The 42,002-nt window shown below is 70.4% G+C and carries 13 protein-coding genes; 10 read left to right on the forward strand and 3 right to left on the reverse strand.

The features are described from left to right. The 3 genes from ACFOSH_RS39075 to ACFOSH_RS39085 form a co-directional block, all read left to right on the forward strand. Window positions 1-2,080, forward strand: a 2,080-nt coding sequence (locus tag ACFOSH_RS39075; RefSeq protein ID WP_378245948.1) for a type I polyketide synthase, incomplete at its 5' end; no start/stop codon positions are given. A 46-nt stretch (window positions 2,081-2,126) separates the two neighbouring features. Further along, window positions 2,127-23,048 carry a type I polyketide synthase gene (locus tag ACFOSH_RS39080; protein ID WP_378245950.1) on the forward strand — a complete coding sequence of 6,974 codons (20,922 nt, stop codon included), beginning with the start codon at window positions 2,127-2,129 and terminating at the stop codon, window positions 23,046-23,048. A 28-nt stretch (window positions 23,049-23,076) separates the two neighbouring features. Then, window positions 23,077-28,479 carry a type I polyketide synthase gene (locus tag ACFOSH_RS39085; RefSeq protein WP_449224209.1) on the forward strand — a complete coding sequence of 1,801 codons (5,403 nt, stop codon included), beginning with the start codon at window positions 23,077-23,079 and terminating at the stop codon, window positions 28,477-28,479. Between the two features lie 221 nt (window positions 28,480-28,700). Here the strand turns inward: ACFOSH_RS39085 and ACFOSH_RS39090 are convergent, their stop codons facing one another. Both ACFOSH_RS39090 and ACFOSH_RS39095 read right to left on the reverse strand, forming a co-directional pair. Further along, entirely contained in the window at window positions 28,701-29,825 is a 1,125-nt protein-coding gene (locus tag ACFOSH_RS39090) for an agmatinase family protein (protein ID WP_378245952.1), read from the reverse strand. A gap of 42 nt (window positions 29,826-29,867) precedes the next feature. Continuing rightward, entirely contained in the window at window positions 29,868-30,098 is a 231-nt protein-coding gene (locus ACFOSH_RS39095; protein ID WP_378245954.1) for a hypothetical protein, read from the reverse strand. Between the two features lie 184 nt (window positions 30,099-30,282). Here ACFOSH_RS39095 and ACFOSH_RS39100 point away from each other — a divergent pair, with 184 nt between their 5' ends. From ACFOSH_RS39100 to ACFOSH_RS39130, 7 genes are all read left to right on the forward strand, one after another. Beyond that, on the forward strand, window positions 30,283-31,293 hold the full coding sequence (locus ACFOSH_RS39100) for an ATP-binding cassette domain-containing protein (RefSeq protein WP_378245956.1): 1,011 nt from the start codon (window positions 30,283-30,285) through the stop codon (window positions 31,291-31,293). Further along, complete coding sequence (locus ACFOSH_RS39105; protein ID WP_378245958.1) at window positions 31,290-32,096, forward strand: ABC transporter permease; 807 nt, start codon at window positions 31,290-31,292, stop codon at window positions 32,094-32,096. The genes ACFOSH_RS39100 and ACFOSH_RS39105 overlap by 4 nt, the downstream gene beginning before the upstream one ends. Window positions 32,097-32,568: 472 nt before the next feature. Next, window positions 32,569-34,227: a flavin monoamine oxidase family protein gene (locus tag ACFOSH_RS39110; protein WP_378245960.1), complete on the forward strand. Its 1,659-nt coding sequence runs from the start codon at window positions 32,569-32,571 to the stop codon at window positions 34,225-34,227. 91 nt (window positions 34,228-34,318) lie between these two features. Then, the gene (locus ACFOSH_RS39115; protein ID WP_378245972.1) at window positions 34,319-35,485 is read left to right on the forward strand and encodes a sensor histidine kinase; all 1,167 of its coding nucleotides are present in this window, start codon (window positions 34,319-34,321) and stop codon (window positions 35,483-35,485) included. A gap of 134 nt (window positions 35,486-35,619) precedes the next feature. After that, window positions 35,620-36,258 carry a response regulator gene (locus tag ACFOSH_RS39120; RefSeq protein ID WP_378245962.1) on the forward strand — a complete coding sequence of 213 codons (639 nt, stop codon included), beginning with the start codon at window positions 35,620-35,622 and terminating at the stop codon, window positions 36,256-36,258. Between the two features lie 4 nt (window positions 36,259-36,262). Further along, entirely contained in the window at window positions 36,263-39,223 is a 2,961-nt protein-coding gene (locus ACFOSH_RS39125) for an AAA family ATPase (RefSeq protein ID WP_378245964.1), read from the forward strand. A 239-nt stretch (window positions 39,224-39,462) separates the two neighbouring features. Next, a complete protein-coding gene (locus ACFOSH_RS39130) occupies window positions 39,463-40,212 on the forward strand; it encodes a thioesterase II family protein (RefSeq protein ID WP_378245966.1) in 750 nt (249 codons plus the stop codon). Between the two features lie 618 nt (window positions 40,213-40,830). Here ACFOSH_RS39130 and ACFOSH_RS39135 read toward each other — a convergent pair. Further along, entirely contained in the window at window positions 40,831-41,661 is an 831-nt protein-coding gene (locus ACFOSH_RS39135) for a hypothetical protein (protein ID WP_378245968.1), read from the reverse strand. Window positions 41,662-42,002 lie beyond the last annotated feature (341 nt).

The following is a 42,002-nucleotide window of genomic DNA, read 5'->3' on the forward strand; positions in this document are numbered from 1 at the left end:
TGCCGGGGTGGTGCTGGAGGTCGGTTCCGGTGTCACGGGGCTGGTCCCTGGAGACCGGGTGCTGGGGCTGTTGTCGGGGGCGTTCGGTCCGGTGGCGGTGACGGACTCCCGGATGCTGGCCAGGATTCCGGCCGGCTGGTCCTTTGTGGATGCGGCTTCGGTGCCGATCGTGTTTCTCACGGCGTTCTATGCCTTGCGTGATTTGATGGATGTCCGTTCCGGTGAGGCGGCGTTGATTCACGCGGCCGCCGGTGGGGTCGGGATGGCCGCGGTGCAGTTGGCCCGGCATTGGGGTGTCGAGGTTTTCGCGACGGCGAGTGCTGCCAAGTGGGACGCGGTTCGCGCGCTGGGTGTGGCGGATGATCGTCTGGCGTCGTCGCGTGACACTGACTTTGAGGCGAAGTTCCTTGCGGCGTCTGAAGGTCGTGGTGTGGATGTGGTCTTGGACGCGTTGGCCGGTGAGTTCGTTGACGCCTCGTTGAGGTTGTTGCCGCGTGGTGGCCGGTTCGCGGAGATGGGCAAGACCGACGTTCGCGAGCCGGGCGAGGTCGCGACCGACTACCCCGGGGTTCGGTACCAGGCGTTCGATCTGGTGGAGGCCGGTCCGGTGCGGATCGGTGAGATGCTGGCCGAGCTGGTGGGGTTGTTCGAGGCTGGTGCGTTGTCGCCGTTGCCGTCTCGGGTGTGGGATGTGCGGCAGGCGCCGGAGGCGTTCCGGTTCATGTCGCAGGCGATGCATGTGGGCAAGGTCGTGCTGAGCGTGCCGAGGTCCCTTGATGTCGAGGAATCGGTGCTGATCACCGGTGGCACGGGGAGTCTGGGTGCGTTGGTGGCCCGGCATCTGGTCGGCCAGGGTGCGCGGCATCTGGTGTTGCTCAGCAGGCGTGGCGAGCAGGCGCCGGGTGCGGCCGAGCTGGTGAGTGAGCTGACCGGCCTGGGTGCCGAAGTGTCGGTGCTCGCTTGCGACGCGGCGAATCGGGCCGCCCTGGCCGAAGCGTTGTCCACTGTGGAGCGTCCGTTGACAGCGGTGGTGCACACCGCCGGTGTGCTGGACGACGGTGTGGTGGAGTCGCTGACTCCTGCCCGGGTGGCCGGGGTGCTGGGTCCGAAGGCGGACGCGGCGTGGAATCTGCACGAGTTGACGAAGGACAGCGATCTGGCCGAGTTCGTGATGTTCTCGTCGGCGTCGGGGGTGTTCGGTAACCCGGGGCAGGCGAACTATTCGGCGGCGAATGTTTTCCTGGACGCTCTCGCGGCTCATCGCCGGTCGGAGGGAATGCCTGGGTTGTCGTTGGCGTGGGGGTTGTGGGATCAGGAAAACGGCGGCATGGGCGGGACGCTCAGCACCACGGACCGGGCAAGGGTTTCCCGGTCGGGCAGTGGCGCGCTGAGTCCCGAGCAGGGGCTCGCGCTGTTCGACGCGGCCCGCGCCCGTGCAGACGCGCTCTTGGTGCCCCTGAACCTGGACCTGGGCTCGGGCCAGGCGACCGCCGACGAGGTGCCGCCGCTGCTACGAAGCCTCGTCAAGGTGGTGACTCGCCGGGCGACGGTCTCGTCCGCCGGCGAAACCACGGCGACCCTCGGGGCGCGCCTCGCGGGGCTGAGGGCGGCCGAGCAGGACGAGGCACTCGTGGAGGTGGTCCGGGAACAGGCCGCGCTGGTCCTCGGGTACCACGACCCGGCGCACGTGGAGCCGGACCGATCCTTCCGGGAACTCGGTTTCGACTCGCTGACCTCGGTCGAGCTGCGGAACCGGCTCAACGCGGCCACCGGGCTGAAACTGAGCGCCACCCTGGTCTTCGACTATCCGACGCCGTCAGCGCTCGCCGAGTACCTGCGTGGCGAACTGGTCGGCGAGGAGGTCGCTCCCGGCGTGGACGCCGAGCTCGACAGGCTCTCCGGCGCGCTCGCCGTCTTCTCCGCGGACCGGCGCGAACGAGAGCGGATCGGCGCCAGGCTCGCCGCGATCCTCGCCGACTGGAACGACGGCAGGCGCGGGCCCGACGACGACGGCGACCTCGAGGAAGCCACCGCCGACGAACTGTTCGACCTGCTGGACAAGGGTTTCGGCAACTCCTGACCTGCTCGACCAAGATCCCGATCGCTTCGAGGGCGGAAGAATTTCGATGGAAAACGAGCAGAAGCTTCTCAACTACCTCAAGCGTGCGACCGCTGACCTGCGTGACGCGCATCGGCGGCTGCGGGAGGTCGAAGAACAGCAGCAGGAGCCGATCGCGATCGTCGGCATCGGGTGCCGCTTCCCCGGCGGGGTGCGCTCGCCGGAGGATCTGTGGCGCCTGCTGGCATCCGGGCAGGACGCGATCGGCGGCTTCCCCGCCGACCGTGGCTGGGACCTGGACAACCTGTACGACCCCGACCCGGGTGCCACGGGCACGTTCCACGCCCGCGGCGGCGGGTTCCTCTACGACGCGGCGGAGTTCGATCCTGGGTTCTTCGGGATTTCGCCGCGTGAGGCGCTGGCGATGGATCCGCAGCAGCGGTTGCTGCTGGAGACCACGTGGGAAGCCTTCGAGCGCGCGGGGATCGACGCCACGACCATGCGCGGCAGCCAGACCGGTGTGTTCGTCGGCGCGGCGGCACACGGTTACGGGGTCGGCGTGGACGCCGCACCCGAGGGCACGCAAGGACATCTGATGACCGGCACCACGCCGAGCGTGGCGTCCGGCCGCATCGCGTACTCGCTGGGGCTGGAAGGCCCCGCGATCACCGTGGACACCGCGTGCTCGTCCTCGCTGGTGGCCCTGCACCTGGCGGCGCATTCGCTCCGGCGGGGCGAGTGCGACCTGGCCGTGACCGGTGGCGTCACCGTGATGGCCGGGCCGGGCACCTTCGTGGAGTTCTCCGCGCAGGGCGGGCTCGCGGACGACGGCCGCTGCAAGGCGTTCGCCGAGGGCGCCGACGGCACCGGCTGGGGTGAGGGCGTCGGGATCCTGCTGGTCGAGCGGCTGTCCGACGCAGTGCGCAACGGCCACACCGTGCTGGCGGTGGTCCGTGGCTCCGCGGTGAACTCCGACGGCGCGTCGAACGGGCTGACCGCACCGAACGGGCCCTCCCAGCGCCGGGTGATCAAGGCGGCGCTGGCGAGCGCCGGGCTGGGACCGTCCGAAGTGGACGCCGTCGAAGCGCACGGCACCGGCACCGCGCTGGGCGACCCGATCGAGGCACAGGCGCTGCTCGCGGCGTACGGGCAGGAACGTGAAGTGCCCCTGCTGCTGGGGTCGGTGAAGTCGAACCTGGGGCACACTCAGGCCGCCGCCGGGGTGGCCGGGGTGATCAAGATGGTCATGGCGATGCGGCACGGGGTGCTCCCCAAGACGCTGCACGTGGACGCGCCCTCGTCGCATATCGACTGGTCCGCCGGAACCGTCGAGTTGCTCACCGAGGCGCGGGCGTGGCCCGACGCCGGACGTCCTCGCCGCGCGGCGGTGTCCTCCTTCGGGATCAGCGGCACCAACGCGCACACGATTCTCGAGCAGGCGCCCGTCCAGGAGCAGGCCCCCGAGCGCCGGGCGCCCGCGGTGGTGCCGTTCGTGCTGTCCGGCAAGACGACGGCGGCGTTGCGCGATCAAGCGGCGAAGCTGGCGTCCTTTGTGGAGGACGGCGAGGCGGCACTGACGGATGTCGCGTACTCGCTGGCGACGACGCGGTCGGCACTGGAACGGCGTGCCGCGGTGGCCGGAGCCGACCGTGACGAACTGGTGCGGGCGCTGCGGGCGCTGGCCGAGGGCCGCTCGTCCGCGGACCTCGTCGAGGGTTCCACCGGCCGGGGCCGATTGGCGTTCCTGTTCGCTGGTCAGGGTTCTCAGCGGTTGGGTATGGGGGCGGAGCTGTATGCGGAGTTCCCTGTTTTCGCAGCCGCTTTTGACTCGGCGTGCGAGTTTCTGCCGCCGTTGGGTGATCTTGGCCGGACTGAGTTCGCGCAGCCTGCGTTGTTCGCTCTGGAAGTTGCGCTTTATCGACTTGTTGAGTCGTGGGGTGTGCGTCCTGACTTCCTGATGGGCCACTCGATCGGTGAGATCGCGGCCGCGCATGTCGCTGGGGTGTTTTCCCTGGAAGACGCGGGCAAGCTGGTGTCCGCCCGTGGCCGTCTGATGCAGGCATTGCCCGTCGGCGGTGTGATGGTCGCGATCGAAGCGACCGAGGACGAGTTCGAGCCTGACGCTGAGTTCGGGATCGCGGCGGTGAACGGTCCGAACTCCGTGGTGATCTCGGGTGCCGAGGCTGCTGTCGTCCGGATTGCTGAAGAGTTTGCGGCCAAGGGGCGTAAGACGAAGCGTCTTGAGGTGAGTCATGCGTTCCATTCGCCGTTGATGGAGCCGATGCTCGCCGAGTTTGCTGAAGTGCTCAACGGGATCACGTTCAACGCACCGGTGATTCCGGTGGTGTCCACTGTGTCTGGTGGGCTCGCTGCGGATTTGGCGTCGCCGAGGTACTGGCTTGATCATGTGCGTCAGGCGGTGCGTTTCGCCGACGGAGTGAAGATACTGGCCGCTGAAGGTGTGACGTCGTTTGTCGAACTGGGTCCCGATGGTGTGTTGAGCGGGCTGGCGCAGGGATGTCTCCCTGACGCTGAGGCCCAGTTCGTGCCGCTGCTCCGCGGTGACCGGCCCGAGGTCCGCACCGCCATGACGGCGCTCGGTGCGTTGCACACCCGGGGAACCCGCATCGACTGGACGGCACTCCTGGCGGGTGCGCGGGTCGACCTGCCCACCTACGCCTTCCAGCACGAGCGTTTCTGGCTGGAGTTCGGCGGCGGTTCCACGGTCGAAGTACAGGACAGCGAGTTCTGGGACGCCGTCGAGCGTGCCGACGTCCGCACGCTCGCCGCCGAACTGCGGGTCGCGGGCGAGGACGAGCAGTTCCTCGGCGCGTTGCTGCCCTCGTTGTCGGCATGGCGTCAGCGGCGCCGCGAGTCCTCGGTCGTCGAGGGCTGGCGGTACCGGGCGGAGTGGGTGCCGGTGCGGGTACCCGAAGTCCGGCCGGAGGGCGAGTGGCTGGTGCTTTCGCCGGTGCCCCTGGCCGAAGGTGACGCTCTCGCCGAGCTCGGTGAGGTTGTCGTCGCCGAGAATCCGGACCTCTCAGAGTTGTTGGTTGCTGGGCGTTTCACCGGTGTTGTGTCCTGTTTGGACGCCGAGGCCACGCTCGCCGTGGTGCAAGCCGCCGTGGGTACCGGCGTCAAGGTATGGGCGTTGACCCGGGGCGCGGTGTCGGTCGGTCGTGACGACCGGCTGACCGCACCGGAGCAGGCGCGGGTCTGGGGTCTGGGCAGGGTCGCGGCGCTGGAGCATCCCGAGGTGTGGGGTGGGCTGATCGATCTGCCCGCTTCCGGGGATCCTCGGCTGTTCGGGGTGCTGGCGGGCGTCGAAGATCAGGTGGCGGTGCGGGCGTCCGGGGTGTTCGCGCGTCGCCTGGTGCGTGCTGGTGCCGCTGGCGGGGAACCGTGGGCTTTTGGTGGCACGGCTTTGGTGACCGGTGGTACGGGTGCCTTGGGTGGTCAGGTCGCGCGGTGGCTGGCTCAGCGAGGTGTCGAGCATCTGGTGCTGGTCAGCCGTCGCGGGGCGGCTTCACCGGGGGCCGAGGACATGGCCGCGGAGTTGCGGGAACTGGGCGTCACGGTCACTTTGGCGGCCTGTGATGTGGCGGACCGTGCGGCCGTGGCCGAACTGGTCGACGGTCTTCCGGATCTGTCGGTGGTGGTGCACGCGGCCGGTGTCGCGCAGTCGACGCCGCTGGCGGACTGCTCGGTGGACGAGTTCCGTGCGGTGGTTGCGGGGAAGGTCGCGGGTGCGGTCAATCTGCATGAGCTGACCGAGGGTCTTGACGCGTTCATCGTGTTTTCGTCGATCGCGGCGGCGTGGGGCAGTGGTGGTCAGTCTGCTTATGCGGCTGGCAATGCGTTCTTGGATGCGTTGGTCGAGCAGCGTCGTGCCGATGGCCTTCCGGGTCTGTCGGTGGCGTGGGGTCCGTGGGCCGAAGCGGGCATGGCCGCGGGTGAGGCTGGTGAGCACCTGGCGAAGCGTGGTTTGACGGCGTTGGCGCCGGAGCGGGCGTTGGCGGCGTTGGAAGGCGCACGGCGCGACACCACGGTGACCGTGGCCGATGTCGATTGGGCCCGGTTCGCGCCGGTGTTCACTTCCCGGCGACCCAGCCCCCTGCTCACCGAACTGATCGAGGTGACTCCCGCTGTCGACGAGCTGCGGGACACCAACGAACTGCGGACCAGGCTGATCGGCCGTCCCCTCGCCGACCAGCGGCGACTGCTGTTGGAGCTGGTTCGTGCCGAGGCGGCGGCGGTGCTGGGGTACTCCGGTCCGGAGGCTGTGGAGCAGGACCGTGCGTTCCGTGAGCTGGGTTTCGATTCGCTGACCGCGGTGGAGTTGCGTAACCGGATGGTTCCGCTGGTCGGTCTCGATCTGCCGACCACGCTGGTCTTCGACTACCCCAACCCGCTCGCCCTGGCCGAGCACCTCCTGGGGGAACTGCTCGGTGCGCGGGAAAACGTCGTGGCCACCGGCGTGGCGGCCAGCGACGAGCCGATCGCGATCGTCGGCATGGCGTGCCGGTTCCCCGGCGGCGTGCACTCACCGGAACAGCTGTGGAGCCTGCTCGCCTCCGGTGAGGACGCTGTCGGCGGCTTCCCGGAGAACCGCGGCTGGGACCTGGAGGAGCTGTACCACCCCGAACCGGGCAACCCCGGCACGAGCTACACCCGCGACGGCGCTTTCCTGTACGACGTCGGGGAGTTCGACGCACGTTTCTTCGGGATCTCACCGCGTGAAGCCGTGACGATGGACCCGCAGCAGCGGCTGCTGCTGGAGACTTCGTGGGAGGCCTTCGAACGCGCGGGGATCGATCCGGCGTCCGTCCGGGGAAGCCAGACTGGCGTCTTCGTCGGCTCGAACGGCCAGGACTACCTCTCGGTGCTGCTGGCCTCCTCGGACCTCGGGGACGGGCACCTCGGCACCGGAGTGTCCGCGAGCGTGGTTTCCGGCAGGCTGGCTTACACGTTCGGGCTCGAAGGCCCGGCGCTGACCGTCGACACGGCGTGCTCGTCCTCGCTCGTCGCCCTGCATCTGGCCGCGCAAGCTCTGCGCAACGGCGAATGCGAGCTGGCGCTGGCCGGTGGCGTGACGGTGATGGCCACGCCAGGGGCCTTTGTGGACTTCAGTGCCCAGCGGGGTCTCGCGGCGGACGGCCGGTGCAAGCCCTTCGCCGAGGGGGCGGACGGCACCGGCTGGGGTGAAGGCGCCGGGATGCTGCTGGTCGAGCGGCTGTCGGACGCGCAGCGCAAGGGACACCGAGTGCTGGCGGTGGTGCGTGGTTCCGCGGTGAATCAGGATGGTGCCTCGAACGGGTTGACCGCGCCGAATGGTCCGTCGCAGCAGCGGGTGATCCGTGCGGCGCTGGCGAGTGCGGGCCTGGAACCGTCCGAAGTGGACGCAGTGGAAGCACACGGCACAGGTACCTCGCTGGGTGACCCGATCGAGGCTCAGGCGTTGCTGGCGACCTATGGCCAGGACCGTGAACAGCCGTTGTGGCTGGGCGCGGTGAAGTCGAACCTCGGGCACACGCAGGCCGCGGCCGGGATGGCCGGGGTGATCAAGATGGTGCTGGCCCTCCAGCACGGTGTCCTGCCGAAGACTCTGCACGTGGACTCGCCGTCGTCCCAGGTGGACTGGTCGGCCGGGGCGGTCGAACTGCTCACCGAGTCGCGGTCGTGGCCGGCGGAGGAGGCGCCGCGCCGCGCGGGTGTCTCGTCGTTCGGTATCAGCGGGACCAACGCGCACACCATCCTCGAAGAGGCGCCGGAGACGCCCGCCGTGGAGTCCGCCGTGACCCCGTCGGTCGTGCCGATGGTGCTTTCGGCGAAATCCGCCGAAGCCCTTCGAGCACAGGCTGAACGCCTGCGGCTGGTGGTGACGGAAGGCGGGGATATCGCCGCTGTCGCTCGCTCGCTGGCCACCACCAGGTCCACCTGGGACCGCCGCGCGGCGGTCGTCGGAACGGATCGCGACAGCCTGCTCGCGGGCATCGCCGCACTCGCGGCCGGGGGACAGGCTCCGGGCTTGGTCGAAGGCGCGGCTGACTCCGGCAAGACCGCGTTTTTGTTCGCTGGTCAGGGTTCGCAGCGGTTGGGTATGGGGGCGGAGCTGTATGCGGAGTTCCCTGTTTTCGCTGAGGCTTTTGACGCCGCATCACAGTTTTTGCCGCCGTTGGGTGATCTTGGCCGGACTGAGTTCGCGCAGCCTGCGTTGTTCGCTTTGGAGGTTGCGCTTTATCGGCTTGTCGAGTCGTGGGGTGTGCGTCCTGACTTCCTGTTGGGTCATTCGATCGGTGAGATCGCGGCTGCGCATGTCGCTGGGGTGTTTTCGCTGGAGGACGCGGGCAAGCTGGTGTCGGCTCGTGGTCGTCTGATGCAGGCGTTGCCCGATGGCGGCGTGATGGTCGCTATCGAGGCGACGGAAGACGAGTTCGTGCCGACGGCCGAGTTCGGGATCGCGGCGCTGAACGGCCCGAACTCGGTGGTGATCTCCGGGGTCGAGTCCGTGGTTGTCGCTCTTGCTGAGGAGTTTGCGGCTAGGGGTCGTAAGACGAAGCGTCTTGAGGTGAGTCATGCGTTCCATTCGCCGTTGATGGAGCCGATGCTCGCCGAGTTCGCGCGGGTTCTTGAGGGCATCACGTTCAGCGCACCGGTGATTCCGGTGGTGTCCACTGTGTCCGGTGGGCTCGCTGCGGATCTGGCGTCGCCGCGGTACTGGCTGGATCACGTGCGTCAGGCAGTGCGTTTCGCCGACGGAGTGAAGGTACTGGCCGCCGAGGGTGTGACGTCGTTTGTCGAACTGGGTCCCGACGGGGTGCTGAGCGGACTGGCCCAAGGCTGCCTGCCCGACTCCGAGGCCCTGTTCGCGCCGATCCTGCGGGCCGACCGGCCCGAGGTCCACACCGCGATCACCGCCCTGAGCACGCTCCACACCCGTGGCGTCCCGGTCGACTGGGCGGCGTACTTCGGCCCCGGCGAATCGGCCGACCTGCCCACCTACGCCTTCCAGCGCGAGCACTACTGGCCGAAGATCTCCGGTCTGGTGGCCGGCGACGTGACCGGTGCCGGGCTCGGCGCGGCCGATCACCCGCTGCTCGGCGCCGCCGTGGAACTGGCAGGCGGCGACGGCCTGGTCCTGACCGGCAGGCTCTCGGCCCGGACCCACCCCTGGCTGGCGGACCACCGGGTCCAGGGCCGGGTACTCGTACCCGGCACCGCCCTGCTGGAACTCGCGGTCGCCGCCGGTGACCGGACGGGCTGCGACTTCGTCGAGGAACTGACGTTGTCCGCACCACTCGCACTGCCCGAATCCGGCAGCGTCCAGGTCCAGGTCGCCGTCGGCGCGGCCGACGAGGCAGGACGGCGTGAGGTGTCGGTCCACTCGCGCACCGAGGGCGACTGGACGACCCACGCGATCGGTGTCCTCGCCCGCCGCGGCGTGCGACCCGATGCCGGGCTCGCGGAGTGGCCGCCGTCCGACGCGCGCCAGGTGGACGTTTCCGGTCTGTACGCCGGAATGGCGGAAGCGGGCTTCGGCTACGGCGACAGCTTCCAGGGCCTGCGAGCGGCCTGGGTCCTCGGCGACGAGATCTTCGCCGAGGTCGAGCTGCCGCGGTCCGTCCGCGACGAGGCCGCCCGCTTCGGGCTGCACCCCGCCCTGCTCGACGCGGGCCTGCACGCGCTGGCCCTCCGCGCGGGCGACGGTGACGGCGGTGGCCGTGTCCCGTTCTCCTGGACCGGGTTCTCCCTGTTCGCCGTCGGTGCCGCCGCGGTCCGGGTCCGGCTGACGCCGTCCGGCGCGGACACGGTGTCGATCGAGGTCACCGACACCGAAGGCCGTCCGGTGGCGGCGGTCGACTCCCTGGTCATGCGGGCGCTGTCGGCCAACCGGAACACCGACTCGGACGCGCTGTACCGCCTGACCTGGGAACCGATCTCCCTGCCCGCGGGCGAGACGGCACCGGTCGTGACGGCGGAGTGCGTTTCCCGGGGCCGGACGACGGCAGCGCTGGTTTCGTCGATGCTCGCGGACGTCCAGGACTGGCTGGCGGACCGCACCGCCGAGGGAACGCGGCTGATGGTCGTCACCCGTGGCGCGGTGGCGGCCGAGGCCGGGGAAGAGGTCCGTGACCTGCCCGCGGCGGCCGTCTGGGGGCTGCTTCGCACGGTGCAGGCGGAACACCCGGGACGGCTGCTCCTCGTCGACGTCGACGAGGACCCGCGCTCGGGGGAGGCACTGGCCGCCGTCCCGAACGGTAACGAACCCCAGGTCGTGATTCGTGGCGGCGAAGCGTTCGCCGCGCGGTTGGGCCGGGTTTCGCGCTCCGCCGACCTGGTGCCGCCGGACGAGCGGACCTGGCGCCTCGACAGTGTCGGCAAGGGCACGTTGTCGAACTTGTCGTTGGTGTCGTGGCCGCAGGCCGGGGATCCGTTGGGTGAGTTGGACGTTCGGGTCGAGGTGCGGGCGGCGGGAGTGAACTTCCGTGATGTGCTGAACGCGTTGGGCATGTATCCCGGCGACGCGGGTCTGATGGGTATCGAGGGCGCCGGGGTGGTGCTGGAGGTCGGTGCGAAGGTCACCGACCTGGTGCCCGGCGACCGTGTGATGGGCCTGCTGGCGGGCGCGTTCGGCCCGATCGCGGTCACCGACTCCCGAACGGTGGCGCGGATTCCCGCCGACTGGTCCTTTGTGGATGCGGCTTCGGTGCCGATCGTGTTTCTCACGGCGTTCTACGCCCTGCGTGATTTGATGGATGTCCGTTCCGGTGAGGCGGCGTTGATTCACGCGGCCGCCGGTGGGGTCGGGATGGCCGCGGTGCAGCTGGCCCGGCACTGGGGCGTCGAGGTTTTCGCGACGGCCAGTCCTGCCAAGTGGGACGCGGTTCGCGCGCTGGGTGTGGCGGATGATCATCTGGCGTCGTCGCGGGACACTGACTTTGAGGCGAAGTTCCTTGCCGTGTCCGAAGGTCGTGGCGTGGACGTGGTCTTGGACGCGTTGGCGGGTGAGTTTGTTGACGCCTCGCTGCGGTTGTTGCCGCGGGGTGGCCGTTTCGCGGAGATGGGCAAGACCGACGTTCGTGAGCCAGGACAGGTCGCGGCCGAGTTCCCCGGTGTCGCCTATCAGGCGTTTGATCTGATCGAGGCCGGACCGGCGCGGATCGGCGAGATGCTCGCTGAGCTGGTCGAGTTGTTCGATGCCGGGGTGCTGTCTCCTTTGCCGTCCCGGGTATGGGACGTGCGGCAGGCGCCGGAGGCGTTCCGGTTCATGTCGCAGGCGAAGCATGTGGGCAAGGTCGTGCTCAGTGTGCCGAGGCCGTTTGATGCCGCGGGGACGGTGTTGATCACCGGTGGTACCGGGAATCTGGGCGCTTTGGTGGCTCGGCATCTGGTTGGTCAGGGTGCGCGGAAGTTGTTGCTGGTGAGTCGTCGTGGTGTGGCGGCTCCGGGTGCGGATGCCTTGGTCGATGAGCTGACCGGTCTGGGTGCCGAGGTGTCGGTGGTCGCGTGTGACGTGGCGGATCGTGACGCGTTGGCCGAGCTGTTGTCCACTGTGGACTTGACGGCGGTGGTGCATACCGCCGGGGTGCTGGACGACGGGGTCGTGGAGTCGTTGACCGCTGACCGTGTCGCCGGGGTGTTGCGTCCGAAGGCGGACGCGGCATGGAATTTGCACGAGTTGACGAAGAACCGCGATCTGGCCGAGTTCGTGGTGTTCTCGTCGGCGTCGGGGGTGTTCGGCAATCCGGGGCAGGCGAACTACTCGGCGGCGAACGTTTTCCTGGATGCTCTCGCGGCTCATCGCCGGGCGAACGGCTTGCCCGGACTGTCGCTGGCGTGGGGGTTGTGGGATCAGGAAAACGGCGGCATGGGCGGGACGCTCAGCACCGCGGACCGCGCCAGGGTTTCCCGATCAGGCAGCCGCGCACTCAGCCCCGAACAAGGCCTCGCCCTGTTCGACGCCGCCCGCACCCGCGCCGACGCGCTCTTGGTGCCCCTGAACCTGGACCTCGGTTCCGGCCAGGCGACCGCCGACGACGTTCCCCCGCTGCTGCGCGGTCTCGTCAGGGTGATGACGCGCCGCGCGGCCGCGTCCGCCGGGACGGAATCGGCCGGCTCGCTCGGGCAACGGCTCGCGCTCCTGCCCGTGGCCGCTCGGACCGAGGAACTCACCCGTATCGTCCGTGACCAGGCCGCCCTCGTGCTCGGCTACCCGGACGCCGAGCACGTCGTACCGGAGTCGACCTTCCGCGAGCTGGGGTTCGACTCGCTGACCGCCATCGAGCTCCGCAACCGCCTCAACCAGGCCACCGGCCTGAAGCTGCCGGCCACCCTGGTCTTCGACTACCCGACACCGCTGGTGCTCGCGGCCTTCCTCCGTGCCGAACTGGTCGACGAGGACGCCGTGGCCTCCGCTCCGGCAGTCCAGAGCCGTCCCGCCGCCGACGAGCCGATCGCGATCATCGGCATCGGCTGCCGGTATCCCGGCGGAGTCAGCTCGCCGGAGGAGCTGTGGGACCTGGTGGCGTCCGGACGCGACGCCATCGGCGCCCTCCCGCTCGACCGCGGCTGGGACCTCGACCTCGATTCCGTCAGGGAAGGCGGGTTCCTCTACGACGCGGCGGAGTTCGATCCTGGGTTCTTCGGGATTTCGCCGCGTGAGGCGCTGGCGATGGATCCGCAGCAGCGGTTGCTGCTGGAGACCACGTGGGAGGCCTTCGAACACGCCGGTCTCGACGCGGCGAACCTGCAAGGCAGCCCGACCGGCGTTTTCGTCGGCACCGCCACCCAGGGCTACGCCGTCGGTGTCTCACCGCTGCCGGACGGGGTCCGTGGGCACCTGATGACCGGCACCACCCCGAGTGTGGCGTCCGGCCGGGTGGCTTACACCTTCGGGCTCGAAGGCCCGGCGGTCACGGTCGACACCGCGTGCTCCTCTTCGCTGGTGGCCCTGCATTGGGCGGCGCAGGCGCTGCGGAACGGCGAGTGCGACCTCGCACTGGCCGGTGGGGTCACGGTGATGTCCGCGCCGGGCGCCTTCGTCGAATTCGACGCCCAGGGTGGTCTGTCCGCGGACGGCCGGTGCAAGGCGTTCGCCGAGGGTGCGGACGGTACCGGTTGGGGCGAGGGCGCCGGGATGCTGCTGGTGGAGCGGCTGTCCGACGCGCGGCGTAAGGGCCATCGGATCTTGGCCGTGGTGCGGGGCAGCGCGGTGAATCAGGATGGTGCTTCGAATGGTTTGACGGCGCCGAATGGTCCGTCGCAGCAGCGGGTGATCCGTGCGGCGCTGGCCAATTCCGGATTGCGACCGTCCGAAGTGGACGCCGTCGAGGCGCACGGCACCGGGACCCCGCTGGGTGACCCGATCGAGGCGCAGGCGTTGCTGGCGACTTACGGCCGGGACCGTGAGGAGCCGTTGTGGCTGGGTTCGGTGAAGTCGAACCTGGGGCACACCCAGGCGGCTGCCGGGGTCGCGGGCATCATCAAGATGGTCATGGCCCTGCGCCACCAGGTGCTGCCGAAGACTCTGCACGCCGGAACGCCGTCGTCCCATGTGGACTGGAGCGGCGGCGCCGTCGAGCTGCTCGACGAGTCCCGTGCGTGGCCGGAGACCGGCCGCCCTCGGCGGGCTGCGGTCTCCTCGTTCGGGATCAGCGGCACCAACGCGCACACCATCATCGAGCAGGCGCCCGCCGAGGCGCCGCTGGTACCCGCGCACGGCCCCGCCGTACTGCCGTTCCTGGTGTCGGGCAAGACGACGGCCGCGTTGCGCGCACAGGCCGCCCGGCTGCTTCCCCTCGCGGAAGACCCGGCGGTCGCGTTGGAGGATCTGGCGTTCTCGTTGGCGACGAACCGGTCCGCGCTCGAACGGCGGGCTGTGGTGACAGGCGCCGACTTCGCCGAGCTGGCACGGGCGCTGGGCGCGCTCGCCGAGGGGCGGTCGTCCGCCGAAGTGACCGAAGGCGCCACCGGCCGAGGCAAGACGGCGTTCCTGTTCACCGGTCAGGGTGCGCAGCGGGCCGGGATGGGGCGCGAGCTCCATGCCGAGTTCCCCGTTTTCGCCGAAGCCTTCGACGACGCCTGCGAGTTCCTGCCGTCGCGTCTTCGCGAGGTGGTGCTGAGCGAGCCGGAGCTGCTGAACCGGACGGAGTTCGCCCAGGCCGCGTTGTTCGCGGTCGAAGTGGCCCTGTACCGCCTGGTCGAGTCGTGGGGGGTGTGCCCCGACTTCCTGCTGGGGCACTCGATCGGTGAGATCGCCGCCGCTCACATCGCCGGGGTGTTCTCCCTGGAGGACGCGGGCAAACTCGTCTCGGCCCGTGGCCGGTTGATGCAGGCGCTGCCCTCGGGCGGGGCGATGTTCGCGATCGAGGCGGCGGAGGACGAGTTCGAGCCGGCCGCCGGGTTCGGGATCGCGGCTGTCAACGGTCCGTCGTCGGTCGTGGTTTCCGGGGACGAGACGGTCGTCGCCGGGGTGGCCGCCGAGTTCGCGGCCAAGGGGCGCCGGACCAAACGAGTCGAAGCGAGTCACGCTTTCCACTCGCCGCTGATGGTGCCGATGCTCGCGGAGTTCGCCGAAGTGCTGACGGGGTTGACCTTCCATGACCCGCAGATCCCGGTGGTGTCCACTGTGTCCGGTGAGCTCACCGGGGACCTCGCTTCACCGCGGTACTGGCTGGACCACGTGCGTCAGGCGGTGCGTTTCGCCGACGGCGTGCGGACGCTGGCAGAGCAGGGAGTGACGTCGTTCGTCGAACTGGGCCCCGACGGGGTCCTGACGGCGATGGCGCAGGGCTGCCTGCCCGGGACGGACGCCTTGTTCGTGCCGATGCTCCGTGCCGATCGGCCCGAGGTCCGGACCGTCATCACCGCACTGGGCGCGTTGCACACGCGGGGTGTCGCGGTGGACTGGTCCGCGTTGCTGAGCGGGAACCGCGTCGACCTGCCCACGTATGCCTTCCAGCGGGAGCGGTACTGGGTCACGCCCGCGCGGACCGCCGGTGCCACCCGCTCGGACGAAGTCGATGCGGCGTTCTGGGACGCGGTGGAGCGGGAAGACCTGGAGTCGGTCGCCGCCGAACTGGCGATCGACCACGAACCGGCCCTGGACACCGTGGTGTCGTCGTTGTCGGCGTGGCGGCGGAAACGTCGTGAGTCCTCTGTGGTCGATGGTTGGCGGTATCGGGCGGAGTGGGTTCCGGTGCGGGTGCCTGATGCCCTGCCGGAGGGTGAGTGGCTGGTGCTTTCGCCGGAGCCGTTGGCTGAAGGTGATGCTCTCGCCGGTCTTGGTGAGGTTGTCGTCGCCGAGCAGCCGGATCTTTCGGAGTTGTTGGCTCCTGGTCGTTTCGCTGGTGTGGTGTCCTGTTTGGACGCCGCGTCGACGTTGCTGGTGATCCAGGCGGCGGTGGGTACTGGTTCGAAGGTGTGGGCCGTGACCCGGGGCGCGGTCTCGGTCGGCGGTTCGGATCGCTTGTGGGCGCCGGAACAGGCGCAGATATGGGGTCTGGGCCGGGTCGCGGCGCTGGAGCATCCCGAGGTGTGGGGTGGGCTGATCGACCTGCCCGCTGCCGGTGACGACCGGGTGCTGGGCCTGCTGACCGGTTCCGAGGATCAGGTCGCGGTGCGGCCGTCGGGTGTGTTCGCGCGACGTTTGGTGCGGGCGGATGCGGCCGGTCGGGAACCGTGGACCTTGAACGGTACCGCGCTCGTGACCGGTGGTACTGGTGCGCTGGGCGGTCAGGTCGCGCGCTGGCTGGCAGGGCGAGGTGTCGAGCATCTGGTGCTGGTCAGCCGTCGCGGGATCGCTTCGCCGGGTGCGGAGGATCTTGCCGCTGAGTTGCGGGAGCTGGGCGTCGTGGTGACGGTGGCGGCCTGTGATGTGGCCGATCGTGCGGCGGTGGCCGAGTTGGTCGACGGGCTCGAAGGCTTGTCGGTGGTGGTGCACGCGGCCGGTGTCGCTCAGTCGACGCCCCTGGCGGACTGCTCGGTGGACGAGTTCCGTGCGGTCGTTGAGGGGAAGGTCGCGGGTGCGGTCAACTTGCATGAGTTGACCGAGGGTCTTGACGCGTTCATTGTGTTCTCATCGATCGCGGCGGCGTGGGGCAGTGGCGGTCAGTCTGCTTACGCGGCTGGCAATGCGTTCTTGGATGCGCTCGTGGAGCAGCGTCGTGCCGATGGTCTTGCGGGGTTGTCGGTGGCGTGGGGTCCGTGGGCCGAAGCGGGGATGGCCGCGGGTGAAGCAGGCAAGCAGCTGGCCAAGCGCGGTCTGACCGCGTTAGCCCCGCAACGGGCGTTGGCGGCGTTGGAAAGCGCGCGCCACGACACCACGGTCACCGTGGCCGACGTGGACTGGGCCCGGTTCGCGCCGGTGTTCACCTCCCGGCGGCCCAGCCCCCTGCTCACCGAACTGATCGAGATCGAGGACACCGCCGACGAGCCCGCCGGCGCGGGTTCGGCCGAACTGCGCGGGAAACTCGCCGGGCTCGCCCCGGCCGTCCGGCGGCAAACTGTCCTGAACCTGGTCCGTGCCGAGGCGGCGGCGGTGCTGGGCTACTCCGGTCCGGAGGCGGTGGAGCAGGACCGTGCGTTCCGTGAGCTGGGTTTCGATTCGCTGACCGCGGTGGAACTGCGCAACCGGATGGTCCCGCTGGTCGGTCTCGACCTGCCGACCACGCTGGTCTTCGACTACCCCAACCCGCTCGCGCTGGCCGAGCACCTGCTCGCCGAGCTGACCGGTGTCCACACCGCGATCACCCCGGCCACCGTGGTGGCCGCCGCCGACGAACCGATCGCGATCGTCGGCATGGCCTGCCGGTTCCCGGGCGGCGCGCACTCACCGGAACAGCTGTGGGAACTGCTGTCGGAAAGCCGCGACGCGGTGGGGCCGTTCCCCGGCGACCGTGGCTGGGACCTGGCCGAGCTGTACCACCCCGAGCCGGGCAAGCCCGGTACGAGTTACACCCGCGACGGCGCGTTCGTCTACGACGTCGGGGAGTTCGACCCCCAGTTCTTCGGGATCTCCCCGCGCGAGGCGCTGGCGATGGACCCGCAGCAGCGGCTGCTGCTGGAGACCTCGTGGGAGGCCTTCGAACGAGCCGGTCTCGACCCGGCCGAGTTCCGGGGCAGCCGGACCGGGGTGTTCGTCGGCTCGAACGGCCAGGACTACCTCTCGGTGCTGCTCGCCTCGTCGGACCTCGGCGAAGGACAGCTGGGCACCGGGGTCTCGGCGAGTGTGGTCTCGGGCAGGCTGGCCTACACGTTCGGGCTCGAAGGCCCGGCCGTCACCGTGGACACCGCCTGTTCGTCTTCGCTGGTCGCGATCCATCTCGCCGTGCAGGCACTGCGCAACGGCGAGTGCGACATGGCGCTGGCCGGCGGCGTGACCGTGATGTCCACGCCCGGAGCTTTCCTGGACTTCAGCGCCCAGCGCGGGCTGTCGGCCGACGGCCGGTGCAAGGCGTTCGCCGAGGGCGCCGACGGCACCGGCTGGGGCGAAGGCGCCGGAATCCTGCTGGTGGAACGGCTGTCCGAGGCCACCCGCCAGGGCCATCAGGTGCTGGCCGTGGTGCGGGGCAGCGCGGTCAACCAGGACGGCGCGTCCAACGGGCTCACCGCGCCGAACGGTCTCTCCCAGCAACGGGTGATCCGGGCCGCGCTGGCCAACGCCGGACTCGGGACGTCCGATGTGGACGTCGTCGAGGCACACGGTACCGGAACCACACTCGGCGACCCGATCGAAGCCCAGGCGCTCAACGCGACCTACGGGAAGGACCGCGATCGCCCGTTGTGGCTGGGTTCGGTGAAGTCGAACCTCGGGCACACGCAGGCGGCGGCCGGGGTCGCCGGAGTGATGAAGATGGTGCTGGCGCTGCGGCACGGTCTGCTGCCGCGAAGCCTTCACATCGACACGCCGTCGTCCCATGTGGACTGGACCGCCGGGGCCGTCGAACTGCTGACCGAAGCCCGTGAGTGGCCGGAGCGCGAGTCGGCGCGGCGAGCGGGTATCTCCGCGTTCGGCATGAGCGGCACCAACGCCCACCTCATCCTGGAGCAGGCGCCCGCGCCCGCGTCTGCCGACGTCGTCCCGGTGGCGGTCACGCCGTGGGTGCTTTCGGGCAAGTCGCCGGAAGCGGTGGAAGCTTTCGCCGGTCGGCTCGCCGGATATGCCGCTGATACCGCGGGTGTGGCGGCGGGATTGGTGCGTCGCTCTGTGTTCGGACATCGCGCGGTCCTGGTGGGAGAGGACCAGGCCGGTTTGGCTGCCGCGCTGGCGGCGGGTGACGAGCCCGCTGGTGTCGTGCGGGGTTCTGGCTCCGGTGTGGATCGTGTGGTGTTCGTATTCCCTGGACAGGGTTCGCAGTGGCTGGGTATGGCCTCGTCGCTGTTGCAGGAGAGCCCGGTGTTCGCTTCGCGGATGGCGGAGTGCGACAGTGCTTTGAGGTCCTTTGTGGACTGGCCGTTGTTCGAGGTGTTGGATGACGAAGTTGCCTTGACCAGGGTTGATGTTGTGCAGCCGGTGTTGTGGTCGGTGATGGTGTCGCTGGCCGCGCTGTGGCGTTCGCTCGGTGTGGTTCCCGCTGCGGTGGTCGGTCACTCCCAAGGTGAGATCGCGGCCGCGGTGGTGTCAGGTGGCTTGAGCCTGGAGGACGGCGCGCGGGTGGTGGCGTTGCGGAGTCAGGCCATCGCTGCCGAACTTGCCGGTCTGGGCGGGATGCTGTCGGTGGCCGCCCCGGTGACCGAGGTCGATGAGGGTGTGTCGATCGCCGCGGTGAACGGCCCGAACGCGGTCGTGCTGTCGGGTGACCCTGAAGCGCTGGCGAAAGCGAAGGCCCGGTACGAGGCCGAAGGCGTCAGGGCTCGGCTCGTGGCGGTGGACTATGCGTCGCATTCGGCTCATGTCGAGCGGATCGAGGCGGAGCTTGCCGAGCTGCTGGCGCCGGTGACCCCGCGGACGGGCGATGTCCCGTTCTATTCCACTGTGGACTCCCAATGGCTGGACACCTCTGAGCTGACGGGTAGCTACTGGTATCGGAATCTGCGGCAGACGGTCCGGTTCGCGAACGCGGTCGAACAGCTGGCCGAAGAAGGCTTGCAGATGTTCGTCGAGGTCAGTGCCCATCCGGTGCTGACGATGGCGATCGAGGACACCGTCGACGTCCCCGTGGTGGGCACGTTGCGCCGCGACGAGGGCGGGCTGCGAAGGTTCCTGCTCTCGGCAGGCGAAGTGTTCTGCCACGGCGCCCACGTCGACTGGCCCGCACTTCTCGGCAAGGCCGGGACGGCCCCCGAAGACCTGCCCACCTACGCGTTCCAGCGCGAACGCTACTGGCCCCGGGTGGACGCGTCCTCCGGTGGAGACGTCACCACCGCCGGACTCGGCGCCACCGACCACCCGATGCTCGGCGCCACTTTGGACTTCGCGGGCGGCGACGAGGTGGTGCTCACCGCCAGGCTGTCGGTCTCGGCGTCACCGTGGCTGGCCGAACACGTGGTCTCGGGGCAGGTGTTCCTGCCGGGCACCGCTTTCGTCGAACTGGCGGTACAAGCGGGCGACAGGGTGGGTTGCGCCCGGGTCGACGAGGTGACGATCGAGGCGCCGCTGGTACTGCCCGAGACCGGCGGGATCCAGCTGCAGCTCGTCGTCGGTGCACCGGATGACGGGGGCACCCGCGAGCTGGTCTTTTACTCCCGTGAAGCGGACGGCGAGCCGTGGACACGGCACGCTTCGGGCGTCTTGTCGCCCGAATCCGGCGAGCCGGACGAGCCCGGCGACCTCCGCGAGTGGCCGCCCGCCAAGGCGGTCGCCGTGGACATCGACGGCCTCTACGACGGCCTCGCCGCGGCAGGGCTGGCCTATGGTCCGGTGTTCCGCGGGCTCACCGCGGTCTGGGAACGCGACGCCGAGGTGTTCGCCGAGGTGGAACTGCCCCGTGACGAGTCCGCCGAGGCAGCCCGGTTCGGGCTGCACCCGGCACTGCTCGACGCCGGTCTCCACGCACTGGGCGCGGTGAAGTTCGGCGGTGGCGGGGCGTACCTGCCGTTCTCCTGGACCGGCGTGACCCTGCACGCGACCGGTGCGCGGTCGCTGCGCGTCCGGCTGACGCGCCACGACGGCGACAGCGTGTCGATCTTCGCCGCGGACGGCGCGGGCGACCCGGTGGCGGTGGTCGAGTCGCTGGCCCTGCGGCCCGCCGGCGCGGCGGGCACCTTGCGGGCGAAGAATCTCTTCCTGGTCGGCTGGGACGACGTCGCGCTGCCGTCCGCCGAACTGCTGGACCTTCCGGAACTGCGGGACGTCAAGGCGGATCAGCGCCCGGAAACGGTGGTGCTGCACTGGCTTCCCGGCACCGACGGCCCGCACCCCGCCGCGCACCGCGTGCTGGCCGTGGTGCAGGACTGGCTGGGAGACGACCGGTTCACCGGCTCCCGGCTGGTCATCGTCACCCGCGGGGCGATCGCCACCGCGCCGGGCGAAGACGTGCCGGACGCCGACGCGGCCGTGGTGTGGGGCCTGGTGCGCTCCGCGCAGTCGGAGAACCCCGGCCGGTTCGTGCTCGCCGACCTCGGCGGCCCCGAAGACCTCGACAAGCTGCCGTCGGCGCTCCGCAGTGGTGAACCGCAGTTCGCGTTGCGCGACGGGCAGCTTCGGGTGCCGAGGCTGGTTCCCGCGGACCGCTCCGCCGCGTTGACCCCGCCCGCCGGGGAGCCGCACTGGCACCTCGACCTCACGGGCCGGGGCACGCTGGAGAACCTGGCCCTGCTGCCTTCCCCGACCGCGGCGGCCGAGCTCGGCGAAGGCGAGGTGCGGCTGGAGGTCCGGGCGTCCGGGGTCAACTTCCGCGACGTGCTGATCGCGCTCGGCATGTACCCCGACGAGGTGCCGCTGGGCAACGAGGGCGCGGGCGTCGTCCTCGAAGTCGGGCCCGGGGTCACCGGGCTCGCTCCCGGCGACAGGGTGCTGGGGGTGTTCGCCGGGGGTGTCGGCCCGGTCGCCGTCGCCGACGGCAGGCTGCTGGCGAAGCTGCCACCCGAATGGTCCTTTGTGGAGGGTGCGTCGGTGCCGGTGGTGTTCCTCACCGCCTACTACGCGCTGCGGGATCTGGCGGACCTCCGGCGCGGCGAGTCCGTGCTGGTACACGCCGCCGCGGGCGGGGTCGGCATGGCCGCCGTGCAGCTCGCCCGGCACTGGGGCGCCGAGGTGTACGGCACCGCGAGCCCGGCGAAGTGGCAGGCGGTCCGGGAACTCGGTCTCGACGACACGCATCTCGCGTCCTCGCGGGATCTCGGGTTCGAGGCGCGGTTCGCCGACGCCACCGGCGGCCGGGGGATGGACGTGGTGCTGGACTCGCTCGCCCGCGAGTTCGTCGACGCGTCCCTGCGGCTGCTGCCCAGGGGCGGGCGGTTCGTCGAGATGGGCAAGAGCGACATCCGCGATCCGGAGCTGGTCGCCGCCGAGCATCCGGGGGTGCGCTACCGCGCCTTCGACGTGATCGAGGCGGGCGCCGAGCGAATGGGAGAGATCCTCCGCGAGGTCATGGCGTTGTTCGCCGACGGCGTGCTGCGGCCGTTGCCCACCCGGACCTGGGACGTCCGCCGCGCCCACGAGGCGTTCCGGTTCCTGTCGCAGGCCAAGCACGTCGGCAAGGTCGTGCTCACGCAGCCTCGCCGTCTCGACGGGACGGCGACCGTGCTGGTCACCGGCGGCACCGGCAACCTGGGCGCACTGGCCGCCCGGCGGCTGGTGTCCGGTCACGGTGTCCGTGACCTGGTGCTGACCAGCAGGAGCGGACCGGACGCGCCGGGTGCGGCGGAACTGGCGCGCGAGCTGACCGAACTCGGCGCGCGGGTCCGGATCGTCCGCTGCGACGTGGCGGACCGGGCGGAGATCGCCGAGGTGATCTCCGGGATCGGCACCGCGCTGGCCGGTGTGGTGCACACCGCGGGCACCCTCGACGACGGGCTGATCGGCGATCTCACCCCCGAGCGGCTCAGCGCCGTGCTCCGGTCCAAAGTGGACGGTGCGGCGCATCTGGACGAGCTGACGCGGGGACTGGACCTGTCGTTGTTCGTGCTCTATTCCGGGGCCGCCGGGGTGTTCGGCGGGCCGGGGCAGGGCAACTACGCGGCGGCGAACGTCTGGCTGGACGCGCTGGCGCACCGGCGCCGGGCGGCGGGACTGCCGGCGACGTCCCTGGCCTGGGGACTCTGGGCCCGGCTCGGCGGGATGACCGCGCATCTGGGCGAGGCCGAGCTCGCGCGGTTGAGCCGGGACGGTGTCGGCGGGCTGGACACCGAAGAGGGACTGGCCCTGTTCGACACCGCGCTGGCCATGGACGAGCCGCTGCTGCTGCCGATGCGGCTGGACGTGGCGGGCCTCCGGCGTCAGCGGCCGGACGACGTGGCGCATCTGCTGCGCGGCTTCACCGTCGCCACGACGTCCCGCAGGGTCGCGGGCGAGGCGAAGGAAGGCAGCGGATCCAAGCTGCTCAAACGGCTGGCCGGTCTCCCCTCGCCGGAGCAGGAGGCCCTCCTGCTCGAACTGGTGCGGACCGAGGCGGCTGCCGTACTGGGCTTCCCGTCGACGGCGGCCGTGGAACCCGCACGGGCGTTCCGCGAGCTCGGTTTCGACTCGCTGACCGGGGTCGAGCTGCGCAACCGGCTCGGCAAGGTCACCGGCGGCAGGCTGGCGCCGACGCTGGTGTTCGACCACGCCACCCCGGCGGCGCTCGCCGCGTTCCTGCGGGGCGAGCTGGCGCCGAGCGGCGCCGAGGAAGCGGCTTCGGACGTCCTCGGCGAGCTCGGGCGGCTGGAACTGGCGGTGACCGGACTCGCCGACGACGGCGAAACCACGGCGGAGGTGGCCGCCCGGCTGCGGTCCCTGCTGGCCCGCCTGACCGGGGACGAGGCGGAGAACGGCGTTTCCCGGCGGATCCAGGACGCCACGGCGGACCAGATCTTCGACCTCATCGACAACGACTTGCGGATCTCTTGATCGCACCGGCGGAGAAACGAGCACAGCCATGAGCACTGAGCAGAAACTTCTCGACTACCTGAAGCGGGTCACCGCGGATCTGCACGACACGCGTGAGCGGCTGCGGACGGCCGAGGCGGCCGCCGGGGAGCCGGTCGCCGTGGTGTCCATGGCGTGCCGGTACCCGGGCGGGGCGAATTCGCCGGAGGAGCTGTGGCGGCTGGTGGCGGACGAGGTCGACGCGATCACCCCGCTGCCCGCCGACCGCGGCTGGGACGCCGTCGACGGCGAAGGCGGGTTCATCGACGACGCGGGGCACTTCGACGCCGCGTTCTTCGGGATCAGCCCGCGTGAGGCGCTGACCATGGACCCGCAGCAGCGGGTCCTGCTGGAACTGGCCTGGGAGGCGCTGGAACGCGGCGGGTTCGACCCGGCGGCGTTGCGGGGCAGCCGCACCGGCGTGTTCGTCGGCGGCACCACGTCGGGCTACGGCCTCGACGGCGACGGTGTCGCGCCGGAGGCCGAGGGCTACGTGCTCACCGGGACGGCGCCGAGCGTCCTGTCCGGCCGGGTGGCCTACACGCTGGGACTCGAGGGCCCGGCGCTGACCATCGACACCGCCTGTTCGTCGTCCCTGGTCGCGCTGCACCTGGCGATGCAGGCGCTGCGACGCGGTGAGTGCGAGCTCGCGCTCGCCGGCGGGGTCACCGTGCTCGCCTCGCTCGCCGTGTTCGTCGACGCCAAGGGTCTCGACGCCGCCGCCGCGGAGTCACGCTGCAAGGCGTTCGGCGCGGGAGCCGACGGCACCGCCTTCGCGGAGGGGGCGGGGCTGCTGACGCTGGAACTGCTGTCCGACGCCGAGCGCAACGGCCACGAGGTGCTGGCGGTGCTGCGCGGAAGCGCGCTCAACCAGGACGGCGCCAGCAACGGCCTGACCGCGCCGAGCGTCGCCGCCCAGCAGCGGGTCATCCGCGACGCGCTCACCTCCGCCAGGCTGACGGCCTCGGACGTGGACGCGGTGGAGGCGCACGGCACCGGCACCTCACTGGGCGACCCGATCGAGGCCACCGCCCTGCTGGCCACGCTGGGCCAGGGCCGTCCCGCGGACCGGCCGCTGCGCCTGGGCTCCATCAAGTCCAACATCGGCCACAGCCAGGCCGCCGCCGGCGTGGCCGGGGTGATCAAGATGGTGCAGGCGATGCGGCACGGCCTGGTGCCGCGGACCCTGCACGTGACCGAGCCGACCCCGCACGTGGACTGGTCCACCGGCGCCGTCGAGGTGCTCACCGAGGCCATGCCCTGGCCGGAGACCGGCCGCCCGCGTCGCGCGGGGGTGTCCTCGTTCGGGCTCAGCGGCACCAACGCGCACCTGATCATCGAGCAGGCGCCCGCCGGTACGCCGTCCCCCGCGGCCGAATCCGGCCCGGTCGCGACGGTGCCGTGGGTGCTGTCGGCCAAGTCCTCGGCCGGGCTGCGCGCGCAGGCCGCCCGGCTGCGCGCGCACGTCGACGCCGAACCCGAGCTGGACCCGGCCGACGTCGGGCATTCCCTGCTGACCACGCGCAGCCGTTTCACCCATCGCGCGGTGCTGGCCGCGGACACGCTGAAGGAGTTCTCGGTCCAGCTCGGCGTGCTCGCCGAGGGTGGGCGACCGGACGGCGCCGCGCAGGGGAGCCCGGTGCGCGCCGGGGGCCGGACGGTGTTCGTCTTCCCCGGCCAGGGCTCGCAGTGGCCGGGGATGGGCGCGAAGCTGTACGCGGACTCCGCGGTCTTCGCCGAAAGCGTGCGGACCTGTGACGCCGCCTTCGCGTCCTATGTGGACTTTTCCGTGGCGGCGGTGATCCGGGAGGAAGAGGGCGCCGCCTCGACGGACCGGCTGGACGTGGTGCAGCCGGTGCTGTTCACGATGATGGTGTCGCTGGCCGAACTGTGGCGCTCCCACGGTGTCCGGCCGGACGCCGTGATCGGGCACTCGCAGGGCGAGATCGCCGCCGCGTACGTCGCCGGCGCGCTCACCCTCGACGACGCCGCCCGTATCGTCGCCCTGCGATCGCGCGCCTTGCTGGAAATCAGCGGACAGGGCGGGATGGCTTCGGTTTCGCTCCCGCACGCCGAGGTCTCCGCCCTGATCGAACGCTGGGAAGGGCTCACCGTCGCCGCGGTGAACGGTCCGGCGTTGTGCACGGTCGCCGGGAACGTGGCCCAGCTGGAGGAACTGCTGGCCCTGTGCGAACAGCGCCGGGTGCGGTCCCGGCGCATCCCCGGCACGCCGGGCGCCGGGCACTCGCCCCAGGTCGAAGTCCTGCGGGAGCGGATCCTGCGGGAGCTGGCCCCGGTCCGCCCCCGGCAGGCCGAGGTGGCCTTCCACTCCACGGTCACCGGCGCCCGGCTCGACCCGGCGGAGCTGACCGCCGCCTACTGGTACCGGAACATGCGGCAGCCGGTGCTGTTCGAACCGGCACTGCGCGGGCTGATCTCCGACGGGTACGACCTGGTGGTCGAAGCCGCCCCGCATCCGGTGCTGCGCAACGCCGTGCACGCGATCGCCGAGCACGAGGGCGCGGAGCGGATCGCCATCGTGGGTTCCCTGCGCCGTGAGCACGGCGGGATGCGGCAGTTCCTCGTCTCGCTCGGCGAGGCTTTCGCCGCCGGCACCGAGATCGACTGGCCGGTGGCCTTCGCGGGGGCGGAATCCCGGCGGATTCCCTTGCCCACGTACGCCTTCCAGCGCCGCCACTACTGGAACATCCGTCAGGCGGACCCGGCGCCCGCCGCGGCGGACCCGGTCGGCGGCCGCTTCTGGGAACTGGTCGGTGACGAGGACCTGACCGAGCTGGCCCAGCTGATCGACGCCCCCGACCAGGAGGCGCTGGGCGCGGTGCTGCCCGCGTTGTCCGGCTGGTACCGGCAACGGGCCGAAATGTCCACTGTGGACTCATGGCGATACCGGGTGGAGTGGCGGGCGGTCGGGCTCGGCACGAACACCCCGCTCACCGGCGACTGGCTGGTGCTCGTACCGGAGGCGCCCGATGACGACGTGGCCGCCGTGGTGCGGGCACTCGGCGACCGGGGAGCCCGGGTGCACGAGCTGGGTGTGACCGCCGGTGACCTGCGGCGCGAGACGCTGGCCGCGCGGCTTTCGGAGCTGCCGGGGTTCGACGGCGTGCTGTCGCTGCTGGCCTTCGGGCCGGAACGCCTGCCAGGGCGCCGGGCGCTCGCCGGGCTGGTCGTCGTCCAGGCACTCGGCGACGCCGGGCACACGGCCCCGCTTTGGCTCTGCACGAAGGCCGCGGTCGCGACCGGCGCCGCGGACACGGCCCCGGATCCCGGCCAGGCCACGGTGTGGGGGCTCGCACTGAGCGCGGCGCTCGAATACCCGGGACGGTGGGGCGGCGTCGCCGACCTTCCCCCGGTGCTCGGCGACCGGGTGCCCGGCCTGCTCGTGGACGTGCTCGCCGGCGCCGGCGACGAGGACCAGCTCGCCGTGCGGGCCAACGGGGTCTTCGGTCGCCGTCTGGTCCGCGCGCCCGCAGGGGACGAACCCGAGTCGCAGTGGCAGCCGCGGGGGACCGTCCTGATCACCGGTGGCACCGGCGCGCTCGGCGGGCACGTCGCGCGCTGGCTCGCGGCAGGCGGCGCCGATCACCTGGTGCTCACCAGCAGGCGGGGCCCGCAGGCGCCGGGAGCCGCCGAGCTCGAAGCCGAGCTGAGCGCCCTGGGCGCCAAGGTCACCATCGTGGCCTGCGAGGCGGCCGACCGCGGCTCGCTGGCCGACCTGCTCGACGTGCTGCCGCCGTTGTCCGCCGTCGTCCACACCGCCGGGATCGCGCCCTCCGTCCCGCTCGACGAGACGACCCCGGAGCTGCTCGCGGAGGTGTTCGACGGCAAGGTGACCGGTGCCGAGCTGCTCGACGAACTCACCGCGGGCAGCCCGCTCGACGCCTTCGTGCTGTTCTCCTCGGGCGCGGGCGTATGGGGCGGGATCCGGCAGGGCGCCTACGCCGCGAGCAACGCGGCGCTCGACGCACTGGCCGAGCGCCGCGTTGCCCGCGGCCTGGCCGCGACTTCGGTCGCCTGGGGCGGCTGGGACGGCGACGGGCTCGCCGTCGGGCCGTACAGGGCCGCGATGCTGCGGCGCGGGGTCCGCCCGATGGCGCCCGAACTCGCCGTCCGCGCACTGGCACAGGCACTCGACCGCGGCGAAACCACGCTGACGGTGACCGACATGGACTGGTCGGTGTTCTCCCCGGTGTTCACCGCCACCAGGCCGAGCCGTCTGCTGGCCGAACTGACCGAGGCCACTGCCGTGGCCGAGGAGTCCGTCGAGTCCGAGGCGGGCATCGCCGCCGGGCTCGGGGCGCTGCCCGCCGGTGAACGGCTGTCCTTTGTGGTCGACCAGGTGCGGGCCGTGGTGGCCGCGGTGCTGGGTCACCCGGACGCGACCGCGGTCGAACCCGGCGCTCGGCTGCTGGAGGCCGGGTTCGACTCGCTCACGGCGGTCGACCTGGCCAAGCGGCTCACGGCGGGGATCGGGTGCCCGGTGCGCTCGACCGCGGTGTTCGAGTTCGGCACCCCGGTCGAACTGGCCCGGCACCTGCTCACCCTGGTGGGAGAGCGGGCCGAGACGACCCCGGCACAGCCCGCCGGCACGCTCAGCGCACTCTACGAGCGGGCGGGCGAACTGGGCCGGATCGACGAGTTCATCGCGCTGCTGAACACCGCGGGCACCTTCTTGCCGACGTTCGGCTGCGCGAAGGACCTGCCGTCGCTCCCGGAAGCGGTGCGGCTCGCGGAGGGGCCGGCACCGACGCGGCTCGTGTGCGTGCCGCCGTTCGTCGGCAAGACCGGCCCCCAGCAGTACTCCCGGTTCGCCGCCGAGCTCCGCGCCGAGCGAGACCTGTTCGTGTTGCCGCTACTGGGTTTCCTCACCGGGGAGCCCTTGCCCGCCGACGCCGAGGCGCTGCTCGACGTGCACTCCGCGGCCATCGCGGCGCGGGTCGGCGAGGAGCCGTTCGTCCTGGTCGGCTACTCGTCCGGCGGGGTCATCGCGCACGCGCTGGCGCGACGGCTGGAGAACGAGGGTGTCCGCCCGTCGGCGGTGATCCTGCTGGACACCTACTCCCAGCTGGACCTCGCGACGATCGGGGACTCGATCGCCGACACCTGGCAGGGCCTGATCGACCGGGACCGCACCGCCGACGACGCCTGGGGCGAGGCCTGGCTGACCGCGATGGGCCGCTACTTCAACCTGGCGTGGACCCCGGAGCCGATCTCGGCGCCCACCCTGCTCGTGCGTGCCACCGAGCCGCTGGGCGCGGGCGGGCAGGCGACCTGGCCGCTGCCGCATTCCACAATGGACATCCCGGGAAACCACTTCGGGATCATGGAGAACGGCGCGGCGGACACCGCACGCGCCATCAGCGACTGGGTCGTCGCGGAACTCGAAAGCTGATAGCGCCGGAATGACAACGGGAGGGCGACCTGCGGACAGGCCGCCCTCCCGTTGTCATTCGGAGAACCGGAGCGGACCGGGGGAGAACCCGCGCCGGAGTACAGACCCGCGTCCGGTGGGGTAACCGGGCTGGGGGGTATCCGGGAACCCACCGGACGCGGGCGTCGCGCAGGCCGTGCCGGACGTCCAGCACGGCCTGCGCGTCCCCGGGGACCCGCTCGTCAGCCCTTACGGGCGAAGGGGATCTCACCCGAGGCGACCGGGTGCAGATAGTTGCGGGAGCTGATGCCCGTCTTGCGCATGGCCAGTCCGCTGATCGACTCCAGGATCACCCGGCGGGCGAGCGTCGCGGTGAGGTAGCCCGGGTCGAGATGCGGTGCCACCTCCACCACGTCCAGCCCGGCCACCGGCATCTCGTGGCACAGCCTGCGGAAGGTGGTGAGGATTTCGCGGCTGGTCAGGCCGCCGGGCTCCGGGGTTCCGGTGCCCGGGGCGTACGCCGGGTCCACCACGTCGATGTCGAGCGAGACGTAGACGACGTCGGCGTGTTCGGTGGCCTCGTCGATCACCTTGTCCACCACGGCCGACAGGCCGATCCGCTCGATCTCGGCCATGAAGTGGGTGTGGATGCCCTGTTTGCGCATCCAGTTGAACAGCTGGTTGTCCGGTGACCCCGGTGTGCGGATACCGGCTTGCACGATGTTCCGCCCGGGGATGCCCAACTCGTGGACCAGCCGCCAGATGGTGGTGGCGTGGGTCTTCGTGTGCCCGTAGATCTCTTCGTGACAGTCGGGATGCGCGTCGAAGTGCACTACGGCCAGTTTCCCGTTGCCGTACTTCTCGGCCAGCGCGCGGACACTGGGCACCATGACCGAGTGGTCACCACCCATGATCACCGGCACCGCGCCCGCCGCGACCACCTCGCCGACGACCTGACCCACCGTGCGTTCGGTGTTCTCGATGCTCCACAGGTCCACCGCGGCGTCCCCGTAGTCCACCACCGTCAACTCGGTGAACGGTTTCACCCGCGTACTGGAGTTGACCAGGTCGGCGGTGTTGTTGAACAGGTACCGCTCGTCCGCCCGCAGCGCTCGCGGGCCGAACGCGGCACCGCGGTGTCCGGTGGAGGTGTCCACCGGGGCGCCGAGCACCGCCACGTCCACCTGCCCGGCCACCAGGTCCTCCGGCGTCAGACAGACCGGCAGGCTCATGAACGTCGGTATGCCCACGTACGCGGGCTGGTTGTCGTTGCGGTGCAGGCTGATCGGACCGGACTTGCGCGGCGGAGCCGAATCCGGATCGACCGGGTACGGCCAGCCACTGCCCGTCGTTGACGGCGAGTCCACTTTTACCCCTCCCCGGGTATTCGAGTGCGCTGTCCGTGCGGGTTACCGGTCCTTGTTGCGGCGCAGGTACTTGTCCTTCTCCTTGAGCAGGTACTTGCCGCCGGCCATGATGCCGCCGACCACGATCAGCACGATGCTGATCGGGATCTCGAACCCGTTCAGCGCCTCGATGTGGTTGACCAGGAACCAGCTCTTGCCGCTGTCGGTCTGCAGGTTGTTGATCAGGCCGCCGATTCCCTGGACGACGAACAGGATTCCGATCAATTCGATCATCGTGTGCTCCTCGGTGCTGCCGTCGGCGCTCGGCCGGCGACGGTGAATTCCTTGTAGGAACCATAGAACGGCACGGCCTCGGGCAAATCCTTCGAGAGTACCGACAGGCTCATCACTTCGGAGGAGGTTTCGCCGCTAGATCGGATCTCGCGGCCGGGACCGCCCGATCTCGCGCCTTCAGGGTATGACGGCGAGTACCGCGGAGAAGAACAGAACCCCAGGCGGGGGCCGGGACTGCCCGGCGATCGAAACCATCGGGCTGACGAAGACCTTCGGCGCCCACCGGGCACTGGACGGGCTGGACCTGACGGTGCCACCCGGCATCGTCTACGGGGTGCTCGGGCCCAACGGCGCGGGCAAGACGACCGCGGTGAAGGTGCTGGCCACCCTGTCGCGTCCGGGCGGCGGCACGGCCCGCGTCTTCGGGCACGACGTGAGCGCCGAACCGGACGCCGTGCGCGCCAGGATCAGCCTCACCGGCCAGTACGCGTCGGTGGACGACGTGCTCACCGGGGAGGAGAACCTGGTGATGCTGGCCAGGTTGCTCGGCCACGGCAAGGCGGCGGCGCGCCGGCGCGCCGGGCGTCTGCTGGCGGCCTTCGGGCTCGACGAAGCCGCGGGCAGGCAGGTCAAGACCTACTCCGGCGGGATGCGCCGCCGTCTCGACATCGCGGCCAGCATCATCCGCACCCCCGACCTCCTGGTGCTCGACGAGCCCACCACCGGGCTCGATCCGCGCAGCCGGGTCCAGGTGTGGGACATCGTCCGCACGATCGTCGGACAGGGCACGACGGTGCTGCTGACCACGCAGTACCTGGAGGAGGCCGACAGGCTGGCCTCGCGCATCGCGGTGATCGACCACGGGCGCGTGGTGGCCGAAGGCACGCCGGGGGAGCTCAAAGCCTCCGCCGGGGCAGGCACCGTCCACCTGCGACTGTGCGATCCCGCCGATCGCCACACCGCCGAGGCGGTGCTCGCGCGGGTGCTGTCCGCCCGCGTCGAGCCCGATCCTGATCCGCTGGTCCTCAGCGCGCTGGTGGCTGTCGCGGGAGCGGAGAAACAGGCTTCCGCTGTCCTCGCCGAACTCGACGGCGCCGGGGTCCGGGTGGACAGTTTCACCCTGGGCAGGCCCAGCCTCGACCAGGTCTTCCTCGCGCTCACCGAGCGCACCGCGGGACAGGAGACGGGCGTATGACCGAGTCCACGCTGGTATCCGTGCTCGACGAAGGCGACGCACCTTCCCGGCCCAGTGCCTGGTCGGCTTCGCTCACCTTCGGCTGGCGGTCGATGCTCAAGCTCAAGCACATCCCCGAGCAGATCTTCGACGTGACCGCGTTCCCGGTGCTGATGACGCTGATGTTCACCTACCTGTTCGGCGGCGCGCTGGCCGGGTCCACCGCGGACTACCTGCAGTTCCTGCTGCCGGGGGTGCTGGTCACCAGCGTCGTGATGATCACCATGTACACCGGCACCGGGGTGAACGGCGACATCAAGGACGGGGTGTTCGACCGGATCAGGACGCTGCCGGTGTGGCGGCCCGCGGCGCTGGTCGGCGCGCTGCTCGGCGACGCCGTGCGGTATTCGGCGGCTTCGGTGACCATCCTGCTGCTGGGCCTGGTGATGGGGTTCCGCCCGGCGGGCGTGCTCGGGGTGCTCGCCGCGATCGCTCTATTGCTGCTGTTCTCCTTCGCGTTTTCCTGGATCTGGACCATGTTCGGGCTCCTGCTGCGCTCGGAGAAGTCGGTGATGAGCGTGAGCATGGTGGTGGTCATGCCCGGCACGTTCCTGAGCAACGTCTACGTGGACCCGGCGACCATGCCGGGCGCGGTGCGGGCCGTGGTGAACGCGAACCCGATCACGCACGTGGTCTCCGCCGTGCGCGGCCTGATGGCCGGTCAGTTCCCCGGCGGCTGGATTCTGTCCACAGTGGCCTTTTCCGCCGCCATCACCCTGGTTTTCGGCACGATCAGCATGCGGTTGTACAACCGCCGCGAATGACGTTGGGGCGGGCCCGGCACCGTGCGTGAGGCGTCGGTTCACGACCCATCCGGCGAAACCGCCCGACCCACAGGTACCTAAGACACTGTTGGCTCTGACTGTCGTCGCCACTTAGGGCCGCAGTGACCACTACGGTTCGGTTGAAGTACGTGAAGGTCGAGTTTCCTCGGCTGAGCTGAGGGAAGGGGGCCTTCACGCGCAGCCGCTGTGACTGCTGGGGTCCCTGGGGCGATCACGAAGGTGGTGAAGGCCTCCTTCACTACCTTCAGGGTAGGCAGGGGGCCCTTCACGTACTTAGGGGAGGCGTGACGCGGGAAGCGGGCCCCTATCCACCCCTGATCGTCCGGTGCGGGGGTGGCAGGGGTTGTTCGCCCGGAAGGCGCGGAAATACTGTCGGCGTTCGCGGGTCGAAGGGGCAGGAACGAACCGTCCCGCGAATTCCCAGTGAACTCCGTCGAGAGGTTGCCGACCGATGTCTCTGGCCACCCCTGACGTGCCGACCATGCTGGTCCCGGACTTCCCGTTCGGCTACGACGAATGGCTTCGCCACCCGGACGGGCTGGGTTCGCTGCCGTCGCATCGCCACGGCACCCCGGTCGCGGTGATCGGCGGCGGCATGTCCGGCATCACCGCCGCGTACGAACTGATGCGCCTCGGCCTGCGTCCGCACGTCTACGAGGCCGAGCAACTCGGCGGCCGGATGCGTTCGGTGCCCTTTCCCGACCACCCCGGGTATTTCGCGGAAATGGGCGCGATGCGGTTCCCGGCTTCGGCCGCGTCGCTGTTCCACTACATCGACAAGCTCGGGCTGTGCACCGCGCCGTTCCCGAACCCGCTCGCGCCGCAGACCCCCGCCACCTTGATCAACCTGCATGGCGGGCGCCAGTGGGCGGGCACCGCCGAGGACCTGCCCGCCGAGTACCAGGAAGTCAGTGACGCCTGGGCGAAGGCACTGCAGGAACGAGCCGCGCTGGCGACCATGCAGGACGCGATCGCCCGGCGTGACGTGCCGGTGATCAAGGCGCTGTGGGACCGGTTGGTGCGGGAGTTCGACGACCTGTCGTTCTACGGATTCCTGGCCAGCACCCCGGCTTTCCAGTCGTTCCGGCACCGGGAGCTGTTCGGCCAGGTCGGTTTCGGGACGGGCGGCTGGGACACGGACTTCCCCAACTCCGTCATCGAGATCCTCCGGGTGGTCTACACCAAGGCCGACGAGGACCAGGTGAGCATTCTCGACGGCGCCCAGCAGGTGCCGCGCGGGCTGTGGGCGCATCCCGCCGAGCGGCTCGCGCATTGGCCGGAAGGCACCTCGCTGGCGGGGCTGCACGACGGCGGCACCCCCTATCCCGCGGTGACCCGCCTTGCCCGCGACGGCGACGGCTTCCGGGTCGAAGACGCGACGGGCGCCGTACGGCAGTACCCGGCGGTGGTCTTCAGCCCGCACGTGTGGACGCTGCTCAACCGGATCGACACCGACCCCGGCCTGCTGCCCGACGAGCACTGGGTCGCCGTGGAGCGCACGCACTACATGGGCGCGTCCAAACTGTTCGTGCTGACCGACCGGCCGTTCTGGCGTGATCTCGACCCGGAGACAGGCCGGGAGACCATGGGCATGACGCTGACCGACCGGATGCCCCGCGGGGTCTACCTGTTCGACCGGGGGCCGGACGAGCCAGGGGTGATGTGCCTGTCCTACACCTGGAACGACGACTCACTGAAGTTCGCCACGCTGTCCGCCGAGGAGCGGCTGGACCTGTTGCTGGGCAAACTCGCGGCGATCTACCCCGGAGTGGACATCCGCTCGCACATCGTGGGCCCGCCGCTGGCTATCACCTGGGAGACCGAGCCGCGGTTCATGGGCGCGTTCAAGTCCAACCTGCCCGGCCACTACCGGTATCAACGACGGCTCTTCACCCACTTCCGGCAACGGGATCTGGCCCCGGAGCACCGCGGGCTGTTCCTGTGCGGCGACGACATCTCCTGGACCGCGGGGTTCGCCGAGGGCGCGGTCACCACGGCGCTCAACGCGGTGTGGGGAGTGCTGAACCACCTCGGCGGCCGGACCCCGCCCGGCAATCCCGGCCCCGGCGACGTCTTCGACCGGATCTCACCCGTGGATCTGGGCCCGTGACCCAAAACCCGGGCCGGTGCCACCGCTCATCACTTAGGAGGATGTGTGGCGTATGAGCGTGTGCTCTCATGGTCTGGTGTCTTCGGTCGTCATGGCGGCTTTCCACCGTCTCCCCAGAAAACACCAGGATCAGCTGATCGTCCTGGGGTACTTCTGTGGTGGCACGGTGTTGTACTGCACCGGTATCTACCCGGTGCTCGACCAGGGTTCCGCCCCGATCTGGCTGCGCATCGCGGTGCTGGCGTTGATGTGCGGATTCCAGCTGCTCCGCCGCCGCGCTCCGGTGATCGGCCTGTGCCTGGCCCTGATCCCGTTGAGCGGGGACGTCGCGATGGGCATGTCCGCGCCGATCCTGATCGCGCTGGGCGATCACCTGTACTGCGCGGTGCTCTACAGCTCGCCACGGGTCGGCCGGGTGGTGACCACCCTCGCCGTGCTGGGCACCTTGGTGGGCACGGTCGTGGCGCTGACAATGGTCCCGAACTGGCGGCTGGCCATCTTCGTGGTGGTCGCCTGCGCGCCGTTCATCGTGATTCCGGTGTGGTGGGCGGCGAACATCCGCCAGCACCGGGTCATGGCCGAGTCCGAACGGGCGGTTTCGGCGCAGCTGGCAAGGATCGCCGATCTGGACCGCAAGGCGGACGTGGTGGCCGAGCGGGCGCGGATGGCCAGGGATCTGCACGACGTGGTGGCCGGGCACCTGTCCGCCATCGCCATCCAGTCCGAAGCCGCACTGTCCATCAAGGACCCGGACAGTGCCCGCAAAGTACTCACCCTGGTCCGGGAAAACAGCGTCAGCGCGCTGACGGAGATGCGCTCCATCATCACGCTGCTGCGCGCGGACGGCAGCGGCGTCGACGAGAGCACCTCGCCGCCCCGGCTCAAGGAACTGTCGAAACTGGTCGAATCGGCCAGAGCGGCGGGCATGCGGGTGGACGTCCACAACACGCTGAGCCACTCCGCCGTCCCCCTGCCCGCCGCGGTGGACCTGGCCGCCTACCGCATCGCGCAGGAGGCGCTGACCAACGCCATCAAGCACGCGCCGGGGGCGCGGGCCTCGGTGGCCATCCAGCACAGCGAGGGCACGCTCACCCTGGAGGTGAGCAACGAACTGGCCGGGGCGGCCCACCGCGGCAGCGGCGTCGGGCTGTTGAGCATGCGCGAGCGCGCGATCGCGATCGGCGGCTCGTTCAGTGCCGGACCCGTGCCGCGCGGCTGGCTGGTCAGGGCCGTGCTGCCGGTGGGCGGCCTGGACTAGGCCGCGTCCCGGGCCGTGCCCGGCGAAGCGAGTTCACGGTCGAGCGGATTCACCGGCCATGGGCTGGTGACAGTGGGTCGCCGGCTGGTAAATTTTCCCGACTCACAGGCGTTGTTCGCAGAAAAGGTGCACCGGTGACCATTCGTGTGCTCGTCGCAGACGACTACGGCGCCATCCGGGCCGGGCTCGCGATGATCCTCAACGACGCCGACGGCATCGAGGTGGTCGGCGAAGCGGCGGACGGCGCCGCGGCGATCGCCCAGGCCAAGGCACTGAACCCCGACGTGGTGCTGATGGACCTGCGCATGCCGGGGATCGACGGCATCACCGCCACCCGGCGCATCGTCGAGGACGGGCTGGCCCAGGTTCTCGTCCTCACCACCTTCGACCTCGACGAGGACGTCTACAACGCGCTGCGCGCCGGTGCCGGTGGGTACCTGCTGAAGTCGGTCGACGCCCCCAAGCTGGTGGACGCCGTGCGGGTGGTGGCCACCGGCGAGGGCGTGCTGTCGCCGACGATCGCCCGCAAGCTGATCTCGACCTTCGCGTCCATCGCGCCGCCGGTCCCGGCGCCCGCCGTGAACCTGGACGAGCTCACCGAGCGTGAGCGTGAGGTGTTCGACTGCCTCGGCGAGGGGCTGTCCAACGCGCAGATCGCCGGCCGCCTGTTCATCGCCGAGACCACGGTGAAGACGCACGTTTCGAAGGTGCTCGGCAAGCTGGGGCTCCGGTCGCGCGTGCAGGCGGCGATCGTCGCCCAAGAGCCCACCTGAAGTCATGAGCTCGAACCTGATCGGGCGTGCCGGGCCCGCCGGGCTGCTGCGCGCCGCGATCGCGAGCGACCGCGGCGCCCTGGTCCTGGTCACCGGCGAGGCGGGGATCGGCAAGACAGCGCTGCTCGCGGCCGCGGTCGCCGAGGCGGCGGAGTCCGGTGCCCTGGTGGCCGCCGTCTCCTGCTGGCGGCCGGGCCCGGCCGCCGGACACTGGCCGTGGCAGCGCGTGCTTCAGGCACTGCCAGGGCCCCCGGCCGTTGCCGGAGACGATCCTGGCGTACTGGTGAGCCGGATCGCCGCGCTGGCCCAGGACAGGCCACTGCTGCTCGTGCTGGACGATCTCGAGCACGCCGGCCCCGACGCTTTGCGTGTCCTGGAGTTCGTCGCCCGGCACGTGGCCTTCGACCGGGTGGTGCTGCTGGCCGCCTGCCGTGACCCCGAGCCGGGCTCAGCGCTGGCACCGTTGTCCGCCAGGGCGACGCTCGTCCCGCTGACCGGCCTGAGCAGGGCGGACGTGGGCGAGCTGATGACCCGGCTCACCGGCGAGCCGCCGGAAGACTGCCAGGTCGCCGCCCTGCACCGGCGGACCGGCGGCAATCCCGCCTTCGTCGAGCAGGCGATCCGGTTCCGGCAGAGCACCGGGTCCGAAACCTCGGTCGCCCCGGGGATCATGGAGACCGTGCGTGCTCGTCTGGCGAGCCTGCCGCCACCGGTGGTCCGGACGCTGTCGGCGGCGGCGGTGCTCGGCCTGGAGTTCCAGTCCGACCTGCTGCCCGCGATGACCGGTGACCCGGCACTCCGGATCGGGAGGCTGCTGGACACGGCGGTCGGGGCACGGCTGCTGGTGAGCGGCCAGGAGGGCCAGTTCTCCTTCGTGCACGGGGTCGTCAGGGAGACGCTGTGCGACCAGCTCGGTGAAGACGAGATCGGCAGGCTGCACTTGGCGGCGGTCGAGGCCTACACACGGGTCCCCGGCTGGGCGGGGGGCAGGTTTTCCGGCGAACTGGCACACCACGTCCATCACGCGGGAGAGCGGCTGGACCGGGCGCGCGCACTGCGGTACCTGCTGTCCGCCGCCCGGGATCCCGGCCGCAAGCTCGCGTCGGCGGAACGGGTGCGGCACTACCGGCGGGCACTCGAACTGGTCGACGACCAGCGCGCGCGGGTCAAGATCACGTTGGACCTCGCGCACGAACTCCAGCTGGCAGGCGAGCAGGGCCCGGCGTGGCAGGTGTTCCAGGAAGCCGCCACACTGGCCAGGAAGCTGGACGATCCCGAGCTGATGGCCAGGGCCGCGCTCACGTTGTACCGCGGCCCCGGCGCGGATGAGGCACTGCTCGCGGAGGCGCACGGCAGATTGTTCGGTGATCTTCCCGGGCAGCCGGCGGCCGCGGTGCTGGCGAACGGGATCGCCGAACGAATCACCGGTCTCGCCCGGCGGGAGGGTGATGACGAGGCACTGGGGTTCGGGCTTTCGGCGCAGCACGACCTCCTGTGGGGGCCGGGCACGGCGCTCGAACGGGAACGGCTGGCCGAGGAGCTGACGGTGACCGCCCGCCGGACCGCCGACGCCGAAATGGAGCAGTACGCGACCGACCTGCGCTGGGTGGCGCTGCTGGAGCTCGGAGACCCTCGCTACGCGGACTATCTCGACAGGTTCGTGGCGCTGGCCGCGAGCGTCGGCGGGCCGGAGGCAGGCGCGGTGGCACTGGCCGACCGCAGCATCGCCGCCGCCCTCGCCGGCCACTTCGCCGAGGCCGAAGAACTGCTCGACGAGGTGAGCGGCCGGCACACCGCGTTCATGGTTCACCACCTGCGCTGGGCCCTGCTGCTGCAGCAGGGCCGGTTCGGCGAGCTCGCACGGCTGCACGGGTCCCTCGGCAGGCGGGACTACCCGTTCCCGCAGCTGATCGAAGCCATCACGGCGGTCGAGGCCGGGGACCACGACTCCGCGCTGCGTTTCCTCGCCGAAGTGCCCGCGGGCCCCGAGCCGTTCCCGCGCATGGTGATGCCGTTGTGGCTGCGATTCCTGGCGCAGGTCGCGGCCGCGACGAGGGACCCCGAGCTGTGCGCGAGGGCGCGAGCCGGGCTCCGGCCGTTCCAGGAGCTGTGGCTGGTTTCGTTGCACGGCGGCGATGTCAGCGGGCCCGTGGCACTGTGGCTGGCCGCGCTGGACGCCGCGGGTGGCGACTGGGACGCCGCGATCGCCGGGTTCGGCGCGGCTCGCCGACAGGCGGACCTGCTCTCCGCGGTGCCCTGGTCCCTCGAAGCCAGGGCAGGGTTGGCGAACGCCCTGATGGCGAGGAGGTCGGAAGGCGATCTCGACGCCGGTCTGACCCTCCTGGACGAGGTCGAAGAAGAAGCGGCCCGGATCGGGATGCGCGGCCTCGCCGAGCGCGCCCGGCGGATCCGCGCGGCAGGCCACCGGCCGGACGCGGAGTTCCGCCACACCGGCGAGGTCTGGCAGCTGGCTTACGCGGGCCGCACCATCCACATGCCCGCCACCAAGGGGCTGCGAGACCTGCACACCCTGCTCGGCGCACCCGGGACGGCCGTGCCGGCCACGGTTCTGCTTTCCGGTGGCATGGTGCCGGGGCTGCTGCTCGGCGCGGACGAGATCCTCGACGAGACGGCCAAGTCGAGGTACAAGGCCCGGCTGGCCGAACTCGACGCGCTCATCGACCAGGCGACCGAACGGGGAGATGTCCTCCGCGCGGCCGAAGCCGACAGGGAACGCGACGCGTTGCTGGGCCAATTACGCGCGGCCGCCGGACTCTCCGGCCGATCCCGGCGGCTGGGCGACGAAGCCGAACGCGCTCGCAAGACCGTCACCGCCCGCATCCGTGACACACTCCGCAAACTCGACGACCGCCATCCCGCGCTGGCCACCCACCTGCGTGAGACCGTCACCACCGGCTCGACCTGCACCTACCGGGCCGACCCCGCTGTCCGCTGGCTCCGGTGACGTGAATTCGCAAGCCGTCCGCGGGAATCACAGACTCGCGCGAAGCCTTTTCGTCAGGGTGCATTCTCCTTCTGTTTGTTCGGCCTCATTCGGAGCCTTGGACGAGATCCGTTTGGAACAAAGGATTCCTGTGGTACGGTGCGAAAGGAGCTCGATGGTGAGCCACTGGGGAAACTGGGAAATAGCCGATAATCGTGGCAGCGCGGCGCGCTGCCTCTCTGCCGTGGAGTGGGCAACCTATGTCTGTCAAGGAAAACGACACCGGCTTGTGGGTCCGCCGGTTCCACCCGTGGGACTCCGCACCCGCGCGCGTCATTTGCCTCCCGCACGCGGGCGGCTCGGCGAGCTACTTCATGCCGGTGTCGAAAACGCTGGCGGGTAAAGCGGAAGTGCTCGCGATCCAGTACCCCGGACGGCAGGATCGCCGTCAGGAAAAGGGCTTCACCAGTGTTCCCGCCCTCGCCGACGCGGTCGTCGCCGCCCTCGGCCCCTGGGTCGACCGCCCGTTCGTCCTTTTCGGACACTCGATGGGGGCCAGCGTCGGTTTCGAGGTAGCCCGTCGTCTGGAGGCCGTGGGCACCGTTCCGGTGGCGTTGTTCCCGTCCGGCAGGGTGGCCCCGAGCCGGGCCCGGGACGAGCGCGTCCACCTGCAGGGCGACGACGCGCTGATCCGCGCGGTGAAGGAGCTCAACGGCACCGACTCGCAGATCTTCGACGACGAAGAGCTGCTGCGCATGGTCCTTCCGGCACTGCGCACCGACTACACCGCCGCCGAAACGTACCGCTGGGAACCGGGACCGCCGCTGGCGACGCCGGTGCACGCGCACGTCGGCGACCGTGACCCGAAGGTCACCGTCGACGAGGCCCGCGACTGGGAAAAGCACACCACGGGCGGGTTTTCGCTCACCGTGCACTCCGGCGGGCACTTCTATCTCGACCAGCACGCGGCGAAGGTCATTCAGGCGATCGCGGACGTCCTTCCGGCGTGAGCCTTCTCAGTCCTTTGTGGACTTAGGGCTCTTTCTCTGCAAGGTCGGCGCTTGGTCCGTGAAGGCCTCCTTCCCTACCTTGAAGGTAGGGAAGGAGGCCTTCACTACCTTCTGGATCGCCACCAGTCGCGCGTGAAGGCCCCCTTCCCTCGGCTGAGCCGAGGAAGCTCGACCTTCACCCCTTCACGTACTTCAAGAGGGGCAAGGGCCCGGAACCGAGATGATCCAGGTGGTCGTGAGTGGCGATGCGGGTTCTATTGGGCCGAAAGGCAAATGTGGCTTGTCGGTCGGGGTGAAGGGGGCTTTCGTCGCATCGCATGCGGGGAAGGTCCCCTTCAGGACGTGGCGTCGAGTCATCGAACCCCGGATGCCCCCGATGTGGCATTGGTGACATCCAGCGTCCCCAATGCCACATTCGGCGCACACCTGAACTGCACGCCACGTTTGCCTTACCCCTCGATAATCCGAATCGCCACTCGCGACCCTTTCGGCAACGCACACACAGGCGCGAACCGTAAATTCAGAAGGGGCCGGGAACGTTCAGCCACAACCGCTCCTCCCAACGCCCCCCGAACGACCCCTCGGGTTCACTTTCTGGAAGCACCGCCAACAGGGCTGTCACCGGAACCAGCGCCGCCGCTTCGACGGGTTTTCCGCGGGGCCGGTCGGCTCCAGGCCCAACCTTCCGGTCAGGAGGAAGGTCCCGGTCACGATGTTGCCGAGCTCGGGTGATTTCTCGAGATCGGCGGTCGCGACGGCGACGTCGAGTTCGATCGCGGCGATGGCGCGGACCCGGATCCGATGGAATGCCATGCCGGTAACGGTGTTCACGGGGTTCTCGACCTCGATGACCTCGCCGGCGAACAGTGCGCGGGCGGAGGGCGTCCAGCCGGGCGTGGGGTCCGCGGGCTGGAATAGTCCCGAGGGGATGAAGTGGTCGGCGGCGAATTTCGGGCCGTCGTCGTCCTGGGAGGCGTAGTAAGTGTCGGCGTCGGCGTACACGGTGACGTCTTCGGCCAGAGCGGCCAGCTCCAGGGCTCCGGTCTCGAGGTGCCCGCCGGAGTGGGCGAGGACGGCTCGGTCTTCCAGTTCCACCGCGATGGGACAGACCAGCTCCCGCTCGACGCTGTCGAGGAGGTCGACCGCGGCCTGAAGTGTCGGGCCGGGGGTGAACACCGAGGCCAGCCACGGGGTGGCCGCTTCCGGGTCGGCGTCGACCACGGCGGCGGTGTAGGCGCCGGAGACCTTCCGGGAGGCCGCGACCTCCAGACGGAACCGGGCGCGGAATCCTTCGTCGTGGGTCAGGGGAGTGAGCAGCTGTTTGAGCGCGACCAACCGCCCGTCGGGGCCGCTCGCCAGCAGCACCCGCCCCATGGCACCCCGGCCCAGCTCCGCCAGCAACCGGTACCGCCCGACCTCGCGCGCGTCCGAGGCGTCGAGCGGCCTCATGACAGCTCTAGTGCAACTGACACCGCGCAGAGGCGGAACCACTGGATTCCATGATTCCCTTTCGCGGACGGAGGGAGACCAGTTCCCGCCGCAGCTGAGCATGGGCGCTGGGCAGCGTAGTCGGGAACGACGCTGCCCAGCCGGGTACCCACCCAGCCCAAGGGGTTCTCGGGCGTGAAGATCATGGCATCCAGCACCGACAATTCCGGCGAAAGAGCACCGCACCAGGCTCGCTCAACTAGATGATTGATTCCGTGAAGTTGGTGTTAGTGGTCGTAGGCGATGAGTGAGCGTTTGCTGGTCACGCCGGTTTGCCAGTTGTGCCAGATGCCTGCGGACAT

Source organism: Amycolatopsis speibonae, assembly GCF_042647925.1.
In the GTDB taxonomy this organism is placed as follows: Bacteria; Actinomycetota; Actinomycetes; order Mycobacteriales; family Pseudonocardiaceae; genus Amycolatopsis; species Amycolatopsis speibonae.

What these genes read in the sequence shown, in the direction of transcription:
- ACFOSH_RS39095 (WP_378245954.1), bottom strand. Translation starts at nt 30,098, where the DNA reads ATGATCGAATTGATCGGAATCCTGTTCGTCGTCCAGGGAATCGGCGGC.
- ACFOSH_RS39105 (WP_378245958.1), top strand. Translation starts at nt 31,290, where the DNA reads ATGACCGAGTCCACGCTGGTATCCGTGCTCGACGAAGGCGACGCACCT.
- ACFOSH_RS39100 (WP_378245956.1), top strand. Translation starts at nt 30,283, where the DNA reads ATGACGGCGAGTACCGCGGAGAAGAACAGAACCCCAGGCGGGGGCCGG.
- ACFOSH_RS39115 (WP_378245972.1), top strand. Translation starts at nt 34,319, where the DNA reads ATGGCGGCTTTCCACCGTCTCCCCAGAAAACACCAGGATCAGCTGATC.
- ACFOSH_RS39110 (WP_378245960.1), top strand. Translation starts at nt 32,569, where the DNA reads ATGTCTCTGGCCACCCCTGACGTGCCGACCATGCTGGTCCCGGACTTC.
- ACFOSH_RS39125 (WP_378245964.1), top strand. Translation starts at nt 36,263, where the DNA reads ATGAGCTCGAACCTGATCGGGCGTGCCGGGCCCGCCGGGCTGCTGCGC.
- ACFOSH_RS39130 (WP_378245966.1), top strand. Translation starts at nt 39,463, where the DNA reads ATGTCTGTCAAGGAAAACGACACCGGCTTGTGGGTCCGCCGGTTCCAC.
- ACFOSH_RS39135 (WP_378245968.1), bottom strand. Translation starts at nt 41,661, where the DNA reads ATGAGGCCGCTCGACGCCTCGGACGCGCGCGAGGTCGGGCGGTACCGG.
- ACFOSH_RS39085 (WP_449224209.1), top strand. Translation starts at nt 23,077, where the DNA reads ATGAGCACTGAGCAGAAACTTCTCGACTACCTGAAGCGGGTCACCGCG.
- ACFOSH_RS39080 (WP_378245950.1), top strand. Translation starts at nt 2,127, where the DNA reads ATGGAAAACGAGCAGAAGCTTCTCAACTACCTCAAGCGTGCGACCGCT.